Annotated in this window: 44 protein-coding genes (1 of these 44 running past the window's edge); 21 read left to right on the forward strand and 23 right to left on the reverse strand. The window is 67.9% G+C overall.

The genetic code is table 11. The features are described 5' to 3' along the window. Both OXI49_10260 and OXI49_10265 read left to right on the forward strand, forming a co-directional pair. Positions 1 to 607: hypothetical protein (locus OXI49_10260; protein ID MDE2690884.1), on the forward strand; the 607-nt coding region annotated here is incomplete at its 5' end. Then, positions 607 to 3,219 (forward strand): VWA domain-containing protein, encoded by a 2,613-nt coding sequence (locus OXI49_10265; GenBank protein MDE2690885.1) that lies wholly within the window; start codon positions 607 to 609, stop codon positions 3,217 to 3,219. The genes OXI49_10260 and OXI49_10265, both read left to right, overlap by 1 nt. On the opposite strand, the gene OXI49_10270 is transcribed toward OXI49_10265, so the two are convergent. The 7 genes from OXI49_10270 to OXI49_10300 all read right to left on the reverse strand — a co-directional run bounded on the left by OXI49_10270 (position 3,175) and on the right by OXI49_10300 (position 12,829). Beyond that, positions 3,175 to 4,185: an ROK family protein gene (locus OXI49_10270; protein ID MDE2690886.1), complete on the reverse strand. Its 1,011-nt coding sequence runs from the start codon at positions 4,183 to 4,185 to the stop codon at positions 3,175 to 3,177. The genes OXI49_10265 and OXI49_10270 overlap by 45 nt on opposite strands. Before the next feature lie 107 nt (positions 4,186 to 4,292). Beyond that, positions 4,293 to 5,624 (reverse strand): hypothetical protein, encoded by a 1,332-nt coding sequence (locus tag OXI49_10275; GenBank protein MDE2690887.1) that lies wholly within the window; start codon positions 5,622 to 5,624, stop codon positions 4,293 to 4,295. Positions 5,625 to 5,721: 97 nt separating this feature from the next. Beyond that, complete coding sequence (locus OXI49_10280) at positions 5,722 to 7,098, reverse strand: aminotransferase class III-fold pyridoxal phosphate-dependent enzyme (protein ID MDE2690888.1); 1,377 nt, start codon at positions 7,096 to 7,098, stop codon at positions 5,722 to 5,724. 38 nt (positions 7,099 to 7,136) lie between these two features. Next, positions 7,137 to 7,403 carry a BolA/IbaG family iron-sulfur metabolism protein gene (locus OXI49_10285; protein ID MDE2690889.1) on the reverse strand — a complete coding sequence of 89 codons (267 nt, stop codon included), beginning with the start codon at positions 7,401 to 7,403 and terminating at the stop codon, positions 7,137 to 7,139. Between the two features lie 30 nt (positions 7,404 to 7,433). Next, positions 7,434 to 8,054, reverse strand: coding sequence for a Grx4 family monothiol glutaredoxin (gene grxD, locus OXI49_10290; protein MDE2690890.1), 621 nt, complete (start codon positions 8,052 to 8,054; stop codon positions 7,434 to 7,436). 106 nt (positions 8,055 to 8,160) lie between these two features. Then, positions 8,161 to 9,987, reverse strand: a complete 1,827-nt coding sequence (locus OXI49_10295; protein ID MDE2690891.1) for a PQQ-like beta-propeller repeat protein — start codon at positions 9,985 to 9,987, stop codon at positions 8,161 to 8,163. A gap of 58 nt (positions 9,988 to 10,045) precedes the next feature. Next, on the reverse strand, positions 10,046 to 12,829 hold the full coding sequence (locus OXI49_10300) for a TonB-dependent receptor (GenBank protein ID MDE2690892.1): 2,784 nt from the start codon (positions 12,827 to 12,829) through the stop codon (positions 10,046 to 10,048). Between the two features lie 197 nt (positions 12,830 to 13,026). Here OXI49_10300 and OXI49_10305 point away from each other — a divergent pair, with 197 nt between their 5' ends. Continuing rightward, the gene (locus OXI49_10305) at positions 13,027 to 15,294 is read left to right on the forward strand and encodes a DUF5916 domain-containing protein (GenBank protein ID MDE2690893.1); all 2,268 of its coding nucleotides are present in this window, start codon (positions 13,027 to 13,029) and stop codon (positions 15,292 to 15,294) included. Between the two features lie 3 nt (positions 15,295 to 15,297). Here OXI49_10305 and OXI49_10310 read toward each other — a convergent pair whose 3' ends face one another. Beyond that, positions 15,298 to 17,706 carry a sulfatase-like hydrolase/transferase gene (locus OXI49_10310; GenBank protein MDE2690894.1) on the reverse strand — a complete coding sequence of 803 codons (2,409 nt, stop codon included), beginning with the start codon at positions 17,704 to 17,706 and terminating at the stop codon, positions 15,298 to 15,300. Positions 17,707 to 17,906: 200 nt separating this feature from the next. On the opposite strand from OXI49_10310, the gene OXI49_10315 reads away from it, so the two are divergent. The 7 genes from OXI49_10315 (at position 17,907) to OXI49_10345 (ending at position 27,880) form a co-directional block, all read left to right on the forward strand. Beyond that, complete coding sequence (locus tag OXI49_10315) at positions 17,907 to 18,857, forward strand: AraC family ligand binding domain-containing protein (GenBank protein ID MDE2690895.1); 951 nt, start codon at positions 17,907 to 17,909, stop codon at positions 18,855 to 18,857. Positions 18,858 to 18,978: 121 nt separating this feature from the next. Beyond that, positions 18,979 to 21,159, forward strand: coding sequence for a PQQ-binding-like beta-propeller repeat protein (locus tag OXI49_10320; protein ID MDE2690896.1), 2,181 nt, complete (start codon positions 18,979 to 18,981; stop codon positions 21,157 to 21,159). A 70-nt stretch (positions 21,160 to 21,229) separates the two neighbouring features. Further along, entirely contained in the window at positions 21,230 to 22,675 is a 1,446-nt protein-coding gene (locus tag OXI49_10325; GenBank protein MDE2690897.1) for a PQQ-binding-like beta-propeller repeat protein, read from the forward strand. A gap of 58 nt (positions 22,676 to 22,733) precedes the next feature. Further along, positions 22,734 to 23,909, forward strand: coding sequence for a Gfo/Idh/MocA family oxidoreductase (locus tag OXI49_10330; protein MDE2690898.1), 1,176 nt, complete (start codon positions 22,734 to 22,736; stop codon positions 23,907 to 23,909). A gap of 10 nt (positions 23,910 to 23,919) precedes the next feature. Continuing rightward, positions 23,920 to 24,915: a sugar phosphate isomerase/epimerase gene (locus OXI49_10335; GenBank protein MDE2690899.1), complete on the forward strand. Its 996-nt coding sequence runs from the start codon at positions 23,920 to 23,922 to the stop codon at positions 24,913 to 24,915. 23 nt (positions 24,916 to 24,938) lie between these two features. Then, entirely contained in the window at positions 24,939 to 26,282 is a 1,344-nt protein-coding gene (gene xylA, locus OXI49_10340) for a xylose isomerase (GenBank protein MDE2690900.1), read from the forward strand. Continuing rightward, positions 26,279 to 27,880, forward strand: a complete 1,602-nt coding sequence (locus OXI49_10345) for an FGGY-family carbohydrate kinase (protein MDE2690901.1) — start codon at positions 26,279 to 26,281, stop codon at positions 27,878 to 27,880. Before xylA ends, OXI49_10345 begins: the two co-directional genes overlap by 4 nt. Here the strand turns inward: OXI49_10345 and OXI49_10350 are convergent. The 3 genes from OXI49_10350 to OXI49_10360 form a co-directional block, all read right to left on the reverse strand. Continuing rightward, positions 27,852 to 28,766, reverse strand: coding sequence for a DUF3014 domain-containing protein (locus tag OXI49_10350; GenBank protein MDE2690902.1), 915 nt, complete (start codon positions 28,764 to 28,766; stop codon positions 27,852 to 27,854). The two genes, OXI49_10345 and OXI49_10350, sit on opposite strands and share 29 nt — an antisense overlap. A 74-nt stretch (positions 28,767 to 28,840) precedes the next feature. After that, the gene (locus tag OXI49_10355; protein MDE2690903.1) at positions 28,841 to 30,034 is read right to left on the reverse strand and encodes a VWA domain-containing protein; all 1,194 of its coding nucleotides are present in this window, start codon (positions 30,032 to 30,034) and stop codon (positions 28,841 to 28,843) included. 35 nt (positions 30,035 to 30,069) lie between these two features. Continuing rightward, entirely contained in the window at positions 30,070 to 30,900 is an 831-nt protein-coding gene (locus OXI49_10360) for a MoxR family ATPase (GenBank protein MDE2690904.1), read from the reverse strand. Between the two features lie 238 nt (positions 30,901 to 31,138). Between OXI49_10360 and OXI49_10365 the strand changes: the two genes are divergently transcribed. The 5 genes from OXI49_10365 (at position 31,139) to OXI49_10385 (ending at position 35,048) form a co-directional block, all read left to right on the forward strand. Next, positions 31,139 to 31,888 carry a Sir2 family NAD-dependent protein deacetylase gene (locus OXI49_10365; GenBank protein ID MDE2690905.1) on the forward strand — a complete coding sequence of 250 codons (750 nt, stop codon included), beginning with the start codon at positions 31,139 to 31,141 and terminating at the stop codon, positions 31,886 to 31,888. Positions 31,889 to 32,016: 128 nt separating this feature from the next. Beyond that, entirely contained in the window at positions 32,017 to 32,484 is a 468-nt protein-coding gene (locus tag OXI49_10370) for an Hsp20/alpha crystallin family protein (GenBank protein ID MDE2690906.1), read from the forward strand. Between the two features lie 135 nt (positions 32,485 to 32,619). Continuing rightward, positions 32,620 to 34,164, forward strand: a complete 1,545-nt coding sequence (locus OXI49_10375; GenBank protein MDE2690907.1) for a S1 RNA-binding domain-containing protein — start codon at positions 32,620 to 32,622, stop codon at positions 34,162 to 34,164. A gap of 3 nt (positions 34,165 to 34,167) precedes the next feature. Next, on the forward strand, positions 34,168 to 34,509 hold the full coding sequence (locus OXI49_10380; GenBank protein ID MDE2690908.1) for a DUF1820 family protein: 342 nt from the start codon (positions 34,168 to 34,170) through the stop codon (positions 34,507 to 34,509). Beyond that, entirely contained in the window at positions 34,506 to 35,048 is a 543-nt protein-coding gene (locus tag OXI49_10385) for an OmpH family outer membrane protein (protein ID MDE2690909.1), read from the forward strand. Before OXI49_10380 ends, OXI49_10385 begins: the two co-directional genes overlap by 4 nt. Before the next feature lie 40 nt (positions 35,049 to 35,088). Here the strand turns inward: OXI49_10385 and OXI49_10390 are convergent, their stop codons facing one another. The 6 genes from OXI49_10390 to OXI49_10415 form a co-directional block, all read right to left on the reverse strand. Next, on the reverse strand, positions 35,089 to 36,387 hold the full coding sequence (locus OXI49_10390; GenBank protein MDE2690910.1) for an amidohydrolase family protein: 1,299 nt from the start codon (positions 36,385 to 36,387) through the stop codon (positions 35,089 to 35,091). Next, positions 36,384 to 39,221 carry an amidohydrolase family protein gene (locus tag OXI49_10395; protein MDE2690911.1) on the reverse strand — a complete coding sequence of 946 codons (2,838 nt, stop codon included), beginning with the start codon at positions 39,219 to 39,221 and terminating at the stop codon, positions 36,384 to 36,386. Before OXI49_10395 ends, OXI49_10390 begins: the two co-directional genes overlap by 4 nt. A 16-nt stretch (positions 39,222 to 39,237) precedes the next feature. Further along, complete coding sequence (gene nth / locus OXI49_10400; GenBank protein MDE2690912.1) at positions 39,238 to 39,906, reverse strand: endonuclease III; 669 nt, start codon at positions 39,904 to 39,906, stop codon at positions 39,238 to 39,240. Between the two features lie 2 nt (positions 39,907 to 39,908). After that, the gene (locus tag OXI49_10405) at positions 39,909 to 41,243 is read right to left on the reverse strand and encodes an amidohydrolase (GenBank protein MDE2690913.1); all 1,335 of its coding nucleotides are present in this window, start codon (positions 41,241 to 41,243) and stop codon (positions 39,909 to 39,911) included. Between the two features lie 2 nt (positions 41,244 to 41,245). Next, positions 41,246 to 42,445 carry a TlpA disulfide reductase family protein gene (locus OXI49_10410; GenBank protein ID MDE2690914.1) on the reverse strand — a complete coding sequence of 400 codons (1,200 nt, stop codon included), beginning with the start codon at positions 42,443 to 42,445 and terminating at the stop codon, positions 41,246 to 41,248. Between the two features lie 95 nt (positions 42,446 to 42,540). Further along, complete coding sequence (locus tag OXI49_10415) at positions 42,541 to 44,061, reverse strand: sulfatase-like hydrolase/transferase (GenBank protein MDE2690915.1); 1,521 nt, start codon at positions 44,059 to 44,061, stop codon at positions 42,541 to 42,543. A gap of 97 nt (positions 44,062 to 44,158) precedes the next feature. Between OXI49_10415 and OXI49_10420 the strand changes: the two genes are divergently transcribed. Both OXI49_10420 and OXI49_10425 read left to right on the forward strand, forming a co-directional pair. Further along, on the forward strand, positions 44,159 to 44,428 hold the full coding sequence (locus tag OXI49_10420; GenBank protein ID MDE2690916.1) for a type II toxin-antitoxin system prevent-host-death family antitoxin: 270 nt from the start codon (positions 44,159 to 44,161) through the stop codon (positions 44,426 to 44,428). Further along, on the forward strand, positions 44,425 to 44,895 hold the full coding sequence (locus OXI49_10425; GenBank protein MDE2690917.1) for a type II toxin-antitoxin system VapC family toxin: 471 nt from the start codon (positions 44,425 to 44,427) through the stop codon (positions 44,893 to 44,895). Before OXI49_10420 ends, OXI49_10425 begins: the two co-directional genes overlap by 4 nt. A 117-nt stretch (positions 44,896 to 45,012) precedes the next feature. Here the strand turns inward: OXI49_10425 and pdxA are convergent, their stop codons facing one another. Further along, positions 45,013 to 45,996 (reverse strand): 4-hydroxythreonine-4-phosphate dehydrogenase PdxA, encoded by a 984-nt coding sequence (gene pdxA / locus OXI49_10430; protein ID MDE2690918.1) that lies wholly within the window; start codon positions 45,994 to 45,996, stop codon positions 45,013 to 45,015. 356 nt (positions 45,997 to 46,352) lie between these two features. On the opposite strand from pdxA, the gene OXI49_10435 reads away from it, so the two are divergent. Beyond that, positions 46,353 to 46,787: a nitroreductase family deazaflavin-dependent oxidoreductase gene (locus OXI49_10435; GenBank protein MDE2690919.1), complete on the forward strand. Its 435-nt coding sequence runs from the start codon at positions 46,353 to 46,355 to the stop codon at positions 46,785 to 46,787. Positions 46,788 to 46,804: 17 nt separating this feature from the next. Here the strand turns inward: OXI49_10435 and OXI49_10440 are convergent, their stop codons facing one another. Then, complete coding sequence (locus tag OXI49_10440; protein MDE2690920.1) at positions 46,805 to 49,357, reverse strand: DUF3604 domain-containing protein; 2,553 nt, start codon at positions 49,355 to 49,357, stop codon at positions 46,805 to 46,807. Between the two features lie 41 nt (positions 49,358 to 49,398). Continuing rightward, the gene (locus OXI49_10445; protein ID MDE2690921.1) at positions 49,399 to 52,083 is read right to left on the reverse strand and encodes a carboxypeptidase regulatory-like domain-containing protein; all 2,685 of its coding nucleotides are present in this window, start codon (positions 52,081 to 52,083) and stop codon (positions 49,399 to 49,401) included. Positions 52,084 to 52,241: 158 nt separating this feature from the next. Between OXI49_10445 and OXI49_10450 the strand changes: the two genes are divergently transcribed. The 3 genes from OXI49_10450 to OXI49_10460 are packed head-to-tail and all read left to right on the forward strand — an operon-like array spanning position 52,242 to position 55,162. Continuing rightward, a complete protein-coding gene (locus OXI49_10450) occupies positions 52,242 to 53,684 on the forward strand; it encodes a sulfatase-like hydrolase/transferase (GenBank protein ID MDE2690922.1) in 1,443 nt (480 codons plus the stop codon). 27 nt (positions 53,685 to 53,711) lie between these two features. After that, entirely contained in the window at positions 53,712 to 54,347 is a 636-nt protein-coding gene (locus OXI49_10455; GenBank protein ID MDE2690923.1) for a hypothetical protein, read from the forward strand. Next, positions 54,344 to 55,162: a nucleotidyl transferase AbiEii/AbiGii toxin family protein gene (locus OXI49_10460; protein ID MDE2690924.1), complete on the forward strand. Its 819-nt coding sequence runs from the start codon at positions 54,344 to 54,346 to the stop codon at positions 55,160 to 55,162. Before OXI49_10455 ends, OXI49_10460 begins: the two co-directional genes overlap by 4 nt. A 65-nt stretch (positions 55,163 to 55,227) precedes the next feature. Here the strand turns inward: OXI49_10460 and OXI49_10465 are convergent, their stop codons facing one another. The 3 genes from OXI49_10465 to OXI49_10475 form a co-directional block, all read right to left on the reverse strand. Further along, positions 55,228 to 55,662 carry a hypothetical protein gene (locus OXI49_10465; GenBank protein MDE2690925.1) on the reverse strand — a complete coding sequence of 145 codons (435 nt, stop codon included), beginning with the start codon at positions 55,660 to 55,662 and terminating at the stop codon, positions 55,228 to 55,230. A gap of 297 nt (positions 55,663 to 55,959) precedes the next feature. Further along, positions 55,960 to 57,399, reverse strand: coding sequence for a DUF222 domain-containing protein (locus tag OXI49_10470; protein MDE2690926.1), 1,440 nt, complete (start codon positions 57,397 to 57,399; stop codon positions 55,960 to 55,962). Positions 57,400 to 57,602: 203 nt separating this feature from the next. Further along, positions 57,603 to 57,671, reverse strand: partial view of a hypothetical protein gene (locus OXI49_10475; protein ID MDE2690927.1) — the 3' end only. 222 nt of this gene lie beyond the right edge of the window; the window shows 69 of its 291 coding nt (coding positions 223-291); its start codon lies beyond the right edge, outside the window — the gene reads right to left on this strand; the stop codon is at positions 57,603 to 57,605.

The following is a 57,671-nucleotide window of genomic DNA, read 5'->3' on the forward strand; positions in this document are numbered from 1 at the left end:
CGCGCCGGCGATCCCTCCGGCGATGCCAGCCCTCTACCTCGATCCGCCGCAGGCGGCCGTGGCGGCCGGTCTCTCCCCCGCCGCCGAAGCGCCCCTTTCACCACGCAGGATCGACCGCGTCGAGGCCGGCCACCCCCTCCTGGCAGGCGTCTCCCTCCTCGACCTGCCGGTCGTCCTCGCCGCCCGCGAACTCGATCCCCGCTGCACCGCCCTTGCCTCAGCCGGAGACCGCACCGCCATCGCCGCCTGCGATCCCGCGCCCGGCAGCGGCCCCCGCTCCCTCACCATCGCCTTCGACCTCGATCACTCCTCCCTGGCCCAGCGCCCCGACCTCGCCGCCCTGTTCCAGAACGTCGCCACCTGGCTCACCGAAACCCCCGGCCCAAGCGATCTCATAACCGGCACCGGCCTCCAGAACACGATCAATCTCCAAGCGGATTGGGCCACTCGCATCAACGACTCGAACCTCGAGCCAGTTCCAAGCGACCGCCTCTCCGACCTCGACCGCCCCAACCGCCGCCCCTGGTCGTGGCGCACCCTCGCCCTCGCCGGCCTCCTGTTCGCCTCGTTCGAGGCCATCACCTTCTTCCGCGGCCTGACCCTGTGATGCCGATCGCCCTGCACGAACCGCTCTGGCTGCTGGCCGCTCTGCCGGTAGCACTGTTGCTCTGGTCGCAACGCAGCGACCACCCGGACCGGCAGCGACGGCGACTGCTGTGGGTGCGCGGATCGTTGTTGATGGCCGTCGTGCTGGCGCTGGCGGAGCCGGTCGCGACCTGGCGGACGCGTGAACTCGACGTGGCCGTTCTCGTCGACGTCTCCGCCAGTATCGAAGCGGCGAGCCTGAACCGGGCTCTCGAGGCGATCGACGGCGGCCTCGATCCAGACGGTCCGGTGCGCCTGTTCGCCTACGCCGACCGTGCCGCCAGCGTCGCCGGTGCGACGGACCTCAGACAACTCGAAGTGGCCGACTCCAGCACCGCCTCGGCCGGCGCCGCCGCTCTCGACCGCGGGAACACCCGGCCGGACGCGGCCCTCCGTCAGGCCGCCGCGGCGCTGCGTCCCGATCGCGTCCGCCGCGTACTGCTCCTCTCCGACGGGCAGCGCCTCGAGGGCGCCGGCGCCCGGGTCGCGGCCGAGTACCCGGACCTCCGCGTCGACACCGCGGCCCTCGGCCGCACGGCACCGCCCGTCTGGATCGAGTCGATCCAACTCGACGAAAGCGACCGCCTCCTCCACGCCGGCGAGCCTCACCGCTGGGTGCTCCGCATCGGCAGCCGTTCCTCCCTGCCGGAAGCTCCCCTGACCCTGCGCGGCGGAGGCGCCGAGGAGCGTCACAGCGTCGTGCTCTCGCCGGGTGTCAACACCGTCGAACTGGAGTGGACCTTCGACCAACCCGGGATGCAAACGTTCGAGGCGATCCTCGGCGCGGGCGAGGGCGCCGCCGCATCGCAGGGGGCGCTGTGGCGCGGCAACCTGCGGGTCGAGCCCCCGCACCGCGTCCTGCTGCTCGCGCCCCCCGACCATTCGGCCGACCTGCAGCAACTCCTCCAGACGCGGGGACTGCGCGTGACCCGGTCCACCCCGAGCCGGACTGCTCTCTCGCCTTCGTCGCTCCGCAGCTACGACGCGGTCGTGCTCAGCAACGTCGCCGCAGCGAGCCTGCCGGAACCGACTCAGCGGGCGCTGGGCGAGTGGGTCTCGGAAGAGGGCGGTGGGCTCCTCTTCGTCGCCGGCGAGGAGACGTTCGGCGAGGAGGGCTACCGCAACTCGCCCCTAGAGCGCGTTCTGCCGCTCGACTTCGAGATCGAGGAGGAGCGCAGCGAGGTCGCGCTGATGATCGCCCTCGACAAGTCGTACAGCATGAAGGGCCCGAAGATGGACCTGGCCAAGGAGGCCGCCAAGGCCGCGCTCGGCATGCTGAACGAGCAGCACCGCTTCGGCCTCGTCGCCTTCGACTGGCACACCCACGACATCGTCGGCCTGCAGTTCGTGCGCGACCAGGAGCGGCTGAGCCAGAGAGTCGACCGCATCGAGGCCAGCGCCCAGACCAACTTCTACCCGGCCCTGGAGGCCTGCCTGGAGCAGCTCTCCGCAGTCGAGTCCGAGGTCAAGCACGTCATCCTGGTCTCCGACGGGCGGACCTACCCCGACGAGTACGAACAGCTCGTGCTGCGGATGAGACAGGAGGAGATCACTGTCTCGACGGTCGCCATCGGCGTCGAGTCCGACCGGGAACTGCTCGCCGACATCGCCGACTGGGGCGACGGCAACGCCTACACGATCGAGGATCCGAGTTCGGTCCAGAACATCCTGATCGACGAGACGATGAACCAGCTCCCCGACTCGGCCCGCGAAGAGACGATCCTGGTCGAACTGCGCGGCCAGTCGGACGCCCTGACCGGAGTCGACGTCGCCACGGCGCCCGAGCTCTACGGCCGGATCGCCGCGGTCGCCAAGGACAGCGCCGAGGTCATTCTCGGCGCCGGTGAGTCGGATCCGATCCTGGCCAGCCGCTACGTCGGCCTGGGCAAGACCTGGATGTTCACGTCCGATCTCGAACCGCGCTGGGCCAGCGGCTGGCTACGCTGGCCGGACCTGGGCCGGCTCGTCGCCCAGGTGGTCCGCGACGCCGCCGACCGGCGCGCCGGCGCCGAGTGGGAGTTGCATCTCGACCGCCGCGACGGGCTGCTCGAAGCGGCACTCAGCGTCGTCGAGGAGGACGGCCGCTTCGGCAGCGACCTTTCGCCCCGCCTCGTCGTCCTGCGCGGCGACCGCCGGATCGAGGCGCCGCTGCAGCGCACCGGCCCCGGTCTCTATCGTCTCGTGTCCGGGGAGGGCACGCTGCTCGCGCCCAGCCTCGAGCCCTATCGCGTCGAGGTCCACACCGGCCCGGCCGGCTCGGCGGCGACGATCGGCCCGGGAAGGACGATCTTCTACCCCGCCCGCGACGAAGTCCGCCCCGGCGCTCCCGACATCGCGGCCCTCGCCGAACTCGCCGCCGCGACGGACGGCCTCTTCCACGAGACGGTCGCCGGCGCCGTCGGCGCCATCACCGCGCCCGGCGCCGACACCGCCGTGCGCCGCTTCGATCTCTGGTCCGTCCTCGTGGTCGCCGCGACTCTTCTGTTCCTCACTGAACTCCTGCTCCGTCGGCGACGCCGGCACGGTGCGTCAACGGTGATCCCGGTCCCGGCCGAGAGCCGACCCGCAGCGTGACGCCGCCCAGGCCAGCACGCCGGCCAGCCCGGCATCCGTGCCCAGAGCCGCAGGCTCGACCCGCACGCCGTCGGTCGGAAACACGCGAACGCGGTCGGCGATCGTCCGCCTGACGCCGTCGAAGAGCACGTCGCCGAGGCCGGCGACGCCGCCGCCGAGCACGATGAGCTCAGGGTGCAGGGTGACCACGACGTTTGCGGCGGCGATGCCGACGAGACTGGCGATCCGCTCCAGCTCCTTCGTCACCGCCTCGTCGCCGGCCCTTGCCGCCTCGCCCATCGTCTCGGCCGTCACTTGTCCGGCATCGCCGGCGGTGAGACCGAACAGCGCCGGCGCCTGACCCGAGCGCAGCAGCCGGACGCCGGCGGCGGCGATCGCCGGGCCGCTCGCCACCGCCTCCAGGCAGCCCCGGTTGCCGCAGCCGCAGAGGGGACCTGTCGGGTCGACGATCTGGTGACCGAGTTCGCCGGCCGAGCCGAGCGGCCCCAGACGCAGCCTGCCGTCGATCACCACGCCGCCGCCGATGCCGGTGCCCAGGGCGAACAGCGCCATCGTCGATGTGCCTCGGCCGGCGCCGAACGTGAACTCGCCCAGGGTCGCCGCGCGGACGTCGTTCAGCAGGTGAACCGGCGCCTCAAGCCGCTCGCCGAGCAGGCGGGTGACCGGCACGTCCCTCCACTGACCCGGCAGGTTGGGCAGGAACCGGGTGACGCCGGCCTCAAGGTCGACCCATCCGGGGCAGCCGACGCCGATGGCGGCCGGCGGCTCTCCGACTTCCCTCGTCAGCTCGAGAAGGCCCTCGGCGATCCGGTCGAGGACGGGCTGCCAGCCGTCATAGCCGCCGCCTTCGAGGTCCCGGCGAGCGACGAGGCGAAACTCGCCGGCCGCGGTATCCACAACGCCCAGGGCCAGCCCGACGTGGGAACCGCCGAGATCGACGGCGCCGTAGAGTGCCTCAATCGTCATTGTCCGACCGCGCCATTCTCCCAGAGAGAAGCGGCCTCACAAAGAACAACGGCGCGCCCAACCGAATGGACGCGCCGCATGTTCAGGGGATCGCTGTGACGGAGCCGTTACTCGCCGCCGCCGGCAGCGGGCGTCGCGGCCGCCGTCGCCTCCTCGACCTCGGTGACGAGGTCGCCGCCCGTGTCCTCCGAGTAGTCGATGAAGCCGATCATCATCTCGTCGGTGGTCGGGCCGCCGAACTGGATGGCGCGGGTCGTGTCGAGCTCGAGCACCGTCTGCTCGTTCCGCTCCTCGGTGTTGACGTAGGTCATCAGCACGTCGATGCGGGTGCCGGCCGGAAGGTCCCTCGGCTCCTTGTAGATGTAGTTCGTCTGCCAGTTCCAGTCGTACGCCGGCACGTCGAGGAGAACCTCCTCGGTGCCGTCGGGGTAGTACGCCGTGTACCTGGCATCCAGACCACGCAGGTGGGAGTGCGGCAGGTAACCGTAGATCGTCGTCGGGTACTCGAAGACCTTGGAGGCGCCGATGATCCAGTTCTCATGGCCCGGCGGGATCTCGAAGTCGCTGTTGCCGACGCCTTCCCACTGGGCGACGCGGTCGATCTTCGCGTCCCTGGGATGGAACTTGAACGCCATCTGGGAGCGGTCCCAGACGCCGGTGCCCTCGCCCGGCTCCTTGTTGTAGTGCATCGAGAAGTAGAGCTGCGTGCCCGGCACGAGCAGCCGGCCCGCGCCTTCGGGAAGGTAGAACGGCTCGGTGCCGGGGGCGATGCCTCCGAGGAGTCCGGAAGCGCCCGGGGTCTCGGTCTCGGTGGCGACCCGTGAACCGACCACGTGGTGGACGACATCGCTGCCGGGGCGGAACTCGATCGCCTGGATCCAGCGAGGCTCGGGCAGCATTTCCTCGGTAATCATGACCGCCTTCAGGCTGATGTTCAGGTCCTTGACGTCGTCGTCGACCCAGAACGGCTCGGCCAGGTCGAGCACCAGGTCGGGCTCGCCGATCAGCCAGCCCGTCGGCCACTCGATCGCCTCCGGGGCGTTCGCCGGATCGCCGCGGCGGGCGCCGGTTTTGGCCCAGCCGACGATCGTGTCGATCTCTTCCGCGGTCAGGACCCGCTCGTTCGTGAACTGTCCCTGGGTGTGGTCGCTCGCGAACCAGGGCGGCATGTCCTTCGCCTCGACCTGCCGCGCGATGCTCCGCGCCCACGGACGCGTCTCTTCGTACGTCGTCAGGGCCATCGGAGCCTTCATGCCGCCGTAGGCGACGCCCTCGGGCCGGTGGCAGCCCTGGCAGGAGCGCTGCAGGATCGGCTCGACGTCCTCGTGGAACGTGATCGTGTCCGGGCTGGCGGTTTCGTTGGGGCCGGCGGCAAGAACCGGGGCCGCGGCAACGAGCAGCACGGCGGCGAGAGCGCAGAAGCGGGAACGGCGTGACATCACAGGCTTCCTCCCAGGAATCTGGTTGCGGTTGCTGGTCGGACCCTACCACACTGAGTCATGACTCAGCTAATGCAGGAGTCGCTCCGCACGGCGCCTAGCCGACGGTGTCGCGGAAGATGCCGATGATCTCGTCCGCCTCGTTCTCGGTGAGCGTCAGGATCGGCCGGAACTCCACGCCGCCGTCCGTGTACCAGGCGGGCACGGTGAAGATGCCGGCCTCGAACAGCCGGGCCGTCATCTCCATCTTGCCCATCTCCTCGGAGAGGATGCCCATGCACAGCCCGTGCTGGTTGACCCGGTAGGGACCGCCCCGCAACCCCTCGGCGAACTGCCCGGCGAGCGCGTTCACGTGCTCCAGAAAGCCGGACGCCATCGTCAGGTCGCAGACCTTGGCGGTCGCAACGCAGCCGAGCTCGTTGCCGCCGAAGGTCGAGGAGTGCGGTATCGCCGTGTCGAAGAACCACGCCTTGATCTCGGGAGCGAGCAGGACGGCGGCATTGGCGAGGATGCCGCCGCCGAGACCCTTGGCGGTGGTCACGATGTCCGGGACGATGCCGTGATGCTGCCAGAACCAGAACTTCCCGGTCGCACCCAGGCCGGTCTGGACCTCGTCGATGATCAGTTTCGCTCCGTTCTCCCGGCAGAGGTCGCTCACGGCCTGGAAGTAGCCGGAATCGGGAATCGGGAAACCCGACTGCGCCGGGGACGACTCGATCAGCACCGCGGCCGTCTCGTCGTCGACCGCGGCGGCCATGGCGTCCAGGTCGTTGTACGGCACGATGACGAAGTCGTCGAAGTCGAGGAGGTAGCGCTCGTGGTTGTCCGGGTTGTCACCGGCAGCCAGGGCGAAGCAGGTGTGGCCGTGGTAGGAGGCCTCGATGGAAACGAGCTTCGTCCTCCTGGTCATGCCCCGGGTGGCGCGGATCGCGACCTCCGTGGCTTCCGCGCCGCTGGCCGTGTAGGTGACGCCGGTCAGGGCGCCGCCAGTGCTCTCGACGAGTTTCTCGGCGGCCTTCGCCTTGTAGCCCGAAACGAGCAGCAGGTTCCCGATCTCGAGCTGGTGCAGCGCTTCCTTGACCGCGGCGATGATGTCGGGGTTGCGATGGCCGAGGTTGTAAAGCGTACCGTTGCGGTGGCAGTCCCAGTACCACTTCTTCGTGAACGCGTCCTGCACGCGGGCGCCCTCGCGCTGGCCGAAGTGAAGCTCGGTGCCGAACGCCTTCATGACGCCGACATTGCCGGGGGATACGTGCACCGCGAAGGCGCCCTCGGTGGCTTCGGCCGACGGGTACGGCGGGTAGCCCTCGGGGAAGTGCACCGCTTCGAGGGTCGCCGCCTCCTGGTCGCCTGTGTCGGAAGCGGCGCGCGTGTTCGGAGCGCAACTTGCCAGGGCGGCAGCCCCGCCGGCAGCGGCAATCGTCCTGATGCAGTCGCGCCGACTGCTCGTCCCGTTGCGGGTGCCCTCGCCCATGTCGCGGCCTCGCTTTCCCGGTTTCGTCGCTTCCCCGCTCACCCCGCTGAAGGCAGCACCGTCTCCAGCCGGTCGATCGCATGGACGGGTGCGGCTTCGCCCTTCATCAGGTGGGCGATGGCGCGCAGCACGAGCCGCTGACGCGCCAACCGGTTCCGGCCGGCGAAGGCGGCGGATTCAACGCGCAGGCTGAAGTGGTTCCCCTCGCCCGTGACCTCGATTCGGGCGCCCGGCAGCGCCTCGGCCACCGCCTCCCGCATGCGCTCGGCCGTCTCGTGGGTCGTCGGTTGATCGACTATCTCCACCACAGGCGGCCTCCGCGGCAACGCGGGCTATCAGCCGCCGGCGCGGGAGGCCGGAATGTCGACGTCGAGGCGCTGGCCGTGCTCGGTGTCGACCACCGTGATCGAGGCGCCCCTGGCACGAGCCGCCGAGTCCCGGTCGAGCAGGAAGAACAGACCGCCGACCGGCACCCGGAGTTCGCCGCCAGCCGCCGGCCCGAAGCCGAGGAAGGGCTGAAACTTCGCGTCGATACCGAAGTGGAGCTCCGCCTGCTGTTGCTGCTGGGCGTTGCGGAGAATCTGCTCGGCTTCGGCGCTGATCGATATCTCGACCTCGCCGGCGGACAACTCCGCGCGTTCCATGCCCAACGCCTCGTGGAGCTCGCCGCTGTCGTACATCTCCTTGACGATGTCGCAGCCGCCCAGGAACTCGCCTCCGACGTAGAGCTGGGGGATCGTCGGCCAGTCGGAGAACTCCTTGACCCCCTCGCGGACGTCGGAGTCCGAGAGCACGTCGAAGGTCTGGTACTCCGGAAGCAGCCGGTTCAGCACCTGAACCACCTGGGCCGAGAAACCGCACTGGGGAGTGGCCGGGTTGCCCTTCATGAACAGGACGGTCGGAGCGGAATCCACGATGCCCTGGATGCGGGACTGGAGCTCGGGAGAAATCGACATGGCGTTGGACCTCGGTGCAGGCGGAACAGGCTCCTGGACAGAGCCGCCTCAGCCTACCAGCCTGGGAGGCACTCGCAGCGCAACCGCTGCACCCGGAGCCTGATCCCTACTGGTCCTCCGTCTCCTCGCCGAAGGCGGTGCTCTTGTACTCCCCGTCCTCGGCCCATCGTTCCCAGATGGGCCGGTTGTCCGTGCCGGTGACCAGCCAGCGGTCGTCGTACTTCCTGACGGTGTAGAACTGCTCCATGATCGCCTGGCGACGCGGCCGGAAGTCGATGAAGACGCCGCGGACGACCGCCGTATCGCCGACCCAGCCCTCCAGGTACATCGACTGCTTGTCGTAGCCCGTCGGAGGTCCGATCACGCCGGCCGCGTTGAAGATGTTCCGGTACATCGCGACCCAGTCGGCCTTCGTCTGGCCGGAGTAGTCGCTGAAGTCCTCGGACCAGTAGCTCAGGTGCTCCTCGACCTGCTCCCACGTCCTCGCGTCCCTCTGCGTGTCGAGCACCTTGTTGACCACCTCCAGCACCGCGGCCTCGTCTTCCGCCGTCGGCGTCCAGTCCGCGACCACGTCGCCGGCCGGGCCCTCCCCGGCGTCCGTCACCTGCTCGGCCGCGATCTCGAACACGGCGAGGTGCGCCTCGTCCTTGACGTACATCCGCGACCCGGCGACCGTCAGGTGGGTGAACACCGGAGTGTCGGCGACGTCCCAGGAAGCGAGTTCCCGGTACTCGGAGGGATCGGCGGCCACCACCTTGATCTCGCCGTTGTCCGTGAGTACCAGGAGACGGTCCTCGCCGACGACGACGAAGGCCGCGTACCGCGCCACCTGGGGCGGGCCCTGCCAGCACTGCTGGCCGGTCCGCATGTCGACGCAGACCAGGGTCCCGAGCCTCTTGTGCGAACGGAAGTAGGCGTGGTCGCCGACCAGCACGGGCGAGTCCATGTAGAGCTCGTGCCGCTTCGTGGTCCAGACGCTGTTCACGTCCCAGAGTCCGTCGCCTTCCGTGGGCTCCGGATCGAGCAGCGCGTTCCCCCAGTGGTAGCCGCCGATCAGGATGTTGTCTTCGTACAGGAGCGGCGTCGGGATGTTCTGTTCCATGAAGATCCGCAGTTCCTTCTTCCACAGCGTCGTGCCGTCGCTGATGCGAATCCCGACCACATGATTCTGGGTCGAGGTGACGAGCTGCCGGACCCCGTCGAGCGTGAACGCCATCGGCGATGCGTAGCCCGGCGGCAGGTACTCGGTGCGCCATACCTCCTCGCCGGTGTGCCGGTTGTAGGCCACGATCTCGCCCAGGCTCTCGATCGACGGATCTGGCCAGGTCTGGCCGATCGGGACGATGACCAGGTCGCCCTCGACCAGCGGCGAGGCGCTGGTGCCGCACTCGGGATAGGGCTGCGCGTAGATGTCGTCGTAGCTCTTGTCCCAGAGCACGTCGCCCTGCTCCGCGTCGATGGCGTGCAACCGCTCCGTGACGCCGAAGGTGTAGAGCGTGTCCCCGACCGCGGTCAGCGTCGATTTCGGGCCAGGCCCCCAGGCCCAGGCGTGGTTCACCGGCACGTAGGCGACCGGATAGGCGTAGCGCCAGATCTCATCGCCCGTTTCCGGGTCGAGCGCAAGGACGACCTCCTCCTCGCCCTGCCGGACGTGAATGTAGAGCTTGCCCTGGTGGAGGATGGGCGCCGACTGCCCGAGGCCGACCTCGATCTTCCAGACCTGGTGCAGGGACGCCGGCAGCGGGCCGTGAAGCGCCGCGGCCAGACTCTCGTTGCCGGCCACGGGCGCGTACCCGTCCCTGGCCGGGCCCCGCCACTGGGACCAGTCACCTTCAGCGGCAAGGGTCGGCGACGACCACGCAGCCGCCAACAGAGCCAGGCAGAGAAGGAGCTTCAGCGCCCCGTTGGACCGAACGACTGTCGCTTTCCGCATCACGGTGATCTCCTCTGGTCGAGGTCAGTGGTCAGGCCGGGACCGAACGGCCTCAGCCTCAGAAATCGAAGCTGAGCCGCAGCATCAACCGGCGCGGATACTGGTAGAGGGAAGGCACCAGATTACCGTCCCTGAACGCAGTGGCCTGCCACCAGTCCCAGGCGTCTTCGTTCAGGGCGTTCAGGACCTGCAGGTCGACGCCGAACGAGACGTCGCCACCGAGCGAGAAGTTGCGCCCGATGCCCAGGTCGAGCGTCGCGCTGCCCGGCATTCTCCGCTGGTCCTCACGCGGGGTCAGGGCGACATCGATCTGGCCCTGAGGCAGTTGGACCCTCTGGAAGAGTCCGTAGGGCCGGCCATCCTGAACCTTCAGCACCGCTGCTCCGCGCAGCTTCCAGGGCAGGTCGACCTGGACCTGGCCCGCGAACACCCAGGTTCGGTCTCCCTGCAACAGCCCTTCAGCGTTGATGTGGTGGTTCGGATCCACGCCCGACTGGGACGAGAAGAACGGTTCCGCCTGGCGCTGGTCGAGGTTCCGTGCCGTGAATCCCTCCGAGTTCGACCAGCCGAGCGATGCGTTCATCCCCCACCGGCCGACCTTCCGCTTGGTCAGGCTCACGAAGATGGCCTCGTAGTCCTGGTGGTACCTCGCACCGGGGGGCGCGTTCGCGCCCGGCCCCGGGCTGTTCCCCTTGCGCCGGGTCGGCTCCTCGACGATGCCGAAGAGCGTCATCGTTTCACCGGTCTCCGGATTCTCGAACGGCACTTCCTCGTAGACGCCGTCGTCGAGGATGTGCCAGCCGATCAGGTTCGTGCCGCGCTTGACGACGAGCTCGGCGCCGAGGGTCAGCGTCTCGCTGAGCTGCTGCTCGTAGCCGAGGGCGTACTGGTCGTACTCGGGCGCCTGCATGTTCGGGTCCGGCTGAATGAGATTCTCGTCGGCGACCGTCCGGTAGACGTACCAGGGGCCGTTCCGGTAGTAGCTGAAGGCGTACATCGAGGGCGGCCGGTCGGGGTGAGGACCGTTCCACATGGCCGTGTTGTTCGCCTCGAAGTACTTGCCGTAGGAGACGCGCAGCACACCCTGCCGCTCGCCTTCGCCGACCTGGTGGGCGATCCCCAGCCGCGGCGAGATGTTCTTCCAGTCGACGAGATCGTCGTAGGCGGGGTAGAAGTCACCGCTGAAGACGGCATTCCCCTTGCCGCCCCCGTGGGACAGCAGCACCTCGTAGGGCGGGATGCCTCCGTTGTCGTGGTCGTAGCGCACGCCGAGGTTCAGGGTCGTCTTGCCGCCAAGGTTCCACGAGTCGTCCACGAAGAGCCCGAGAGAGGTCGAGTCGCTGCCGTAGTAGTGCTGCTGCCGGGTGTAGCGCCAGTAGAAGCTCTCGGCGAACTTCGCGTAGTAGAGACCGCCCGGGCCTGGGTAGAGCTGCGGCGTCTTCGTGGTCGCGTCGGTAAACTGGACGCCGAACTTGAACTCATGACTACCCGCGAGGTCGTCCGCGAAGTGGGTCAGCTTGGCGCTGGTGCGGATCATCCCGGGCCCGTAGTCGTACGGATACCTCGGTCCGCCGACGGTCGTGGGCACCGGCTGCGTGTAGTCCACGAAGGGCGGCTCCGTGCTGCCGGTGACCGAGGCCACCCGGTCGTAGTTGTCGAAGTCGGCGACGTTCACCTCGAAGAACGTCCGGTTCGAGAACACGGACTGCCACCCGAGGCGGAAGGATGGCCGGATGCCGAACTCGTGCGCCTGCGCGTCCTGGGAGAGGAACGGATCCGAGGACGCCTGCCAGTCGTAGTCCTCGTACTGGGCGCTGAGCGTCAGCGTGTTCGACGGGTTGAAGGTCCAGTCGAGCTTCAGGGCGGAGCGCTCCCAGAGGTCCGGCCGCACGAACTCCCGAATCGAGCCCGGCTCCCCGAGCGCGTCCTCCTTGTACTCCAGCGACAGGAAGTACCACAGCTCGTCCTGGACCAGCGCGCCGCCGAGCGCCAGGGTGTAGTTGTTGAACTTGTCCCGGTAGAAGCCGGTTTCCTCGCCCGTCAATCCAGCCACCTTCGGGCCTTCCGCGGTCAGCCCGTCGAACTGGCCGTAGTAGTTCAGGCGGCCATCGAACTCGTTCGTCCCGGACTTCGTGACGATGTTGATCGCACCGCCGGACATGCCTCCGTACTCCGCCGGGGCGCCGACGCCGAGCACCTGGACCTCCGAGATCGTGTCCGGGTTGATCCAGAACCACACGCCGCCGTAGTCGTGCAACGAGGAGTTGAGGCCGTCCATGTTCCACGAGTTCGACACGCCGCCGCTGCCGTAGACCGAGTACCTCCAGTCGCCGTAGGTCTGGTCGCGGCCCTGGAGGGTCACCCCCTTGGCCATGGCGGCGTAGTCCTGGAAGCTCCGCTTGGTCGGCAGGTCGTCGATGAAGTCTTCGGTGAGGTGGGTGCTGATCACGTTGCTCGTCACGTCGAGGATCGGCCGCTCCGAGGTCACCGTGATCTCCTCCGACGTCGCGGCGAGCTGGAGGACCATGTGCACGGTGCTTGTCTGGGAAATCGAGATGCGGACGTCCTCCACCGTCTCGTCCTCGAAGCCGTCGAGCGTCCCGGTGACCGAGACCGTGCCCGGGAGCAGCGCCGTGACGAGGAACTCGCCGTTGACGCCCGTCGTCGTCGAGCGGTCGCCGCGCACCAGCGGCCCGTCGACTTCGATCAGGACACCCGGCAGTGCGTCGCCGTTCGCGTCGCGCACCTCGCCGCGGACCGTGCCGACGTTCTGGGCCAGAGCCGGCGCGGCAACGAACAGAAGGAGAAGGGAAACCGACACCAACGGTTGCATCTTCGACATGGCCACCTCCGGCTCTGGTTTTCGCAAACTTTCGGGGGCAGCGTACTGGAACCAGCGACCTTCGTGCCAGAAAGAAACCTTAGAAAACCTTAGAGCTTCCGAACGCGCACGCTCGCGAAGCCGCCGCCACGCCACCCCCTTTGGACTCGAATAGTCTCGGAAAGTACTGTCGTTTCCGCGCCCTAGACGATTCTCCCGTGTTCACGGCCCCTTCTGCGGTCCATACCCGCGCCAGAACCGATCGCTCCGCTAGGATCTCCGGCCGGCTGGCTGCCGTCCTCATCGCGCTCACGCTCTGCCTGCCGGCCGTAGCTCAGGACGACTCCGATCTCGCCGAACGCCCCTCGATCACGGCGCTCGCCATCGACGAGCCGATCGCGGTCGACGGCCTGCTCGACGAGCCCGCCTGGCAGCAAGCTCAGGTCGGCAACGGATTTCGCCAACGCGAACCGCGAGAAGGAGCGCCCGCTTCCGAGCGCACGGAGTTCTCCATCGCCTACACCCCGTCGACGCTCTACGTGGCGCTGCGGGCGTTCGACCGGGAGCCCGAGAGGATCATCGCCAAGGAGATGGAGCGCGACGCGGAGCTCGCCTCCGACGACTCCTTCGTTGTGGTCTTCGACACCTTTCTCGACGGCAGGAACGCCTTCGCCTTTGCCACGAACCCGAACGGCGCCCGTCACGATGCGCTGATCACCGACGAGGGGCGTGACGTGAACACGGAGTGGGACGGCGTGTGGACCGTCAGGGCACGGCGAACGACGGACGGCTGGACGGCGGAGATCGCGATTCCCTTCGCAACCCTGCGCTTCGATCCGGCGCTCGACCGCTGGGGGCTCCATGTCCAGCGGCTCATCCGGCGCAAGAGCGAGGAGGTGAACTGGGCCTACCTGCCGCGTTCCACCCTGCCGATCACCACGTCCGGCGTATCCCACTACGCGGCTTACCGCGTTTCCCTGGCCGGCAGGCTGACGGGGCTCGCCGGGCTCCGGCGCTCGCGCAGCCTGGACATCAAGCCGTACGTGATCGGTTCCGCCTCCGAAGCGCCTCCGACCCGTACCTCGGCGAACGACCTCGACGGCGGACTCGACGTCAAGTGGGGACTGAGCAAGTCGGTCGCGCTCGATCTGACCTACAACACGGACTTCGCCGAGGTCGAGGTCGACGACCTGCAGGTGAACCTGACTCGCTTCTCCCTCTTCTTTCCCGAGAAGCGGGACTTCTTTCTCGAGAACGCCGGCATCTTCGAGTTCGGCCCTCCCCAGAGAGTGCCGTGGCTGCCCGCCCTGATGAAGGCCTTCTTCTCGCGCCGTATCGGCCTCGACGGCGGCGAGACGGTGCCGATGGACCTGGGGGCTCGCCTGACCGGCCGGCTCGGCGAATGGAACGTCGGCGTCCTCGGCGTCGGCACGGGAGAGGCTCAAGTAGGAGACCGCGGCGTGCCGGAGACCGCTTTCTCCGTCGCCCGCGTGAAGCGGAACATCGGCCAGCGCTCCAGCGTCGGCGCGATCTTCACGCAGCGCGATCCCGCCGCACGAGGGGCGGAGAACCTCTACGGCTTCGACATCGAACTCAAGCCCACCCAGCTACTTCAACTCAACGGCTACTGGAGCCGCAGCGAGCGCCCGGGTGTCGAAGGCGACGATGCCTCCTTCGGCGCAGGCGTCGGCTACCAGGGCTCCACGCTGACGACGTCGCTCGACTTCATCGAATCGCAGCAGAACTTCGATCCGGGCGTCGGGTTCCTGCTGCGCGAGAACTTCCGCCTCTTCAACCCGCGCTTCATCTGGCAGCCGCGGATCGAGCGGGCCGGCATCCGCTCCTGGTACGCCGAGGGCGCGCACCGCCGTTTCGAGCGCTCGAGCGACGGACGCCTGGAGACCGAGGAGACCATCGTGTATCCCATCGGCATGGTCTTCAAGACGAACGACTTCCTCGAGTTCGGAGCCGCCAGCACCAAGGAGCGACTGTTCGCGCCGTTCGAGATCTTCCCCGGCGTCGTGATCCCGCCGGGCCTGTTCGAGTTCGACAGTTGGGAACTGCTGATGCTCACCGACCTATCCAGATCGGTGTCCCTGCGGAGTTTCAACTTCTGGGGCGAGTTCTACGACGGCGACTGGGTCTCGATGCGCCAGCAGCTCAGTCTTCGCCTGTCACGCCTCGTTCGCGCCTCAACCACCTGGTCGCACCACGATGTCGAGCTGCCGCAGGGCGCGTTCGAGATCAACCTCTGGAGCCAGGGCGTCGACCTCTCGTTCACGCCCGATCTGCGACTCAACATGATCGCCCAGTACAACGACACCGCCGAGGATCTCGGCGTCAACATCCGCTTCCACTGGATCTACCGGCCCGGCGCCGACATCTTCCTGGTCTACAACGAGAACTGGACGGCGCCGTCGCTTCGGGAGCGGCATACACAGGGACGGCAACTGATCCTCAAGGCCAGCTATCTGTTCCAGCGCTAGAAGCTAGCGCCGCGCCTGGATATCCCGGCCGGAGCGCAGCGCCTCCATCGCTTCCCCGGTGCGGCCGAGGCGACTGAGGATGTCGGCCAGGACGAAGTAGCCGAGAGCGCCCGCCTGGTGCGTCTCGTCCTGCTCGAGACCCGCGCGCACCAACTCCTCCGCCCACTGCAGATCGCCGCCCTGATCCATCAGCAGCTTCGCCAGCAGGTAGTGCCCCTCGATGAACTCCGGGTTCGCGTTCACCGAAGCCAGCCAGAGCTCCTCCTGCTCCACGACGTCTCCCTCAAGGCCCAGCAACCGGCCGAGATTGAACAGCGTCCTGTAGTGCCACGGCATCCGGGCCAGCGCTTCCTTGTAGCGCTCGATCGCCCTCGCCGTTTCGCCGCGCTCCTCGTAGAGCACGGCCAGGTTGAAGTGCGGCTGCACCGGACGGTCGTTCACCTCGATGGCCAGTTCGAAGGCTCCCTCCGCCTCGCCGACCCGTCCGGCGAGTGCGAGCAACTCGCCGTGCTGGTTGTGAACCAGCGCCGGAGCGTGCTCGTACCGGGCAGCCGATTCGGCGACTTCCAGGGCCTCGGCCCGACGCCCCAGATTGACCAGGATCTCGGTAGAAGCGATCGCCGCCTTGCTGTCGTGAGGCGCGAGCCCGCGGAGTCGCTCGAAACCGACCAGGGCGTCCTCCGGCCGGCCGAGCCAGAGATAGGAATCGGCCAGGCCCATCAGGGACGCCTGATGGTCCGGGTTGCGGGCCAGGGCGTTCTGAAAGTAGCCGATCGCGGCCTCGTAGTCGCCATCGCGCTGGTGCAGGTTGCCGAGCATCTGCTGGGCGTCGACGACACCGGGATCCAGCTCGATGGCCTCCAGCAGCCGCTCACGGGCGGCCGCCGTCTCCCCCTGTCCGATGTCGCTCTGCGCCAGCATGATCGCCCGGTGGACCTCGATCTTGCCCTTCGGGTCGGCGAGACTCGAGAGGTCTTCGGGCGCTTCCGTGCGGCTGCCACTGCCGGCGAGGTATCCGAGTGCCTGGAGTTGGGCGAGAGTCTCCTGGTCGAGGTCGGGCCGCGCGCTCTCGCCCGGCCCGGAGCCCTCGAAGTCGCGGATCATTCCCAACAGACGGTTCCGAAGTTCCCGCGCCTCGGCGCGCGTGCCGCGAACGACGTTCTCCGTCTCCCCCGGATCGTCGGCCAGGCGATAGAGCTCGGGTTGCGGCGTGTCGATGAACTTGAGTTCGCCGGCGTGGATGGCGCGAAGGGGCGCCCAGCCGTAGTGGTAGAGCGAGTAGTAGGACTCGATGTAGGCGAAGCGTTCGCCGTCCTCCATGCCGAGCAGGAGCGGAAGCAGGCTGCGGCCGCCCTGCTGCGGAGGCGGGGCGGGCGCCTCGACACCGAGCGCGTCGAGAATCGTGGGCCGGAGATCGACATGACTCACCGCCGCCTCCACCCGGCGGCCGCCGAGCCGAGCCTCCGGCAACCGCACGATCAGCGGCACCCGAGCCGTGCTGTCGTAGACGAAGAAGCCGTGGAAGTACTCGCCGTGGTCCCCCAGCCCCTCTCCGTGGTCGCCGGTGATGACCAGCAGCGTCCTCTCGAGCAATCCCCTGGCTTCGAGGATCTCGCGAAACCGCCCGATCAGGGTGTCCGTGTAGGCCACCTCGGCGTCGTAGGGCCGCTTCGGATAGCGCGACGCGAAGGGCTCGGGCGCCTCGTAAGGGTCGTGCGGCTCGAACAGGTGTAGCCACATGAAGAAAGGCGAGCCCGACACCTCATCCAGCCAGGCCTCGGCCTGCCCGATCGTCTCCGGCCCCCCGCGCTGAACGGACGCCATGTTCAACATGCCCATGTCCTGGACCTTGAACTCGTCGTAGTAGTGGTCGAAGCCCCGGTCGATTCCCCACCTCCCGTCCAGCACGAAGGCGCTGATGAAGCCTCCGGTGCGGCGGCCCGTGGCGGACAAATCCTCGGCCAGCGTCGGCAACCGCTCGTCCAGCGCATAGCCGACGTTCTCGCGAACGCCATGAACCGGGGGATAGACGCCGGTCATGATCGAGCTGTGCGCGGGGAGAGTGAAGGGCACAGTGGTCATCGCGTTCTCGAACACGATGCCCTCGCTCGCGAACCGGTCGAGCTGCGGCGTCTCGATTTCTGCGTAGCCGTAGCAGCCGAGACGGTCGGCGCGCAGCGTGTCGATCGTCAACAGGACGACGTTCCAGGTCTCGGGGGACAGGTCGCCGACGGCTTCGGTCCAGGCCGTACCTGTGCCAGGCCGGTCGGTCGCTTCACGCTTGTCAGCAACTGCGGTGCGCTCCGGAACCGGGGCCGGCTCTCGCTGACAGGCGAGCAACGAAGTGACCGCAAGCACCGAAGCCACGGCGCTCAGTCGCCTGCGCCGCAGCACGATTCGCTTCTTTGTCATATTGACCACTTGCAGGGCGCTCAGTACTATGAAAAGCCATCCTAACCGTAGAGCGAAGCCTCCTGAGTTACCGAGACAAGGTCGATCGACACGCTTCCCCCAAGACACAGGAAGGCTCCGAACCGCTTCCGGTGCGTCTGCCGGAACCTTAGGATTTCTTAAATTTGTTGGGGGATGTTGAGTTCAAAGGGGAGATCGCGATGTTCACCAACTCTCTCAAGACGACCCCGATCGCGGCCATGAGCATTCTCGCTCTCGGCGCCGGCTTCCTTGCCTGCGCCCCAGCCGAGGAGGAAGCGGCGGAAGAAGCACCGGAAGAAGCGCCCGCCGTGCGGGAGGTGCCGGCGCCAGTCGGCGAGATCGTCGTCATCCGGGGAGACAGTCGCGAGTTCCATGAACTCACTCCGGGAAACCCCACGCTGATGGTGGCGACGGAGGTCGGCGATCCCAACGCGATCGGCACGGTGGCGGGCACCACGGCGATGAGCAACGTCATCGCGCGCTACGAGAACTACCTCCTCGAGGACTGGGTCTACACCTACGACGAGTACATCTACGGCCTCGAAGGTGGAGTCCTGACGCTCGAAACGGAGGACGACGTGTTCGAGGTCGGTCCGGGTGACGGTCTGTGGATCCCCAGGGGCACTGTGGCCAAGAGGCTCGAAGCCGGCGAAATGGCTCCGAACCTCGTCGCCGTCTATCCGGTCGACTGGCGGCCCGCGGACGAGAACTGGTCGATGGAGGGCGAGCCGGAGCCGGTCGTCTTCGTCGCGGCCGCCGACCGTCAGATCGTCGAGTTCGGACCGGGCATCTACACCGGTTCCGATGTCGGGCCGGCCAGCGCGCCGGGGGTGGTCGCGGTCAGCGACATACTGCACTGCGCGGTCACGGTCCTGGACAACTTCGATACTCAGGCACAGCGCCCGATGATGTTCGACGAGTACCTCTACGTCCTCGAGGGAAGCCTGACGATCCTCTCCGGAGAGGACGCCCACGAACTCGGCCCCGGCGACGCCATCTGGATGCCCAAGGGCGTGATGGTGCAATATCAGTCCGAACAGTCGACCCTGATGGCGATGATCTACCCCGCCAACTGGCAGGAACAGATGGCCGCGGCGCAGGAGGCCGCAGGAGGCGAGGAAGCCGAGTAGCGACATCGCCCGCCGCACCGCGAAGGCAGGACGCAAGCGCGCCTCCTGAGGGAATTCCGCCTAGAATGTGCGCCGCGCGCGGGCCGCTGTCCGCTTCCCAAGACCCTGGCAAGGAGCCGAGATGAGGAATCGCATTCAGTTCTGTTCGTTCCTGCCCCTTCTGACGCTGGCCGCCGCATCGCTGCAGGCCGAGGAGTGGACCTCCTGGCGGGGGCCCTACCAGAACGGCTATTCGCCCCAGACAGGCCTGATCGACACCTGGAGCCCGGAGGGCGAGAACCTGGTCTGGCGGCAGGACTTCATCGCCCGCTCGACACCGGTCGTGATGGGCGGGCGGGTGTTCGTCAACGGCCGCGCCGGCACGGGAGTCCACGAGCAGGCAGTGATCGCGGCGTTCGACGCCGGTACCGGCGAACCGCTGTGGGAGAACCGCTACAACCTCTACCTGACGACCGTCGCGATGAACCGAGTCGGGTGGGCCTCGCTCACCGGCGACCCCGAGACCGGCTACACCTACGCCCAGCTCGTCAGCGGCCTCTTCCTCTGCCACGACCGCGACGGCAACCTGGTCTGGTCCCGGTCACTGAAGGAAGAACACGGACGCTTCGAAGGCTACGGCGGCAGGACCGCGTCCCCCGTGATCGACGAAGACCTGATCATCGTCAACATGAACAACGGGAGCTGGGGCAACCAGGGCATCCCCCGGCATCGCTACTACGCCTTCGACAAGCGAACCGGCGCAGTGCAGTGGATGTCGACGCCGGGAGGCACCATCTACGACCGGAACACGCAATCGATCCCGATCGTGACCGTGATCAACAACCAGCGTCTGCTGATCACCGGCAACGCCGATGGGCACATCTACGCCCTGCAGGCCCGAACCGGCAAGAAGGTCTGGGGGTTCAACCTCTCGAAACGGGGAATCAACTCCTCGCCAGTGGTCGACGACCAAGGCAGGGTCTTCATCTCGCACAGTGAGGAGAACATCGACGAGGGCACCCTCGGCCGCGTCCTCGCGATCGACGGCACGCTGAGCGGCGACATCACGAACACCGGCGAACTGTGGCGGTGGAACCGGAACAAGGCCGGGTTCCCGTCGCCAACCATCCACGATGGCCGCCTCTACGTGGTGAACAACTCCGGCAACCTCGCCGCGGTCGACACGGAAACCGGCGAGGTCTTCTGGGAACTCAGCATCGGCACGGTCGGCAAGGCGTCGCCGGTATGGGCCGACGGCAAGATCTACGCCGGCGAGACGAACGGCCACTTCGCGATCGTCCAGCCCGGAGACACGAGCGCCGAGATTCTCGCCCGGCACCAACTGAAGGTGCCGGACGGCCGCTACGCCGAGCTCTACGGCTCGGCTGCCATCGCCTACGGCCGCATCTACTTCACCACGGAGGAAGGGGTCTACTGCCTGGGCGACAAGGACGCGCCGTTCGAGGTCACGGCTTCCCCGCTGCCGAGCCGCGGCGATGAGGGCGAAGCCGAAGGGCCGCCGGCGACCCTGCTCGTGGTGCCGGCCGAAGTCAGGGCCAACCCCGGCGAGAGCCACGACTTCGAGGTGTTGGCATTCGACGCCCTCGGCCGGCCGCTGGGCGCGGTAGAAGCCGACTGGTCGCTCAAGGGGATCGAGGCGGATCTTACGGGCAGCACCCTTCGGTTCGCCGACGACGCGGGCTTCCAAGCCGGCGCCCTGGTGGCAAGCAGTGGCGGGCTCGAAGCCGAAGCCCGCATCCGTGTCTTCCCGCCCCTGCCCTGGACGGAGGACTTCTCCGGCGGCAAGCAGGGCTACTGGATCGGCGGCGGCCGGTACGACATCGCCGAGGAAGACGGCCAGACGATCCTGGTCAAGCCGGTCGCCGAGCGCGGCCTGCTGCGCTCGCCGCTCCTGCTCGGACCGCCCTCCTTGGGGAACTACACGATTCAGGCCGATGTCCGCAACTCGCAAAAGGGTCGGCGCCGCTCCGACTCGGGCCTGATCAACTCCGGCTACATCCTCGACATGATGGGCATCCACCAGCGCCTCCAGATCCGCTCCTGGTCGGCCCAGCTACGGGTCGAGCAGAAGGCCGACTACGAGTTCGAGATGGACCGCTGGTACACGATGAAGCTGCAGGTCGAAGCAGACGGCGACACGGCCTCGATCCGGGGCAAGGTATGGCCGCGCGACGAGGAGGAACCGGCCGAGTGGACCATCACGGCCGAGGATCCGCACCCGATCCGGAACGGCTCGCCGGGTCTTCTCGGCTACTCGCCGTCCGTCGTCTCCTACGACAACGTTCGGATCACCAGCAACTGAGCACCTGACGCGCAACCGATGGGCACAGCCAAGAGGGCAAGACGTATCCACTGAACCCGAGGAGCAGAGCATGAAAAAGGGGACCGTTGTAGCAGCGTTCCTGATCTCGACCGGAGCCGCTGCGGCGCTGGCGGAAGACCCGCCGGCCATGTTCGGTCTGACCCCTTCGCGCAACATGGTGTCAACCGAGACCGGGGTCCCGACGGACTGGGACATCCTGTCCGGCAAGAACATCAAGTGGAAGCAGAAGCTCGGCTCCCAGACCTATGCCGGGCCCATCATCTACGACGGCAAGGTCTTCGTCGGCACGAACAACGAGGGCGAACGCCGTCCCGGCATCGCCGGCGACAAGGGGATTCTCATCGCCTTCCGCGAGAGCGACGGCGAGCTGCTCTGGCAGGCCACGCACGACAAGCTGCCGGCCGGGCGGGTCAACGACTGGCCGCTTCAGGGCATCTGCTCGACCCCCTACATCGAGGACGGCGTCGCCTACTACGTCTCCAACCGGGGGGAGTTCGTGGCGGTCGATGTCGACGGCTTCGCGGACGGCAACGATGGCATGCAGGACGAGCAGTACGGCCACGAAATGGACGCCGACATCCTCTGGATCTACGACACGATCGCCGAACTCGACGTCTTCCCTCACAACCTCGCCGCCGGCTCGCCCCTGGTGGTCGGCGACGTCGTCGTCGCGACCACAGGCCAGGGCGTCGACGAGGGGCACATCAACATCCCCTCTCCGCTCGGTCCGAGCTTCGTGGCGCTGAACAAGCACACCGGCGAACTGGTGTGGGAGAGCGCCCACCCGGGCGAGAGCATCCTCCACGGGACCTGGTCCAATCCTGCAGCCGGCGCCGCCGGCGGGCGCGAGCAGATCGTCATCCCGGGCGGCGAGGGTGTCGTCTACTCCTTCGCGCCGGACACAGGTGAACTCATCTGGACCTTCGACACGAACCCCAAGGACTCGGTGTGGGTACTCGGCGGCAAGGGCACCCGGAACAACATCATCTCCACCCCGGTCTTCCACCACGACGTCGTCTACATCGGCGTCGGCCAGGATCCGGAGCACGGCGAGGGTCCCGGACACTTCTACAAGATCGACGCCTCCGGAACCGGCGACATCACGGAGACGGGCACGATCTGGCACGTCGGCGGTGAGGACTTCCAGCGAACGATGTCGACCGCGGCCGTTCACGACGGCCTCGTCTACATCGCCGACCTCTCGGGCCACGTCTACTGCTTCGACGAGGAGACCGGCGAGCTCCAGTGGATGCACCACACCTACGCGGCGATCTGGGGTTCGACCTTCGTCGTCGACGGCAAGATCTACATCGGCGACGAGGACGGCGAGGTCGCGATCCTCGCGACCGGTCGCGAAGAGAACCTGATCAACGAGGTGTTCATGGAGGGGGCGGTCTACACGACACCTTTCGCCAAGGACGGCGTCCTCTACGTGGCGACCCGCTCGGAGCTGTACGCGATCGAAGAAGGGGCCCAGTTGGCGTCGGCCGAGTAGCGCCAAACGCGCCTTCCTTTGCGGTACGCTCCCGGATCGCACGAACAGGGAGCGCGCGATGGAACGGAGAATCCGCATGGGCATGGTCGGCGGCGGCCAGGGCGCCTTCATCGGCGCCGTCCACCGCATGGCGGCCGGCCTGGACGGCCTGATCGAACTCGTCTGCGGCGCCTTCAGCTCGGACCCCGAACGCTCCAGGGCCTCCGGCGCAGACCTGTTCCTGCCGCCCGAACGGTGTTACGGCACGTACCAGGAGATGATGGCGGGCGAGGCAGCCCGGGACCCGGCCGAACGGATGGACTTCGTCTCCATCGTCACCCCGAACCACATGCACTTCCCGGTCGCCAGGGCGGCGCTCGAAGCCGGCTTCCACGTGATGAGCGACAAGCCGATGACGAAATCGGCGGCCGAGGCCGAAGCCCTGGTCGAGCTCGTCGAGCGGACCGGTCTGGTCTTCGGCCTGACCCACAACTACACCGGCTACCCGATGGTCAAGGAGGCCCGTCACCGCGTCCGCAGCGGGCAGCTCGGCAGGATCCGCAAGATCGTCGTCGAGTACCCCCAGGGCTGGCTCGCCACCCGGCTCGAGTCGGAGGGTCAGAAGCAGGCGGACTGGCGGACGGACCCGGAACGGGCGGGGATCTCCTGCTGCATCGGCGACATCGGGACGCACGCCGAGAACCTGGCCGAGGCGATCACCGGGTTGCGGATCGAGTCGCTCTGCGCCGACCTGACGACTTTCGTCGACGGCCGCCTGCTGGAGGACGACGGCAACGTGCTGCTCCGCTTCGACAACGGAGCCCGGGGGGTCCTCTATGCCTCCCAGATCTCGATCGACGAGGAGAACGCCCTGGCGATCCGCGTCTACGGCGAGCTGGGCGGCCTGGAGTGGTACCAGGAGGAACCGAACACCCTGGTCCTCAAGTGGCTCGACCGGCCACGCGAGGTGCTGCGCACATCGAGCCAGGGGCTCTCAGACGACGCGGCGGCACACACCAGATTGCCGGCCGGCCATCCCGAGGGCTTCCTCGAGGCCTTCGCCAACCTCTACCGGAACTTCGCGCAGACGCTCGACTGCCGCCGTCGCGGCGTCGAGCCCGGCGCGACGATGCTCGACTTCCCCACCGTGTACGACGGCCTGCGCGGAATGCAGTTCATCGAGACCGTCGTCGCAAGCAGCTGTTGCGACCAGAAGTGGCTCAGCATGCCGGCCTCACGCGGCAGTAACCCGTAGGAGACGCACCGTGGCCCGACCCGTTACCCTGTTCACCGGCCAGTGGGCCGACCTGCCCGTCGCCGAGCTCTGCCCCCTGGCGCGAGACCTCGGTTATGACGGCGTGGAACTCGCCTGCTGGGGTGATCATGTGGAGGTCGATCGCTGCGATCGAGCCTACGCGTCTTCCCGACGTGAGTTGCTCGCCTCGAACGATCTCGAGCTCCACGCGATCAGCAACCATTTGGTCGGCCAGGCGGTCTGCGACCGGATCGACGCCCGCCACGAGGCGATCCTGCCTCCCCACGTCTGGGGCGACGGCGATCCGGAAGACGTTCGCAAGCGCGCCGCCGACGAGATGATCCGTACCGGGGAAGCCGCGAAGGCCCTGGGGCTCTCGGTCGTCAACGGCTTCACCGGCAGCCCGATCTGGCACCTGCTCTACTCCTTCCCGCCGGTGCCGCCTTCGATGATCGACGACGGCTTTGCCAACTTCGCGGCCCGCTGGACGCCGATCCTCGACGCCTACCGGGAGCTCGGCGTGCGCTTCGGCCTGGAGGTCCACCCGACCGAGATCGCCTTCGACACGGTGAGCGCCGAGCGCGCAATCGAGGCTCTGGGCGGCCACCCCGCGTTCGGTTTCAACTACGACCCGAGTCATCTCGGCTATCAGGGCGTCGACTACGTGGACTTCATCCGCCGTTTCAGCGACCGGATCTTCCACGTCCACATCAAGGACGCCTGGTGGTCGGACCAGCCGAAACCGTGCGGCGTCTTTGGCGGCCACACGAACTTTGGCGACCACCGCCGGTTCTGGGACTTCCGGTCGCCAGGCCGCGGCTCGGTCGACTTCGAGGAGATCATCCGGGCACTGAACGACATCGGCTACGCCGGTCCGCTCTCGGTCGAGTGGGAGGACTCCGGCATGGACCGCGAGCACGGCGCCGCCGAAGCGGCCGAGTTCGTCAGGGCGCTCGACTTCGCCCCCTCCGAGATCGCCTTCGACGCCGCCTTCGAAGACAACTGACGAAACGCGGAGCGAGCCCCGAGATGACGCCCTTCTTCCCCGAGGTCACCAAGCCGATCCCCTTCCACGGGCCGGACAGCCACGAACCGCTGGCGTTCAAGTACTACGACCGCGACCGGAAGGTCGGCAACCGGACGATGGAGCGGCACCTGAAGTTCGCCGTCGCCTACTGGCACACCTTCAAGGGCGGCGGCCAGGACCCCTTCGGGCCGGATCCCGTGTACGACCGGCCCTGGAACCACGCGCCGACGGAGATCGAGGTCGCCGTCCGCACCCTGAACGCGGCGTTCGAGTTCTTCACCAAGCTCGGCGTGCGCTACTACTGCTTCCACGACCGGGACATCGCCCCGGAAGGCCGGTCGATCGCCGAGAGCAACGAGTACCTCGAGGAGATCGTCCAACTCGCCAGGATCCGGCAGCGGGAGACCGGCGTCAAGCTGCTCTGGGGCACCGCCAACCTGTTCGGCCACCCGCGCTACACGCACGGCGCGGCGACCAACCCCGACCCCCGCGTCTTCGCCCACGCCGCCGCCCAGGTGCGCCGCGCGATCGACGCGACGATCGCACTCGGAGGCACTGGTTACGTGTTCTGGGGCGGCCGCGAGGGCTACACGTCCCTGATCAATACGGACATGCGCCGCGAGCGCGAGCAGATGGCCGCCTTCCTGCGGCTCGCCGTCGACTACGCGCGCCGCCAGGGCTTCAAGGGCAAGTTCTTTCTCGAACCCAAGGCGAAGGAGCCGTCGGTCCACCAGTACGACTTCGACTGCGGCCACTGCCTGAACTTCCTGCGCGAGTTCGACCTGACGGACGACTTCCTGCTGAATGTCGAGGCGAACCACGCGACCCTGGCCACCCATTCGTTCGAGCACGAGCTGGCGACGGCGGCGGGGGCCCGCATGCTCGGCAGCGTCGACATCAACCGCGGCCTCGAGGGCGTCGGCTGGGACACGGACAACTTCGCGATGAGCCTGCGCGAGTGCGTCCTGGCGCTGCTCATCATCCGCGGCCAGGGGGGGCTCCGCTGGGGCGGCCTGAACTTCGACGCCAAGGTCCGGCGGGGATCGTTCGACACGGTCGATCTGTTCTACGCCCACGTCGCCTCGATGGACATCTTCGCCAGGGCGCTGCTGATCGTCGAGCGCATCCGGAAGGACGGCGTGCTCGGCTTGGCCGGCAAGCGAATCCGCCAGCGCTACGCCGGCTACCGCCGCGGCCTGGGACGCAAGGCGCTCGCCGGCGACACGACCCTCGAGGAGCTCGAGCAGTGGGCCGGCAGCCTCGGCGAGCCGCCCAAGACGAGCGGCCGCCAGGAAGAGCTCGAGAGCATCCTGAACGACTACCTGTACAGCACACGCATCGAGTGAGCGGCGGCGCCTTCTACCTCGGGATCGACGTCGGCACCCAGAGCCTGACCGCCATCATGGTGGAGGCGCCGAAGCCGGATGGCGATGGCGAGGATCGCGCGGAAGGCATCGTCTGCCGCGTTGGAGTCCACTACGACTCGGAACTGCCGGCGTACGGTACCGTCAACGGCCAGCTTCCGAACGATGATCCGACGGTCGGCCGGGTACCGCCGTGCATGTGGCTCGACGCCCTGGATCTGGCGTTCGAGAAGCTGGGTGCCGAGGCCTGCCGCGATATCCGCGGCGTATCGGTGTCCGGCCAGCAGCACGGTTCCGTCTACCTCCGACCAGGCGCAGAGGTTGTCCTTCAGTCTCTGACCGCGGACCGAAGGCTCGGCGAACAGATCGAGTCCGTCCTGTCCCGCGTCGAAGCACCGATCTGGACCGACTCCTCGACCGCGCGCGAGTGCGCTGATATCCGGCACGCACTCGGCGGCGCCGCCGCAACCGCCGAACTGACCGGCAGCGACACCTTCGAGCGCTTCACCGGCCCCCAGATCCGTCGTTTCGCCCGGACCGAGCCGGAAGCATGGGCCGACACAGCTCATGTCTGCCTGGTCAGTTCCTTCGTCACGTCCGTACTGGCCGGCAGGCTCGCGCCGATCGACCACGGCGATGGCTCGGGCATGAACCTGCTCGACATCCGGCGGCTTCAATGGTCCGAGGCCGCGATGACTGCGACGGCCGAAGGTCTCGACCGCAGGCTGGCCCCGCCCTGTCCGCCGTGGACGATCGTCGGGAACGTCGCCCCCTACTTCGTCTCCAGATACGGCATCCCGGCCGACGCCCAGGTCGTCGCCGGCTCGGGCGACAATCCCTGCTCCCTGGTCGGCGTCGGCGTTCGCGAACCGGGCGAAGCGGTCCTCAGTCTGGGCACGAGCGACACGTACTTCGGGCTTCTGAAAGCCGTCGCCGTCGACCCGGATGCCAACGGCCATGTGTTCATCGCACCGAACGGTCACCCGATGAGCCTGGTCTGTTTCCGCAATGGTTCCCTGGCGCGCGAGGCGGTGCGGGACCGGTACGGCCTGGATTGGCCGGGCTTCGACGCCGCGCTGCGGGCAACGCCGCCGGGGAACGATGGGCTGATGATGCTGCCCTGGTTCGAGCCCGAGATCGTGCCGCGCGTGGCGTCGCCCCGCGTCGTCCGGCTGGGCGGACTAACCGACGGGCCCGAACATGCCGCCCGGAACTGCCGGGCAGTGGTCGAAGGCCAGTTCCTGGCGATGCGCCTCAACTCCGAGTGGATGGCGACCCGGCCGACGAGGATCGTCGCCACCGGCGGCGGCTCGCGGAACCGTGAACTCCTGCAGATCGCCGCCGACGTTCTCGGCTGTCGCGTCGAGAGCCTCGAGGTATCGGACGGCGCCGCCCTCGGCGCCGCCCTGCGCGCCACCGGTCGGCGACCGTGCCCGCTGCCGCCCGCGGGCGAACCCGGTCCCTCGGCCGAGCCCCGGCCGGAAGCGGCGGCGATCCATGACGCGATGCTGCCCCGGTATGCCGAGGCCCAGCGCCGGGCCCTGAACCCCGCTACTCGAGCGCCCCGTAGAGTTCCCTGACCTTGGACCGTACCCGCTCGCCGTTCTCCGGCCCAAGGCGCAGCAGTAGCTTCTGAGCCGGGTTCAAACCCTCGAGCCCGGGATCGACGTACTCGAAGCTGATCACCCGCAGACGAAGCTCGGGCGGCCCGTCCGGAATCGGCGTCGCCAACAGCTTGGTCACGGCAAGTTCGAGCGTGTCGCCGAACTCGCCCGGATACCCGAGTTCGTCGTGCGCCCGCTCGAGCAGCGGCTCAAGCCGCTCGTAGGCGCCGGCTGCACCGGCCACGTCGATCGAATCGAACACTTCAACAGCCAGGTCATAGCGGCGGTAGCTCGTCCCCGCCGGATAGAAGCGCTGCCCGCGCCGGACGACGCTGAAGCCGTCTTCGGGCCGTAGCAGCTCCAGGCCGTTCTGGGGCGGCTCGTCGTAGGCCACGGCGCCCACCGACCGCACGAAGCTGATCGCCAGCTCCTCGGGCGCGAGCCAGGCGACCCACTCCGCGTGTCTGGACAGAGCGCCGACGATCTCCCGAACCACGGAGTCGCTCCCCGCGAGGTCCGGTGGAGGCTCGGGTTCCGGGCCCGTCGACGCGGCGGGCGCTTCGGATTCGGCCGCCGGTTCGGGGACCGCCGGTTCGACGGCGGCGGCCGGGGCCTCCGCCGCGCCTTCGCCGTTCGCGCCAGCCCCGCGACTCGTGTACCACCACCAGAGGACGACTGCCGCGCCGATCGCGATCACGGCCGCGATGACGATGACCGCCACCGTGCCGGAACGTTCGGCAGGCTCTTCTTCCGAAGGGCCGCTCCTCTCCCCGCTCAGGTCCAGCGGCAGATCGAAGCGCGGACCGCCAACATCCGGCTCGTGCTCCTCCGGCTGGTCCCCGCCGGTAGGCTTGTCGTCCATTGGGACAGTGTAACCCCTCGGATCCGGCCGTCATTCCGGCGTCGCGGCGGCGCGACCGCGAGGCGTCGCCCGGCTCAGGCGGCCAGAGCGCGATTCGGCCGGATGCCCCGGAGCACGTCGATGCCCTCGGTCAGACCGTCGATGGTCAACTCGAACATCGGAAACACCTGCCGGATCAGGTGAATGGTCGGCGCGTTCCAGATGCGCCGGGGTTCCGGGTTGAGCCAGATCGAGTTCGGGCAGCGGTCGCGGAACTTGCGGAGCCAGTCGAGGCCGGTGACCTGGTTCGTGTGGTAGTAGTCGATCGCGCCGCCGGTGTGGGTCAGCTCGTACGGACTCATCCAGGCGTCCCCGACCAGGCACACCGACCACGTGTGGTCCCGGCGCTTCAGGATCCGGGAGGTCGGTTCGCCCTTCCAGCGGCTGATGTCCGTGTACAGGTTCTCGTACACGCAGTTGTGGAAGAACTTGAACTCGAACTTCTTGAAGTGGTTCGCCTTGTGCGCGGCGGAGAACAGCCGCTCGCAGAGCAGAGTGTGCGGGTCCATCGAACCGCCGACGTCGATCAGTAGCAGCAGTTTGATCCGGTTGCGCTTGGGCGGCCGGAACACGAGGTCGATCTCACCCGCGTTGCGGGCGCTGCTGTCGATCGTCTCGTCGATGTCGAGTTCTTCGGGTCCCTCGTCCTTGTCCAGCTTGCGCAGCCGGCGCAGCGCCAGCCCGATCTGCCGGGTGTCCAGGATGCGGTCCGAGCGCAGGTTGCGGAAGCGGCGGTCGGTCGCCACCTGAACCGCCGAACGGCCGCCGCCGGCGCCGCCGATCCGAACCCCCGTCGGGTGCTCGCCGCCGTGGCCGAAGGGCGACATCCCGCCCGTCCCGATCCAGCGGTTGCCGCCGTCGTGGCGCTCCTTCTGCTCGTCGAGAAGTTCCTTGAAGCGCTCGCGGAGTTCGTCCAGGTCGAGCGCCTCAAGCTTCGCGCGCTCCTCGTCCGTCAACTCCCGCGGCAGTTCCGGCTTGGACAGCCACTCCAGCAGCTCATCGCTGATGTCGAAGTGGTTTTCCACGCCCATGAAGAACGAGGCGAAGGCGCGGTCGTAGTTGTCGAAGTCCGCCTCCCGCTTGACCATCAGGCAACGGGCCAGGTTGTAGAAGACGTGCAGGTCCGCCCGGCTGTGACCGATCGCCAGCGCCTTCATCAGCGACAGCCACTCGGTGATCGTCACCTTCAGGCCGTAGCCCCTCAGGTGGTAGAAGAAGTCGACGAACATCGGTTCGGGCTCTGGTCAAGCCTCGTGGACGGGGATCAGTTTACGCGGCCCCTGCGGTGGGCGGCCATCACGGCCTCCAGATCGTTCTCCCGCTTCATCAGCACACCCAGGAAGGGCAGCTCACTCTCGATCGACTCCGTGCTCACGCCGCCGCGGCGCAGCGCGGCGATCCAGTCGATCAGCTCGCTGGTCGACGGCTTCTTGCGCAGCTCGGGCAGATCGCGGAGCCAGTAGAACCGAAGCAGCACCTGCCGCAGCAACTCGGCTTCGACGTCCGGGTGGTGGACACGGATGATGTCCTCCATCTCCGCCTTGTCCGGGAAGGCGATGTAGTGGAACACGCAGCGGCGCAGGAAGGCGTCCGGCAGTTCCTTCTCGTTGTTCGACGTGATGACGACGATCGGGCGAAACTTCGCGGAGTGCTGCTTGCCCGTCTCGTGGACGAAGAAGCTCATCCGGTCCAGCTCGTGCAGCAGGTCGTTCGGGAACTCCATGTCCGCCTTGTCGATCTCGTCGATCAACAGGACCACCCGCTGGTCCGCGAGGAAGGACTGGCCGAGGGGACCGTACTTGATGTACTGCGAGATGTCGGTGATGTCCTTGTCGCCGAAGCGGGCGTCGTTCAGCCGCTGCACCGTGTCGTACACGTACAGGCCCTCCTGGGCCTTGCTCGTCGACTTGATGTTCCAGGTCAGGAGTGGCATGACCAGGTTCTCGGCGATCGCCTCGGCGAGCACCGTCTTGCCGGTGCCTGGCTCGCCCCGCACGAGGAGCGGCTTCTCGAGAGCCGAGGCGACATTCACCGAGTCCCTCAGTTCGGGCGATGCAAGGTAGGTGTCGGTCCCGGAAAAGGCGTGAAAAGACATACTGACCCTCTATCCTCCGGCGTGGCCGGCTTGATCCAGCTTCATGGCGGGCCCAGTTCGCGATGGGCAGGCGGGCAGTGTAACAGACCGACCGGTCGGTAGAGAACAGTCCGTAGACTCGCCGAGCCGGTCGAAAAAGAAACCTGGAGACACGAATGAGCCAAGCGCAGGAGCTCGAACGCCTGATCTACGAAGCGAGGCGCAAAACGCTATGAACCAGCTACAGGACCTCCAACACATGCTCAAGGAAGCATCCCGGATCGTCGCGTTCACGGGCGCGGGAATCAGCACGGAATCCGGCATCCCGGACTTCCGGAGCCCGGGCGGAATCTGGACCAAGTACCGGCCGATCGACTTCAGCGAGTTCATGGCCTCGGAAGACGCACGGCGCGAATCCTGGCGGCGCAAGATCGGTAGCGACCGCACGATCGGCCAGGCGAAGCCGAACCGCGGTCATCTGGCCCTGGCCGAGCTCCGGCGCATGGGAAAGCTCCTCGCCGTGATCACGCAGAACGTGGACGGCCTGCACCAGGAATCGGGAATCCCTGACGACGAGGTGATCGAGCTTCACGGCAACGCGACCTACGCGGCGTGCCTCGAGTGCCGCAAGCGTTACGAGCTCGGGCCCATCGTCGCCGCCTTCAGAGAGCGGGAGGAACTGCCCGTCTGCTCACGGCAGAACCTGGCCGGCGACGCCTGTGGCGGCATCATCAAGACGGCCACGATCTCCTTCGGCCAAGCGATGCCGGAAGAGGCGATGCGCCGCGCCCACGAAGCGACGCTGGCCGCCGACCTCTTCCTCGCCATCGGCAGTTCGCTCGTCGTCTATCCGGCGGCCGGCTTCCCGGCGCTGGCGAAGCAGAGCGGCGCCAGGCTCGTCATCCTGAACCGCGAAGCCACCGACCTCGACAGCATCGCCGACCTCGTCCTCCACGCCGAGATCGGCCCTACGCTGGGCGCCGTCACCGGCGTAACGGTGCCGAACTGAAAGTTGACTTTCTCGCAGTCAGATAATTGACATCTGCTTCTTCTTGACTCATAATCCTGAGTCGTCGGCAGCAGAAACCAGCGCCGGCGCCTGGATCGAACGAATCAACCTCAAGGAGGACAACCACAATGACCCGCAGCCTGATTCGCCACACTCCGTTTCACCGTCCCCTGATCGGGGCCTTCGAGCCGCTCTTCGGCAAGGCGCTGCTCGACGACTTCTTCCCGCCCGTCCTGAACCGCGTGGCCGGCCACGACGGGGCCGAGTCCGCCGCCATGACCTGGTGGCCGGCCGCGGACCTCACCCAGACCGACGAGGCGTACCGTCTCGCCGTCGATCTCCCCGGCCTGACCAAGGCCGACATCGATCTCACGGTCGAGGACCACACCCTGACCCTCTCGGGCGAGCGCCAGGCCGGCCACGAGGGCGCGACCGCCGACCGGGTCGAGCGCGTCTACGGCCGCTTCGCGCGGCGCTTCAACCTGCCGAGCGACGTCGACGTCTCGGCGGTGAGTGCCGAGTTCGAGCACGGGGTACTGAACATCACCATCCCCAAGGCCGAGGAGGCGAAGGCGAGGAAGATCGACATCGCCTGACCCGGTCTCCGGACCCACGACTCAAGGGCCCTGCTTCGGCAGGGCCCTTCTCTTTGGTCGCGGTGCTACAATCTCCCTCCGGCCAAACGCCGCCGCCGCGCCCCGAAGCCGCGGCCCCTTCTCCTCCTCCTCACCATGACTGAGACGAACGATCACGCGCTCGCTCAGCCGCCGTCGGAGGATGAAGCCGCCGTGGAGGCCGCGCCGGTGGAGGCCGCGCCCGCCGAAACCGTGGCGGCAACGCCGGAAGAGACTCCTCCCGTCGAACCTGAAACAGAGTTGATCGAAGCAGCCGCGACAGAGGTGCAGGGCGAGCCCGACGTGGAAACCGCGCCCGCCGCCGAAGCGGAAGAAGAGCCGACCACCGAGGCCGAGGCGGGAGAGCAGCCGCGGTCTGAAGCCGAGGTCGAGTTGCCGCCAGCCGTCGAAGCGGAGACCGCGGAACAGCCGACTGCTGATACCCCGGTCGAAGCGCAGCCGCCGGCTGCGGCAGAAGCGGCCGTCGAAGAGCCGGCGCCACTGGCACCGTCCGCTGTTCCCTTCGCCGCCGCCCTCGAAGCGAAGAACCCGGTGGAGGGCAAGGTCATCGGCTGGAACAAGGGCGGATTCCACATCGTCTCGGAAGGCGTCACGACGTTCTGTCCGCGATCGCTGATGGAACTCGGCAACCGGCCCAAACCGCCGGCGCAGTACGTGAACAACACGTACACCTTCCACGTCCTCGAGATCAAGGAGGCGGGGCGGCGGATCGTGCTGACGCGGCGACCCGCGATCCGCAACGAGCGCAAGCGCGCGCTCGACGAGATTCGCGCCAAGCAGGAATCCCGCGAGCCCGTCAGCGGCAAGGTGACCTCGGTGACCGACTTCGGCGCCTTCGTCGATCTCGGCGGCGGAATCGGCGGCCTCGTTCACCGGACCCAGATCTCCCGGACCCGGTCGGGAGAGCCCGGCGACCTGTTGAAGGTCGGACAGCGCGTGGAAGCCGTGGTGACTAAGATCGAGAAGAAGAACGGCAAGCGCAGCTCGCGCATCTCGCTGTCCATGAAGGCGCTGGAGGCCGACCCCTGGAAGGAGACGGCGAAGAGCTTCACCGCCGGCGAACAGTTCAAGGGCAAGGTGGTCCGGCACAGCGAGTTCGGTCTCTTCGTGGAACTGGCGCCAGGCCTCGACGGCCTCATTCACACCTCCCAGCTTCCCATCGGCAAGTCGATGAGCGCGCCGGAGTTCGCCGTCGGGGAAAAGATCGAGGGCTGGGTCGTCGAAGTCGCCCCGAGACGGCGGCGGATCGCCCTCTCGCTGCGCGAAGTGCCGGCTAGCGACCCCTGGAAGGATCTCGGCAAGCAGTACGTCGAGGGTGCCGAGGTCGAAGGCAAGGTGGAGCAGGTGTCCCGCTTCGGCATCTTCGTCGAACTCGAGCCCGGGCTCACCGGGCTCCTGCCGATGTCGGCGGTGAAGGGGGCCGACGGAAACCTGGCCCGGCGCGCGTATCACCCCGGTCGCGAGATCAAGGTAATGATCGAGAGCATCGACCGGAAGCGTCGCCGCCTGGGTCTGGCGCCACTCGGATCGCAACTCGGCGGCACCAAGACGGATTACAAGAAGTACCGCCAGCGCCAGAAGGAATCGAGCGGCCTGAACGTGATGGCGGCCGCTTTCGCCAAACTCCAGCAACCCAAGTAGCCCGTGCCCGACGACCTGATCTACCGGGTGACCTTCGTGAGTCAAGGCGAGATCTACGAGGTCTACGCCTGCTCGGTCTCGCAGGGCGGCCTGCTCGGCTTCGTCGAGATCGGCGAACTCGTGTTCGGAGAGAAGACCCAGGTCGTCGTCGACCCCTCGGAAGAACGGCTCCAGCGCGAGTTCAAGGGCGTCCAGCGGACCTACCTGCCCATGCACTCCGTCCTGCGCATCGACCAGGTCACCAAGCAGGGGACCGCCCGAATACGGGACGTCGAGCGGCCGGAGAGCCGGAAAGTGACGCCCTTCCCGATGCCGATCTACACCCCCGGTGGAGAGACCAAATGACCAGTCGCCGCCTCATCGTCTGCTCGCTCGCCGCCCTCCTGACGGCCGCCGTCTTGCCGGCGCTCCACGCCCAGGAGGCAACCCGCGTTGCCTCGATCAACGTCGAACTAGTCGTCGCCGAAGCTCGTGAAGGGAGAGCGCTCGCGGAGTTCCTCCAGCAGATCGAGACGGAGACGCGGACCGCGCTGGAAGCCAACGCCGGCCGCGTCGAGGCGCTGCGCCAGAGCGCCACCGGCAGGGGGCCGGACGAACTGCGGAGCATCCAGCACCAGATCGAGGACCTGCAACGCGAATCCCAGCGCCTGGCCAACGACGCCGAACGCCGCGCGGCGAAGCGACAGGAAGAAACGCTGCAGCAGATCAACGAACGCCTGCGTCCGATCGTTCAGCAGTTGATCGACGAGAACGGCTACGACCTGATCCTCAACGCCAGCATCGGCGGCGTGCTCCACGCCAGCGCCCGGGTCGACCTGACCCAGCGCGTTGTCGAGATGCTCCAGGCGCAGGAGCAGCAGACGGAGTCCAACCAGGAGCCCTAGGGCTGCGGCCGCTGGCCGTCAGGCCGGCTCCGCTTGGTGGCTACGGAGGCGCCGGCCGGCTACGGTACAGCTCGTACGAGCGGCTGTGGCGGTTCGAGAGGCTCACGTCGCGGCCACGGACGATCACGTGCCGAACCACGGTCCGCACCTCCAGCGGGTCGCCGTCGGTGACAATCAGGTTCGCCCACTTCCCGGGATCGATCGAGCCCAGACGATCGTCCAGCCCGAGGATCTCCGCCGCGCCCAGCGTCAGCGCCCGGAGCGCTGCCTCCCGTTCGAGACCGAAGGCGACGGCCGTGGCTGCCTCGTAGGGCAGGACGCGGGCGCTCGACGCGTCGAACGTGCCGAACGCGATCCGAACGCCGGCGCGATGGAGTTCGCCCGGGGCCGCGAAGGGGCCATCGTACGGATCGTCCTCGTCGACCGGCAGCGCCTGAACCGAGTTCAGGATGATCGGCACCTTCTTCTCGGCGAGCAGGTCCGCCTCCTTCACCGCGTGGCGTCCCGAGGCCAGCACGAGCCGCAAACCATGCTCTTCCGCGAACGCGACCGCGTCACGGATGGCCCGGGCCCGATCGGCAACGACGAGCAGCGGAAGATCGCCCCGCACCACGCCGGCCACGGCCTCCAGGCCGTGATCCTGCTCCACCGCCGCCGCGAAACCGGCGTTCGAGCGAGCGTGGTCGTACTGCCGCGCCGCCTCGATCCAGTCGCCGAGCTCGTCCACCGTCCGGTCGTAGTCCCGCTTCGCCTCGGAGAACTTCTTCTCCCGAACGCTGAAGGTCGAGAAGTCGAACTCGCGGGTCTCGAGGCTCGGCCATTCGAGCACCACGCCGACGCTCTTCTCGACCTCCATCTCCTCCACCGTCCAGCCGTCGAGGAGGATCACCGACGCCTGGCCGGCCCACGGTCCGCCGCTGGGCGCCGTCAACGCGTGCGTGGTGCCGTTCTCCCTGGTCACCGGAATGATCTCGCTCGCCGGATGAACCCCCTCGACCGCCAGCAGGTGCGGGGTGTCGCCCAGCTCCGCCTGATCCAGCGTGGCGGGAACCGAGTCGATCTCGATCAGTCCGAGGACCGTCCAGGCATTGAACAGACCGGGATAGAGGTGGAGGCCGCGGGCGTCGATCACTTCGACATCCCCGGGCACGGCGACGTCCGGTCCGGTCGCCTCGATCACGCCATCCCGCACGACGACCGTGCCGGTGTAGGCAGCGCCCGAAACAGGATGTACCGTGCCGCCCTCGATCGCCAGCGTCTGCGCCGACGCCGCCGCGGCGAACGCCACCAGGGCCAGCGCCAGCAGTCCCGCCGCGATCCTGCCGTACCCGCCGGTCACGGCTCGTCTCCGCCGTCGTCACTTGCCGGTTCGGTCAACGACTGCTCGAGCGCAGCCAACTGCTCCCGCCGGCGCCGGTCCAGTTCGCGGTCGAAATAGACCTTTCCGTCCACCAGGGTCGTCTGCACCACGGCGTAGGAACTCAGCGGATGCCGGTCGTAGATCACGAGATCGGCGTCCTTGCCGACCTCGATCGAACCGATGCGGTCGTCGATCCCGAACTGGCGGGCGGGGTTGATCGTGACCAGGGCCAGCGCCTCATCGTCGGAGAGGCCGCCCCACCTGACCGCCTTGGCCGCCTCGTGGTTCAGGTGGCGCATCTCCTCCGCGTCGTCCGAGTTGACCGAGACCAGGACGCCGCGATCCGCCATCAGGGCCGCGTTGTGCGGAATCGCCTCATAGGCCTCGACCTTGTAGGCCCACCAGTCGGAGAAAGTGGAGGCGCCGGCGCCGTGGGCCGCGATCTCGTCCGCCACGCGGTAGCCCTCCAGCACGTGCTGCAACGTGGCGATCCGGAATCCGAGTTCCTCCGCCAGCCGCAGCAACTGGAGGATCTCGTCGGCCCGGTAGCTGTGGGCGTGCACCAGCCGCTCGCCCTCCAGAATCTCGACCAGCGGCTCGAGCTCCAGATCCCGCGCGGGCGGGCGGCTGCGCTGACCGGCGGCTTCCGCCTCTCGGTGGCGCGTCCACGCGTCCCGGTACTCCGCGGCCCGCGTGAACGCCTCCCGGATGACGTCGAGAACGCCCATCCGGGTCGCCGGGTAGCGGCGCGGCCCCGGGCCGAAGGACCGTGACCGCTTCGGGTTCTCGCCAAGCGCGAACTTGATGCCCGTAGGCACGCCCTCGAACCGCAGACCGTCCGCATTCTCGCCCCAGCGGAGCTTCAATAGCTGGTTCTGGCCGCCGATCGGATTCGCGCTGCCGTGGAGCACGTTCACCGTCGTGACGCCGCCGGCGAGCGCCCGGTAGATCGCGACGTCGGTCGGATCGACCACGTCCTGGATCCGCGCCATCGAGGTCACCGCCAGGCTGCCCTCGTTGATGCCCTCCGCGGTCGAGATGTGCGAGTGGGCGTCGAAGATGCCCGGGATGACGTAGCCGGCGTCGGCATCGATCACGTGCGCCCCGGCCGGCGGCCTGACGCCGCTGCCGACCTCGGCGATCCGACCGTCCCGCACGACGACCGTGCCGTTCTCGATCGTCTCGCCGGCCATCGTGAGCACTGTCCCGCCGACGATCGCCAGCGCGGCGTCCTCGCGGTAGGGACCGTTCATCGGCACAATCCCGTCGCCGGCGACTTCCGCGTACCTCGCCGCGACCTCGGCCAGCCGCATCGGCGCGGGCGCCTCGCTCGACCCGCCGCGGCGACCGCCGGGACCACCGGGACCGCGGCGTCCTCGCGGCCGCGCCTCGTCCGGCTCCCCGACCGAATCGGCCTCCTGAGCGCTCTCGCCATCCTCACCGTCGTCTTCGGCCTCTTCACCGTCCGAGACGGAATACCGGACGCCGTCGACAAACACCGCCTCGACTCGCGCCGACTCCTGCCAGGGGTAACCGTCGGCCAGCACGAGGTCGGCCGCCATTCCCGCGGCTACGGTGCCGATCCGGTCATCCAGGCCGTGGACCGCCGCCGCGTCCCAGGTGAGCGCCGCCAGCGCCCGGGCCGGTTCGAGGCCTCCCTCGATGGCCCGGCGCACGCCCGCCAGGAAGTCGGCGGCACCTTCCGCGCCGCCGGAACTGAGCGCGAAGCGGACACCCGCCTCGGCCAGTTCGACCGGTGTCGTCGGCGCCAGCCGTTCGTGAAGAACCTCGCGGAGCGGCCGGTCAGCGTCCGGATCCCGCTCGCGCTCCGGCAGCGGCTTCGGCCAGTCGACGTCGACCAGCACCGCCACGCCGGCATCCGCGAGTTCGCCGGCCCGCCGGTAACCCTCCTGACCGCCGTAGATCGTGAAGTCGAGACCGAACTCCTCGGCGAGGCGGAGCGCCCGGTCGATCTCGACCGCGCTGGAACCCGGCAGAAGGATCCGTTCCTCGCCCGAGGCGACGCTCGCCAGAGGCGCCAGGGTTCGATCGAAGTCGGGCCGCCGCCAACCTGCGGGATCGGCCTCGTAGGCGGCGACCGCGGCGGCGTAGTGAGCCGCGTCCAGCAGTGTTTGCCGGAAGTAGGCGACCCTGCCCATCAGCGACCCGGGGTAGGAGCCGAAGCCGCCGCCGCTGCTGAGCGTTGCCATCTGGGCCAGTGCGGGGGCGACCACCTGGTGTTCCGGATCGCGGTCGGGAGCGCCCAGCCGAACCAACGACAGCCGGCCCGGAAACAGCCCGTCGCCCGGCCTTGCTGCGATCGAGGTGAAACCCGCCTTCCGCCAGGCCTCGACCGCCTCCGCGTCCAGTGCCAGGTCGTCGGCGGCCCGCTTCCAGGGCGTCGTCTGCGGACGGTCCTCCGGACCGCGCGGCAGGGCCCGGTCGGGATCCGGCCGCCGCCGCTGACCCCCCGGCCCCGGCGCGCCTGCTCCCGGCCCACCGGGAGGCCGCCGCGGCTGCGGCAGCCTGCCCATCGCGTCGATCAGGCCCGGGTAGACGGTGAGTCCGTCGCCATCGATGACCCAGGCGTACGCCGGGATCGCCGCGTCCTCGGCAACGGCAGTGATCGTGCCGTTCTCGATGACGACCGTCGCGCGCTCCAGGACCGTGCCGTCGCCGACCTCGACCCGCACGCCCTCGATGGCGTAGAAGGGAGGCGGCTCCGGGGGAGGACCGGCAAGGAGCGGCAGCGCTGCCAGCACGCCTGCGGCTGCCAGGCGAAGCGCCCGTCCGGTCGTGGCGATCGACTCCATGGTGAACCGCGGCAGCCTAACAGTCCGCCAGGCCGTTGCGCGGGCACCAGTCGGCCAGCGTGCAGTTCGCGCAGTCGGGCCGTCGCGCGGCGCAGACGCGGCGGCCGTGCCAGATGATCGCGTGACCCATGAAGATCCACTTGCCCTGGGGCAGCCGGTTCATCAGGTCCCGCTCGACCTTGACCGCGTCCTTCTCGGGACTGATGCCCAGGCGCCGCGCCAGACGTCCGATGTGAGTGTCGACCACCACGCCGACCGGCTTCCTGAACCACGTGCCGAGCACCACGTTCGCGGTCTTGCGCGCCACTCCCGGCAGGGTGATCAGTTCCTCCATCGTGTCCGGCACGTCGCCGCCGAACACCTCCGTGATCTTCCGCGCGGCACCGAGGACGCTCTTCGTCTTCTGGCGGAAGAAGCCGGTGCTGCGGATCTCCTGCTCGAAGACGGCCGGGTCGGCGGCCGCGAACTCCTCCGCACTGCGATAGCGCTCGAACAGCGTCTCGGTGACCTGGTTCACCCGCACGTCGGTCGACTGGGCCGAGAGGATCGTCGCGATCAGGAGCTGCAGAGCGTTCTCGTGGCGCAGCTCGCAGTCGGCGTCCGGGTAGAGACGTTCGAGCTCGGCCAGCACGTCCTGGAGCGCCGACTCGGGGATCGCTTCGAAGGGGCCTTCCGGTCCGGGCACCGCTACGGCTGCAGCAGGTCGAGGACGGCCAGCGTCATCGCCTCGACCCCGGCCCTAATCGAGGGTTCGGGCTCGATGCGGAAGAAGGGCGAATGGTGGCCGGCGACCTGCGGTCCGCCGGCCGCCTCCGCTTCCAGGTCGGCAGGGTCCGTGCCGCCGACGTTGAAGTAGGTGCCGGGCACCTTGTGCTCCGTGCGGAGGAAGTAGGCGAAATCCTCAGCACCCATGCCCGAGGGCGGCGCCCTGAAGAACACGTCCTCACCCATGCCGGCGGCGATCGCGGCCCGTACCCGGACCGCAAGTTCCGGGTCGTTCATGGTGACCGGCGTCGATTCCTTCGTGCGCACCACCTTCGGCAGCAGCGACGCCGGAAGTCCAGCGGCTCTGCCTACGCCCTCCGCGATCCGATCGATGGCCGACAGCAACTGCTCCCGCGTCTCCTCCCTGTTCGCCCGCACAGTGAGCTGCAGTTCCACCCGGTCCGGGATCACGTTGTGCTTGAAGCCGCCGTGGATCGCGCCGACCGTCACGACGCCGGGATCGAGCGGGTTGAGTTCACGGCTCACGATGCCCTGGAGCGCGACGACGAGCTGCGCCGCGATGTAGATCGGGTCCTTGCCCCGATGCGGCGACGCCCCGTGCGCGCCGACCCCGAACACCGTGATGTCGACGCTGTCCGAGGACGACGCGAGCAGGCCCGGCGGCACCTCGATCTTCCCGGCCGGCCTCCCCGCCGACACGTGGAGCGCCAGCGCGTAGTCCGGTACGCCGAAGCGCTCGTACAGGCCGTCCTCGATCATTTCGCGGGCGCCCATGATCCGCTCTTCCGCCGGCTGGCCGACGAACATGACCGTGCCCGACCACTGGTCGCGCATCGCGGCGAGCCGCCGCGCCACGCCGACCATCGTCGTGATGTGCATGTCGTGGCCACAGGCGTGCATGACCGGCACTTCCTCGCCGGAGAGATCGACCTGCCTGACCGCCGAGGAATACGGCAGCTCGGACCTCTCCTCCACCGGCAGGCCGTCCAAGTCGGCCCGCACGAGAACCAGCGGTCCCTCGCCGTTCGCCATCAGGCCGACGATGCCGGTGCGGCCGATCCCCTCCGTGACCTCGACGCCGGACTTGCGCAGTTCGTCAGCGAGCCGCGCCGCTGTCTCGTGTTCGAGGAAGGACAGCTCCGGATTGCGGTGGAAGTGCTCGAAGAGCGTCTTCAGCTCGGTCCTGTAGTCGTCGGCGATCGCGTCGGAGAGGCTCTGGGCGGCACCCGCGGCGGGCCCGGCGAGGAGCGCCGCCAGCAGCAGCCCGATGACGAGCGAGGATCGGTCCCGGCGCACCGCTAGCCCGCCGTCTCTTCGATCAGGGCCAGAAAGTCGTCGGGCAGGCCACTCGTCCTGGCGAGGATCCGGCCCTGCTCATCGAGCAGGATGTAGGTGGGAAAGGCACTGACGTCGAGGACTCCCGTCAAGTCGCTCGTCATTCCCACGTGCCAGTTCACCCACGGCATCGGCTCCTTCTCCATGAACTCGACCGCCGTCTCCAGTTCCGCGTCGACGCTGACCGCCAGAAGGACGAAGCGATCCGCGGGCAGATCCGCGACGAGTTCCCTCAGCGTTGGCAGCGCCGCGATGCAGGGTTTGCACCAGGTCGCCCAGAAGTCGAGGAGCACGACCCGGCCCCGGTAGTCCGACAACGCTTCCTCGACACCGTCCATGCGGTTGCCGGTCAGCTCGGGCACGACACTTCCGACGGTAGCGTGCCGGATGCTGCGGATCAGGGCCGCCTCGGCATCCGCGAAGGTCCCGGCGCCCATCCTCATCCCGAACAGGAGCGGCTCGTCCTCGACGCCCGCACTCAGCCCATCCGCGGCGTCGAGAGCGGCCTCCCTTCTGGCCGCGCGCTCCTCCTCGAGCAGGTCCTTCGCGTTGACGGCCGCCATCCGTCCCAGAGCCAGGTAGTAGCGACCGGCCGCGCGCAGCACCGGATCATCCGCCTCGGCCGCCAGTTCCTCGAAGAACCTGTCCGTCCCTGGCCGGGCGGATTCGCCGTCGTCGCGGAACCGCCGGAACGTGTGCATCCGGGACAGCGTCATCCCCCACGCCCCGAAGTCTGGGGCGTGCTCGAGAAGGGCCTTCGCTCCCCGGTAGGCGTACTCATCCCCCTTTGCCGTCATCGCGGCCTGATTCGTCAGAAACTGCGCAGCGTCCACCGACCTCTCGTGCGCGGCGCCCGCCTCGAGAATCGCGATCGCCGCCGCGGCGGCACGGTCCGCGTCAGGCGGCCCGGAAGCCTCCTCGCCGCCCTCCGGGCTCCCGGAGCCCTCTTCCGAACCCAGACTGTTCAGGCGGCGCTGCATCCACTCTCGTTGACGCTTCATGTAGTCCGTCACGATCTCCCAGTCGGGACCGACTTCGGCAACCAGCGCGGCGAGCTGCTCGTCGGCGCCCGAGCCCTCCTCGCCGACGGCCGCTCCGCAAGCTGCCGACAACAACAGCAGCGCCACGGCGAGCGCGACAAAGGTGCGGTGGGACGTGTTCATAGGCCAGTGACCTCCCAAGGGAAAAGGGCGTCTTCGACGTCCCTATCCTAGTGCCCGCTCAGTGGCCGGACGGCGACTAGACGGCCTGCGGCCGTCTAGTTCTCGAAACCGATCGGCTCGATGTTGCAGATCGAGTAGACGACCGGCCGGCGTCGGGTCCAGGCCGGTTCCACCGTGATGGCACGCCACTCCTCGATGACCGCTTCGAGGTTGGCGACCTCCTCCGGTCGCTCCGGGGCCAGATCGGTCTGTTCCCGAACGTCGATGGACAGGTCGTAAAGGAAGCCGCCGGGCGCATCCTGGTTCGGCTTGATCAGCTTCATGTCGCCGCTGCGGACGGCGACGGTCGGGTAGTTCCGCCAGACCAAGCGGCCGTGGCCGGTCGCCTCGGCCAACCCGTCGAGAAGCGGCATCAAGTCGCGTCCGTCCAGTTCGAGATCCGCGGGCGCCGCGGTTCCGGCGGCGGCCAGGGCGGTCGGCAGGATGTCGAGCGTCGACACCGGCGCGTCGATCGTGGTCCCGGGCGCGACCGCCGCCGGCCAGCGCAGCAGGTACGGCACCCGGACGCCGCCCTCGTAGTACGTCAGCTTGCCGCCGGAGAGCGGCTCGCAGGAGCACAGGCCCGGGAAGTAGCCGGCGCAGCCGTTGTCCGAAAGGAAGACGACCAGCGTGTTGTCGGCAACCCCCGCCTCGTCCAGGGCGTCCAGGATGCGGCCGACCGCGTCGTCGAGGGCGGCGATCATCCCGAAGTAGATCCGCCGCAGTTCGTGCTCCTCGTCAGGGAACCGGTCGTAGTACTCCTCCGTCACCTGGAACGGCGAGTGCGGCGCGTTGAACGCCGAGTAGAGAAAGAACGGCTCATCGGCGTGACGGCGGATGAAGTCGACCGACTCGTCGCCGAAGACGTCCGTGATGTAGGTCGGCTCGTCGACCACCGTCTTCTCCGGCCCCCGCAGGATCAGGTTGCCCGCCCGGCGCTCCGGCGGCGCGGGCGGCTCGCTGCCCCTGACCACCAGATCGGCGCGCGGGTCTTCCGGCGGACGGCTCCTGAACTCCTCGTCGGCCGACATCGATACGGCGCCTTCCGTCCTGCGGTTGATGAAGCGCGTGGCGCCCGCGAGATGGCCGTAGAACTCGTCGAAACCGCGGTTCGTCGGGTAGTGCTCGTCCTTGAAGCCGAGGTGCCACTTGCCGACGATGCCGGTCGCGTAGCCGGTCGCCTGCAGGTGATCGGCGATCGTCAGCTCTCCGGCGATGAGCCCGACATCCGGCACTTCCGGCGCCTGACGCGCGTTGTACTCGAAGCCGTACCGCTGCTGGTAGCGGCCGGTGAGCAGCGCCGCCCGCGCCGGCGAACACACCGGCGTCGTCACGTAGCCCTGGGTGAACACGGCCCCCTCCCGGCCGATACGGTCGATGTTCGGCGTCTGCAGGCGGTCGCCGTAGATCGAGACGTCCGCGTAGCCGAGGTCGTCGGCCAGGATGACGACGATGTTCGGCGGTGAAGCGTCCGCGGAGGCCTCCTGCTCACCGCCGTTCCCGCCGGGAGAACAGGCAATCGCCAGCACCGCCATGAGGAGCACCACCGCAACCGGAACCCTTAGTCGTCCGCTCATTCGAGACCTCCGTCGGTTTCTACGTCTGTGTCTGTAGCTGCACTCTACCGAAAGGACCATTTTGCTACAAAACGCTACAACTGCTACGATCCGCCGTGTGCGAACGATCACCCAAAGACAGCTCCGCAACGACTCGGCCAAGGTGCTCCGGGCCGTTCAGGAAGGCCAGACGATGACGATCACCCGAAACGGAACCCCGGTGGCCGAACTGCGGCCCATAGCCGCCCGCCGCTACGTATCCCGTGCCGTGCTCAGGGAGGCGGTGCGAACCGCTCCCAGAATCGACGCAGGCCGGTTCCGGGCCGACATCGACGCCGTCATCGATCCCTGGCTGGACGATCAGCAGGGCGGAAATCGCCGGACATGAGTACCGCCGTACAGCCTCTCCACCAGTCGACGCACGAGGCCGGTCTCCAGGCGAGCCAGACGCTCGCCGGCGACAGCCACGGCCTGCTGGATACGTCCGTCATCATCGACTACGACCTGATCGACCCGTTGGAGTTGCCGGACCTGTCCGCCGTTTCAGCCATCACGATGGCCGAGCTCACGGTGGGGCCCTTGGCGGCCGGCCAGGACGACGAGGAGCGAGCCCGCCGGCAGGACCGCCTGCAGTGGGCCGCCGGCACCTGGGACCCCCTGCCGTTCGACAACGCGGCAGCCCGCGCCTACGGCCGGATCTACTCCGCACTCCTGCGCCGGGGCCCCGTCGGCCGCCGGCGCCTCGCCGACTTCCTGATCGCCGCCGTCGCGCTGGCCAACGACCTGCCTATCTACACGAGAAACGCCGCCGACCTGCGTGGCCTCGAGGAGCTGCTAGCCGTCCGATCAATGTAGCCAGCAAGGAACTGGCCACCAAGCTGAGCAAGGCCTACGGCCGGCGCGTTGGCCTGGCCGCCTTCGTCGGCAGCCGGCCAGCGGCGCCGGCGCACGCAGTGTGCGGCCAATTCCTTGCTAGTCGACGCGACCCGCCAGCTTCCACGCGTAGTCCAGCGCGTGGCCGAGCGAGTCGGTGAACGCCTTCCCCTGCCAGGCGATATCGAACGCCGTGCCGTGGTCGACGGAAGTCCGCACGATCGGCAGGCCGATCGTCACGTTGACGCCGCGCTCGAAGCCGTAGAGCTTCATCGGTGCGTGGCCCTGGTCGTGGTACATGCAGACGGCCGCGTCGTAGCGGTCGAGGTGAATCGCCTGGCGGAAGATGGTGTCAGCGGGATGGGGGCCGGACACGTCGAGGCCGTCGGCAGCCGCGACCTCGATCGCCGGCCGGATGATCTCCTCGTCCTCGGCGCCGAACAGACCGTGCTCCCCGGCATGCGGGTTCAATCCGCAGACGGCGATCCGCGGACGCTCGATGAATCGCGACAACGCCTCGTGGGTCAGATCGATCACCTTGCGGATCCGCACGGGTTCCACCCGCTCGATCGCCTCGCGCAGGCTGACATGAGCGCTGACGTGGGTCACCGCCAGCTCCGGCACGGTCAGCATCATCGCGAAATCGTCGACGCCGCACAGTCCGGCGATGAACTCGGTGTGCCCCTGGAAGTCCGACCGCGATACACGTGTCGCCTCCTTGTTCATCGGCAGGGTGACGACTCCCGCCACCTTGCCCGCCAACGCGTCTCGCGTGGCGCGGTCCACGTAGGCCAACGCTGCCGCGCCCGCCTCTGCATTGAGCACTCCCGGCGTCACCCGGTCAGCGCTCAGCAGCCCCAGGTCGCGGACGTTCAGCGCCCCGTCCGCAGCCTCGTCCGGTTCTCTGACCAGGCGGATCCGCACATCCAATCCCAGCACCGCCCCCGCGCTCGCCAGCACCGCAGCGTCGCCATACAGCACGACCTCACTGCCCAGCAGCCCCTCCGCAAACCGCCGGACCGCGATCTCCGGGCCAACGCCCGACGCATCCCCCATCGTCACCGCCATCGGCCGGCCACTCATGACCGCAATCTACTCCGCCCTCTCCTCCACCGCACCATCCGTGGGCGACCCAACAATCCACCGCAGCCAGCCCCACAGGCAACGACCGCCAGCCTGGTGCGGTCCGGGGGAGGGGGTCCCAGCGAGCTTGGAGTGAGCGACTGCCCAAGCCCCATCATCGGCCGAAGCCGACCGGAGCGAACGGAACGCAGCGAGCCCCACCCTCCACCCCACTCAGAGAAGGCGAGCGTTCGCTGGGACCCCCTCCCCCGGACCGCACCAGGCGGGTGTGCCCGGCGCACGACGCCCGGCGGACGGCGGCTGCCGCTCGTGTAGATTCGCCGCTCCGCCCGCAAGCGAACGCGCGAGGAGGATCCATGGCCGAGTACATCCCAAGTCCGATCAAGTGGGTCCGCGACCAGGTGGAGCTCTACGAAGGCAGCGGTGGCACAGAGGGCGTCGGCCTGCTCGACACCGGTCTGCCGTGCATCATCGTCACCCACACGGGCAACCGGACCGGCGCGATTCGCAAGACACCGCTGATGCGGGTGAAGGACGGCGACAGCTACGTGCTGGTCGCCTCGAAGGGAGGTGCTCCCGTGAATCCCGAATGGGTGTCCAACCTCCGGGCCGACCCGGATGTCGAGATCAGGGACGCCACGGAGGTTCAGGCGATGCGGGTGCGGGAGGTCGAGGATGCCGATGAACGGGCCCGTGTTTGGGCGCTGGCCGTGGAGGCGTTCCCGCCGTACGAGCAGTACAGGAACAAAACGCCGCGCACGATCCCCGTGTTCATCGCGGAGCCGGTGTAGCAGCCCCGGACTCTCGGCTACCGGGACGGATGGCCTCCGACCCAGACCGGGCTCGACCAGGCCATCGCGTCGTTCAACTGGCGGACGCGGACAAAGTAGTAGTCGCCCTGGCGCGGTGTATCGCTGTCGGTGTAGCTGAACGCAAGGTCGCGCGGCCCGTCCGGGCGGACCCGCCGGAGGGTCACGGAGTCGCGGTGATAGTCCTCGATCGGCAGCAGTTTCTCCAGCCGGCCACCCTGAAGATCCGACAGCGGCAGGCGCACCCGGGCGCCCGGGATGACCGCCCGCGGCCGGTAGAACGGCGGCGCCGAGCCCGTCTCGGCCGCCTCTTCCAGTTCGAGGACGATCGCCGCTCCGGGCTGCACGTCCGCCACTGACAGTCGGAGCGAACTCGTCTCACCGCGGGTGTTCGTGCGGAAGATGGCGCCGTTGCCGTTCTGCTCCACGTGCTGGGTCGTCGGATTGACGAAGTCCGTCCCCTCGATGGACCGCAGCGTGGCGCCGGCGACCGTCAGCCGGCCTCGCCAGTGCCGCCATCCGCGCGGGGCGTCGCCCATGTGGATGGGCGTTTCCTCGGAGTAGAACGTGAGCAGCAGGTCGGCGGGCGCTCCGCCGGCGGTGTCGAGCGAGTAGTCCTCGCTCCAGAGCTCCTCTTCGTTCTTGATCAACGCGATCGAGCCGATCGGCCCGGTGCCGATCACCCGTCCCGCGATCTCCCGCACGTCCGAGAACGGCGCCCGCGAGCCCATCATCGTGTCGTTCACCTTGAAATCGAGGATGATGCGATCCCCGGTCGTGGCGTAAGTGCGTCGCGCCTTCATCCCGTCGAAGATCGCGTCGCGCGACATCTCCGGCGCGAACACAGCCCCCAATCCCCCGCTCTGCGCCAGCGAGGTCCGGTTCGGCGCCGAGTAGCCGGGATGGGAGAGATGGTCGTCGGACGCCGCGACGACGCCCACCTGATGCCCGCGCGACAGGTACTCCTGCATGAACCACTCGAAGGTCCCGTGCATCGACATCATCTCGACCAGGGGCTCCAGGCCCGGGTGCGACTGCCGGAAGTCGCCCGGGTTGTGGGCGTGCGGGATGACGACGACGTCACGGCGGTCGTAGCGGGTGTCGAGTTCGCGGTAGAGCTCGGACAACGTCGGGAACTCGAGCACCGAGATCACGTCCTGGTCGCCGACCGTGCGGTAGAGGACGTTGTGGTGACCGCCGCCCTGGCGCGTGTGCCGCGTCCACTCCCAGCCGAGGTAGGGAACGAACCGCCCCGGCGCGTCGTACTCGGCGCTCTTCTCGCGCATCAGTTCCCATTCGCCGGCGTCCAGCCAGATGTCGTGCTCCGAGTGCGTGACGAAGTCGAGTCGCGCGTCGTCGCGCGCGAACCGCATGAAGAAGTCGAGGGTGCCAATGCCCTCGGCGTAGCCCGAATGGCCGTGGGTGTCGCCCCAGTAGATGCCGTACTCGGGGTCGTCCGCGACCAGGATCGGATTCGCGTCCCCGGCAATCGACGGCCCCTCGCCCCGGGAGCGAATCGCCGCCCAGTAGACGCCGGGTTCGTCGAGGGTCAGTTCGACGACCGTGATCGCCTCGGTTCCCGACTCGATCGAGGCGCGGAGCTCCCCGTTCAACAGGACATCGAAGCCCGGAATGTCGCCGGTCGCCCGGTTGTAGAAACGGTCCTCCGCGCGCACCGAGAACTCGAAGAGCTCGCCGGTCCGCACCACGCTCGGAGCGAAGCCGTGGACTCCGGCGACCGTCGTGCCGATCACCGCGAACGGCAGAATGGGCTGCGGGCGCCACTCTCCGGAGCCGTCGAGGTCGACGTAGAGCGGAAACGGGATTCTGGCGCCCGTCGTCTGCGTCATCAGGACTCCCGGGCCGCCGCCCGACGTGTCGCCGTAGGTGATCGTCACCGACTCGCCGGCGTCGAGCCGCCCCTCCACGAGTCGGAACGCGAGCGCCGGTTCCGGAGCGCGGAAGCCTCCGTGCGGCCCCGAGGCCATGTAGACCTCGGCCTCGAAGACGGCGTCGCCGTCACTCGTCTCGAGACTCACGTAGCCGGCGCCGGCCGGGTCGGAGGTCTGAAAGGCGCCGTAGTTCACGTTGAAGTGGCGAGCGACCCAGAACCCGCCGCCGGTCTCGACCGGCCGCGTACCGGCGGTCCACGTCTGACGAACCGTCGCGTACTGACGGGCCTCGAAGGGTCCCGGGGTGTCCGTTGCCAGCGAACCGAGCGCGCCTTCCTCTTCCCGCAGCGTGAACTCGCGCACCAGCCGGTCGATCATGGCGCCCGCGCTGACGGCGGACTCGCCGGTCGGGGGCAACGTCGAGTTCAGACGCACCCGCGGCCCCTCCAGGCCCATCTCGTGACCGGCCAGGGCGAGCGCGTCGGCCCAGTCGGCCGCCACCGCCGCCCGCGCGGCGATCGTCGACTCGTCCGTCGGCCGCGCCGCAACGTCCGCCTTGAGCTGCTCGATCGCGGCGCCCAGATCACCGTCGTAGGCTGCGCCCGGGCCGTCCGTGTCGCAGCCGGAAACGGCAAGGGCAAAGGCGAGGGCACCGCTCACAAACAGCGGCGCCCGGCCCCAGCCGTACCTTCCGATCCGGATCAGAAGCTGAAGCCCACCTTCAGCCGGAACTCTCGCGGTCGCTGATAGGAGGAGACCCTCGCGTTCGGCCGTCCCGTCGACGTGTTGATGGTGACGGGCTCCTGACTGTCCGTCGCGTTCGCGAGATCGAAGCCGATCTTTGCCCGCACGTTGCCGACCATCGCGACCGAGTACATCAGGGACAGATCGACAGTCCATGTGTCCGGCAGCCGGTTGGCGTCCGACGGCTCACGGTACGTCGACGTCGTGATCGTCTGGCCCGAAACCGGGTGACGGACCTGAGTAGAGACGTGGCTCCCCCAGGGCCTCCCGGCGGCGTAGTGAAGGAAGCCGCCCAGCACCAGGTCGTGCCGGCCGAAATCGAAGCGCTTCATGCCGATGACGTTCGCCAGATGCTCCCGATCCTCGAGCAGCCGCCCGAACCACCAGTCGCTCGAGGTCGCGTTGGTCAGCCCGGTGCCGACCTCGATTCCGCCCAGGCCCTCGAACAGGTTGAAGTTGTCGTTGAAGGAGTTGATGTTCCCCTCGGTCGAACTCAGGGTGTAGTTCGTGCGCAGGGTCCAGTTGTTGCGGAACAGCCGGTTCGCCTCGAGCTGCAGCGCCCGGTACTCGCGGCGGGCGTCGGACCAGTTCCGAAGATCCCGGACTACCCGGCCGGCATCGTCGTACTGGAGCGTGGCGTGGAAGATGTTCGTCGCCTCGCTCGCCACCAGGCGCGACTTGACGACCCACTTCTCGGACACCTGGAAATCGGCGCCGAAGGAGATCTCATCCTTGTAGTAGGGGTCGATGTCCTGGATGGCCTGGTCGAACGTGGGCTCGACACGCCGCTGGAAGCGGTCGTAGCGCAGGGTCTCGCGGTTCCACAGGAACTGCTCGTAGATGTTCTCGCCGTTGTTCTGGCGGGAGAACTCCTGGAGCACGATGCCCATGCCGATCGCGTGGTAGTAGCGACCGAGCGTGCCGCGGAGCAGGATGCTGCCGTCGGCCTTCATGTCGTAGACGCCGCTGATCCTGGGGACGAACTCGGTGTACTCGTTGACCCGCTCGCCGATGTCGTTGTCGATCGTCTGTTGGTCGCCCCGAATGCCCAGGGTCCACACCCAGTTGTCGCCGACCTCGAAGCGATCCTGCACGAAGCCGGCCAGGAAGTCGCTGGTCTCGGTGATCACGTCCGACCGGTCGAACACCCGCTTGTTCACGGGCGTCACGAAGCCGCCGGGCAGGCTAGCGTCGTAGTTCCGGCCGCGGAACTCGGTGATGATCGAGGTCAGGTTGCTGAACTCGATCGCCTGCGCGTCGATGCCGAACTTCCACTCGTGGCGGCCCCGGAAGCTCGTCAGGGACACGTTCGCCTGGTCGCGCGGGAAGTCGTTGAAGCCCTCGGCCAGGCGCACGGCCGGACCGTTGTACCTCAGGCCCGTCGCCAGGTCGCGGTAGCGGAAGTTGTTCCCCGGCGGATCGTCCGGCGAGGCGTTCGGATCGATCGCGTGCTGCTCCGCCGCGTGACGGCCGACGAACTCCTCGCGGTTCGCGACCTTGAACTCGAGGAAGTTCGAGGCGCCCAGTCCGAGACTCCAGTTCAGCGTCTGCACCCGCCCGTTCAGCGGGAAGTTCATGATCGCGTACTGGTCGCCGGGGTTGCCGGAAAGCCCGATGGCATCCGACGGAGCATCGATCGCGGTGACCGCGATCTGCTGAGTGTCCCTGGGCTGGAAGTTGACCTTGGCGACCAGGGGATCCGCCTGGCGGCTGAGATTGACGACGGTCCCGTCCCGCAAGCGATCGATCCGGTTGTCGGAGATCCGGCCATAGGACACGAAGAACCACGCCCGGTTGCGAGCGAGCGGACCGCCGACGCTGGTCTCGTAGCTGTTGATCTGGTCATCGGGACGCTCAAGCTCCAGGATGTCCGGCGCCCTCCACTTCGGGTTCTGGCCGATGTAGAGCGCCTCGCCGTGGAACTCGTTCGTCCCCGTCTTGACCGTCGAGTTGATGATGCCGGACGTCGCCCGGCCATACTCCGCACCGAAGCCGGTCGACTCGAGCTTCGTCTCGGTCAGCGCGGTGCTGGGGATGAGCAGACGCATCTCGCCGCCGCGACGGTGCATCGACGTATCCACGCCTTCGACGTAGACGCCCACCTCGGTCGAGATGCCGCCGTTCACGGACGGCACGGTATCCGCGTCATTCCGGTTGACAACCGACGGCAACTGCCGGATCGCCGCGTTGTAGGTACGCGTGCCGAAAGCGACGTTGTCCGTCACCTCCTCCGGGATCGTCGCCGCCAGGGCGGTCTCATAGCGGCTGATCAGGGGAGCCTCGCCCGTGACCGTGATCTCCTCTTCGGTCGCGGAAACCAGGGTCAGGTCGATGCCGCGGCGTTGGCCCGGTTCGAGGTCTGTCGCCAGTTCGGCCGCGCCGAGGCCCTCGAGCTCGGCGTTCACCGTGTAGCGCCCGGCGAGCAGCAGCGCGAAGCGGTAGACGCCGTCAGCGTCCGTGATGACCGTCCGCGTGTTCTGCGGGCCGGTCAGCGTGACGGTGACGCCAGGCAGCGGCGCACCCTGGGCGTCCAGGACGCGGCCGTCGATCGTGCCCGTCTGCGGACCGTCCGCGAGCAGCGGTCCCGCGCAGACCAGGACGATAAGGGCCGTGCACCAGCCCGAGATTAGACTTCGCTTCATCCTTGATGCCTCCAGTCGATCGGGCGACCGCCCGGAACAGGGTTCAAGGCTGCATAGCCGATCATGTTGCTTGGTGAGTAGCCTAAGCTAGCCAACGCCGTAGGAATCATCAAGTTCGTTCAATCCGCCGTACTCCCCAAGCCGGAAGGAGGAGTTCCATGAAGCGCAGCACCCGCCGCGATTTCCTCCAACAGTCATCCCGTCTGATCGCTGGCGGCACCCTGGCCGGTCTGGCCGGTTGCGACGCTGCCGAGAAGCCGGTGGCTGTCGACGATCGCCCCAACCTGCTCTTCTTCTTTCCCGACCAGCACCGGCCCGACTGGCTCGGCCCAGGCAGCGGCGGTCTCGCCGCACTGCGAACACCGAACATCGACCGCCTCGCCCGCGACGGCGTCAACTTCACCAACGCCCTCGTGCCGTCGCCTGTCTGCGCCCCCTCACGCGCCTGCCTGGCCTCCGGCCGCGAGTACGACCGTTGCGGCGTGAGCAGCAACCGATTCGACTATCCGCTCGACCAGACGACCTTCTACGGGCGACTCCGCGACTCCGGCTACCACACGATGGCGGTCGGCAAGCTCGACATGTCGAAGAACAGCGGCAACTGGGGTATCGACGGAACGAACTTCGCCGATGACTGGGGCTTCTCGGCGCAGATCAACAACTGTGGCAAGGGCGACGGCATGGAGTCCTACCTGGAGGATCCGGAAGGGCCGAAGGACCCGTACTACGCCTTTCTCGACTCCCTCGAACCGCCGCAGGGCAAGGCCTGCGCCGAGGACTTCCGGCGGCGACGCTCCGGCTTCCCCGACACCTGGTGGGGCGACGTGATCACCTCGCCCCTCGGACCTGAGGCCTACTGCGACAACTGGATCGCACGCAACGGACTCGACCTGATCGAGGCGGCGCCGCGGGACCGGCCCTGGCACCTCGTCATCAACTTCACCGGGCCCCACCCGCCGGTCGACATCACGGCCGAGATGGAAAACTGGGTGCGCGACAGGGATGGTCTCGGCCAACCCTTCGCCTACGAAGGCGCCCTGACTCCCGCCGAACACGTGGCCCTGCGCCAGAACTACGCCGCGATGATCGAGAACATCGACACCTGGCTGGGCCGCTACATCGACATGCTCGACGAAACCGGCCAGCTCGAGAACACGATCATCGTCTACTCAAGCGACCACGGCGAGATGCTCGGCGACCACGCGCGCTGGGGGAAGTCGGTCCCCTACCAGGCCTCCGCGGGCGTACCCCTGCTGGCGGCCGGACCCGGTATCCGCGCCGGCTACGAGTGCCCCTTGCCGACCACCGTGCTCGACCTCGCCGCCACCTTCCTGGACTACGCCGGGCTTCCCACGCCGGCCGACATGGACAGCCAGTCACTGCGGCCACTGCTCGAAGGACGGACCGACAGCCACCGGGAGGTCGTCCTCTCCGGGCTTCGGAACTGGCGACTCGCCTACGACGGTCGCTACAAACTGGTGACCGGCTTCGGGGACGAGGACATCCTCTGGGATCTGGAGGCCGATCCGTTGGAGACGGAGAACCTGGCTGCTAGACAGCCGGAGGTCGTGCGGCGGCTGCGGGAGGTCCTGCCCCGCTGAGATTGCCAGAGTTGATAAGTTCCTGCCATGAGATTCGAGGAACTCGTGGCCGCGGTCGCCGACGAGCCCGTCTTCGAGACCGGCCTGCTGCTCGCCGGACCGCGCGACGCCGACAACATCAGGCGGCAACTGTCGCGCTGGGTCCGTGGCGGCAAAGTCCAGCAGATGCGGCGCGGCCTGTACGCGCTGGCGCCGCCCTGGCAGCGCCGCGTCCCGCATCCGTTCCTGCTCGCCAACCGCCTGGCGCCGGGTTCCTACGTCAGCGGCCCGGCGGCATTGGCCTTCGCCCATGCAATCCCCGAGTACGCGCCGGAAGTCACCAGCGTGACGACCGGACGACCGCACATCCGGCGTTTGCCTTCCAGTCGCTTCTCCTTCCGCCACCTGAAGGCGGACCGGTTCTTCGGCTACAGACTGCTCGACCTGGGCGCCGATCAACGGGCATTCGTGGCGACCCCGGAGAAGGCCCTGCTCGACTCCGTCTACCTGCAACCCGGCGGCCACCACAGGGAGTTCCTGCGGGAACTTCGGCTTGACTTCGGCGCTCTCGATCTCGACGCCCTCGATCGGACGGCGGCGCGATTCGGCGCGCCGAAGACGACTCGAACGGCCAGCCGCATCCGCGAGCTCGCCGCCGAGGCGCCCGCATACGACCTGCTGTGAAGGACCACCTCGAGACGCTGGTCCGGCCACACGATCCGTTGCGAGCCCGCAACGTGGTCAGGGAGTACCTTCAGGCCCGCGTCCTCCTGGCGATGCAGGGCGCCGGCGCCATGACCACCCTGGCGTTTCAGGGCGGGACCTGCCTGCGGTTCCTCCACTCCCTTCCCCGGTACTCCGAAGACCTCGACTTCGCGCTGGAAGGCAACCGCGAGGCCTACGACCTGCCGAAGTACCTGAAAGCCGTCCGCGCCGACCTCGGCGCCGAGAACTACCGTGTGGAGTTGAGGATCCGCGAGCACCGCGCCGTGCATGGAGCGATGGCGCGTTTTCCCGGCCTCCTCCACGAACTGGGCCTTTCTCCCCACCGCTCCGAAGCGCTGGCCATCAGGATCGAGGTCGACACGAACCCCCCGCGTGGGGCGGACTGCGCCATCAGCCTCGTCCGCCGGCACGTAACACTCAGGCTCTTCCATCACGACCGCGCTTCCTTGCTGGCAGGAAAGCTCCATGCCGTCCTCCAGCGCGGCTACCCGAAGGGCCGGGACCTGCACGACCTGATCTGGTACCTGAGCGATCCGGACTGGCCCGCACCCAACCTCTCACTGCTCAACGCGGCGCTACGCCAGACCGGTTGGACAGGAGATGAGCTGGCGGCACGTGCCTGGACCGAGCCGGTCGCGGAGCGACTCCAAGCGTTGGACTGGGAGCGAGCGCTTACGGACGTGCGCCCGTTCCTGGAAGAGCAGAACGACATCGACCTGATTACCTCCGAGAATGCACTGCGCCTCCTTGCCAGGTCAGGCTCGCCCGCGTAGCGATCTCTGTCAACCGTGACTCCCCGGTTGCCTTTGGTGGATACGCCTACCGACGCCTGGTCAGGCTATTCCTCCTGCCTGAGCTTGGGAAACCGCCAACAAGCGGCAGTGGCTTCAATGTCCTTGCCGTCTCTTCCGGAAGCTCCGTCCAGGTACCAGTGGCCGTCTCGCTGGGAGACCGTTACCGATTCGCCAGCTCCCTCGAACTGGCCCTCAACGTGGACCAAATAGCAGATTCCGTGGTCTATCGGAATCAGCGATACGGGCTCCGAGTTGCGGTACTGGTTCCAAGTCCAAGTCTTCGTAGCTGGCGTGAACTGGAGGCTCGATTGGAAGCTCTTCACTGAGTCGTTGATGGCAACAAGCGCTTCCTCCTGCGCGGCTCGAATCCTGTCAGGACCCAGGCCCTTGATCTCTCCTCTGAGTTCACCGAAAGCGAAAGCGCCTCCTAGTGCCACGAGCACAAGCCCGCATGCACCGATGATCTCCGTCCGCGTCATCTTGCTCCTCTCTTTCTTTTGTCGGCGGCCAAGTGACTCGTAGCCGCCATCTCTCGCGCCTACTACGGAATCGTCTCTACAGCCTGTAACGCGCGGCGGGCCCCACCGTAGAGCACTCTAGAGACGAAGCTACGCAGTGAGCGTAGGCCACTTCACCGGCACCGTCGCCCCCAAGGTAGAGGGGTTCGGAACGGCATCAGACAATCGAGGGTCGAGCGTGGGGACAGCTCGCAGGAGTCAGCACAGGAAATGTCGGAAGAAGAACTCGTGTCGCGGCAGGCCGACGAAGCCCGACCCCTAAGCGACCCGCGCAATCTCTCTTTCCTGCGCAACTACCGCCTCAAAATGCGGAGGCGGCCGCCACAGGCATTCCATGACGTAACGCAGGTCCATCGACTTGCCGTCCCAAACCGGCATCGACTCTTTGCCGGTGATCAAGACACCCGCATCCTCCAGGTGCTCGACCAGCTCTCGCGCCGCATCGAGGCCGACCGGCCGTGGCGCCGGGCTCCTCTCAAGCAGCCGACCCCGCGGATCGAAGAACCGCACTTCCCGTTGGTCATCCATCCGCACACTGAAACCGCCTTCGTGGAGCAACCGGTGGTGCCGGCGACAGAGAAGCACGAGGTTCGAGAGCTTCGTTTCGCCGCCGTCGGCCCAATGCTCGATGTGGTGGGCGTCGCAGTGCTGGGACGTACAGCCGGGGAACCGGCACCCTTGGTCCCGGAACTCGAGAGCGCGCCGTATCGACGGCGGGATGGTGCGCGTCTTGCGGCCGACGCTCAGGACCTGCCCGAAACGCTGCCGCATCACGACCTTCCCGGCGTCGCAGGCGATGCGGCGGGCCGTTTCAGCGGAAACGCGGATGTGCGATTTGCCGAGCCAAGCCCCCTCGGTCGGCGTTCCCGCGGGAACGTCGCCCTTGACTCCTCCTGCCCCGCGGCAATGCGTCCTCGGGGCGTTAGGCGTTCCCGCGGGAACGTGCGGCCCACCTCCAGGCGGGGTGCGCTCCGGCTCCTCCAACTCGCGCTCGCCGACATGAACGACAACCTGGTACCGGTCGCCGCTCGATCCCGGATCGAGACCGCCCTTGAGCGCGCTCTCCGCCACGAGAGCCAAGGCGTCGGCTCGCACCTTGCCCGCCGGCGGCCGCTCCTCCTGCTTCTCCTCCGCGTAGAGCCTGTCGCTCGCCGCTTCAAGCGCCTTCATCAGCACCTCGCCCGCCTCCGGCGCCAGCCGACCCCGGATCACGTACATGCCGTTCTCGTCGATGTGGGCAGTCACCTGGCTCGAAGCGTCGCGGAGCTCGTCGTCCCGCGCCTCGAGCGTGCGGTCGATCCGTCGCCACGCCCTGACTACCTGTTCGACGTGCGCGGCGGTGCCGGCCCTGCCGAGATCAACCAGTTCCTTCTCTGTCTCGGGTCGCGCCACCCGCGTCAACGCTCTCACCTTCGAGTAAGAGAGTTCGCCCCGCTTCATCGCCTCGCTCATCACGGGCAACTCGCCCAGGGCCCGGGCAACCCTGACCCGCTCGCGGGCCGCGCCGGGTGCGAGACCGATCCGCCACGCGAGCCATTGCGCGCAGGTGAGGAAGCCGCAGTTCCAGCCTTCCTTCTCGTCGAACTCGCGGATCAGAACGAGCAGTTCGTAGGTCGCCGCGTCGATGCGCGCCGCGAGCGCGGCAATCTCTTCGCCCAGGCGCTCCTTGGGATTCATGCCGCTTTCTTTCTCAATCATCTCTCCGCCCGCCGTTCCTGATCGGGTTGAATGGAACACTGGTTCGGAGACCGCGAGCCGGCCTCTCGGGAGCCTCCGAATCAGGAGTACAATCTATCACTCCATCGCTCCGTACACAACAATATCCAGCGCCTTGGACGCGGACGATCGGGCTCGATACCCGAGATCGACGCGCTAATCAGCCGGCACCGAAACCGGCCCGCTCACGCCCCCTCATCGGAGCACGCGAACGCTCGCGTATCGCTCTTCGTAGCGGCCGTTGCGCCTTGCGT

Source organism: Acidobacteriota bacterium (assembly GCA_028875725.1).
Lineage (GTDB): Bacteria > Acidobacteriota > Thermoanaerobaculia > Multivoradales > Multivoraceae > Multivorans.

Excerpts from the sequence above, each read along its gene's own strand:
- OXI49_10395 (MDE2690911.1), bottom strand. The coding sequence starts at position 39,221 with ATGGAGTCGATCGCCACGACCGGACGGGCGCTTCGCCTGGCAGCCGCA.
- OXI49_10300 (MDE2690892.1), bottom strand. The coding sequence starts at position 12,829 with ATGTCGAAGATGCAACCGTTGGTGTCGGTTTCCCTTCTCCTTCTGTTC.
- OXI49_10410 (MDE2690914.1), bottom strand. The coding sequence starts at position 42,445 with ATGAACACGTCCCACCGCACCTTTGTCGCGCTCGCCGTGGCGCTGCTG.
- OXI49_10275 (MDE2690887.1), bottom strand. The coding sequence starts at position 5,624 with ATGTCACGCCGTTCCCGCTTCTGCGCTCTCGCCGCCGTGCTGCTCGTT.
- OXI49_10315 (MDE2690895.1), top strand. The coding sequence starts at position 17,907 with ATGTTCACCAACTCTCTCAAGACGACCCCGATCGCGGCCATGAGCATT.
- OXI49_10280 (MDE2690888.1), bottom strand. The coding sequence starts at position 7,098 with ATGGGCGAGGGCACCCGCAACGGGACGAGCAGTCGGCGCGACTGCATC.
- OXI49_10465 (MDE2690925.1), bottom strand. The coding sequence starts at position 55,662 with ATGACGCGGACGGAGATCATCGGTGCATGCGGGCTTGTGCTCGTGGCA.
- OXI49_10445 (MDE2690921.1), bottom strand. The coding sequence starts at position 52,083 with ATGAAGCGAAGTCTAATCTCGGGCTGGTGCACGGCCCTTATCGTCCTG.
- OXI49_10435 (MDE2690919.1), top strand. The coding sequence starts at position 46,353 with ATGGCCGAGTACATCCCAAGTCCGATCAAGTGGGTCCGCGACCAGGTG.
- OXI49_10355 (MDE2690903.1), bottom strand. The coding sequence starts at position 30,034 with ATGTTCGTCGACTTCTTCTACCACCTGAGGGGCTACGGCCTGAAGGTG.
- OXI49_10425 (MDE2690917.1), top strand. The coding sequence starts at position 44,425 with ATGAGTACCGCCGTACAGCCTCTCCACCAGTCGACGCACGAGGCCGGT.
- OXI49_10310 (MDE2690894.1), bottom strand. The coding sequence starts at position 17,706 with ATGACAAAGAAGCGAATCGTGCTGCGGCGCAGGCGACTGAGCGCCGTG.
- pdxA (MDE2690918.1), bottom strand. The coding sequence starts at position 45,996 with ATGAGTGGCCGGCCGATGGCGGTGACGATGGGGGATGCGTCGGGCGTT.
- OXI49_10325 (MDE2690897.1), top strand. The coding sequence starts at position 21,230 with ATGAAAAAGGGGACCGTTGTAGCAGCGTTCCTGATCTCGACCGGAGCC.
- OXI49_10370 (MDE2690906.1), top strand. The coding sequence starts at position 32,017 with ATGACCCGCAGCCTGATTCGCCACACTCCGTTTCACCGTCCCCTGATC.
- OXI49_10385 (MDE2690909.1), top strand. The coding sequence starts at position 34,506 with ATGACCAGTCGCCGCCTCATCGTCTGCTCGCTCGCCGCCCTCCTGACG.
- OXI49_10360 (MDE2690904.1), bottom strand. The coding sequence starts at position 30,900 with ATGTCTTTTCACGCCTTTTCCGGGACCGACACCTACCTTGCATCGCCC.
- OXI49_10295 (MDE2690891.1), bottom strand. The coding sequence starts at position 9,987 with ATGCGGAAAGCGACAGTCGTTCGGTCCAACGGGGCGCTGAAGCTCCTT.
- OXI49_10450 (MDE2690922.1), top strand. The coding sequence starts at position 52,242 with ATGAAGCGCAGCACCCGCCGCGATTTCCTCCAACAGTCATCCCGTCTG.
- OXI49_10415 (MDE2690915.1), bottom strand. The coding sequence starts at position 44,061 with ATGAGCGGACGACTAAGGGTTCCGGTTGCGGTGGTGCTCCTCATGGCG.
- OXI49_10365 (MDE2690905.1), top strand. The coding sequence starts at position 31,139 with ATGCTCAAGGAAGCATCCCGGATCGTCGCGTTCACGGGCGCGGGAATC.
- OXI49_10375 (MDE2690907.1), top strand. The coding sequence starts at position 32,620 with ATGACTGAGACGAACGATCACGCGCTCGCTCAGCCGCCGTCGGAGGAT.
- OXI49_10265 (MDE2690885.1), top strand. The coding sequence starts at position 607 with ATGCCGATCGCCCTGCACGAACCGCTCTGGCTGCTGGCCGCTCTGCCG.
- OXI49_10270 (MDE2690886.1), bottom strand. The coding sequence starts at position 4,185 with ATGACGATTGAGGCACTCTACGGCGCCGTCGATCTCGGCGGTTCCCAC.
- xylA (MDE2690900.1), top strand. The coding sequence starts at position 24,939 with ATGACGCCCTTCTTCCCCGAGGTCACCAAGCCGATCCCCTTCCACGGG.
- OXI49_10455 (MDE2690923.1), top strand. The coding sequence starts at position 53,712 with ATGAGATTCGAGGAACTCGTGGCCGCGGTCGCCGACGAGCCCGTCTTC.
- OXI49_10470 (MDE2690926.1), bottom strand. The coding sequence starts at position 57,399 with ATGATTGAGAAAGAAAGCGGCATGAATCCCAAGGAGCGCCTGGGCGAA.
- OXI49_10330 (MDE2690898.1), top strand. The coding sequence starts at position 22,734 with ATGGAACGGAGAATCCGCATGGGCATGGTCGGCGGCGGCCAGGGCGCC.
- OXI49_10320 (MDE2690896.1), top strand. The coding sequence starts at position 18,979 with ATGAGGAATCGCATTCAGTTCTGTTCGTTCCTGCCCCTTCTGACGCTG.
- OXI49_10350 (MDE2690902.1), bottom strand. The coding sequence starts at position 28,766 with ATGGACGACAAGCCTACCGGCGGGGACCAGCCGGAGGAGCACGAGCCG.
- grxD (MDE2690890.1), bottom strand. The coding sequence starts at position 8,054 with ATGTCGATTTCTCCCGAGCTCCAGTCCCGCATCCAGGGCATCGTGGAT.